Origin of the sequence: Halorubrum aquaticum (assembly GCF_900113615.1) — an archaeon.
GTDB lineage: Archaea > Halobacteriota > Halobacteria > Halobacteriales > Haloferacaceae > Halorubrum > Halorubrum aquaticum.
On record NZ_FOPZ01000008.1, the window covers coordinates 1 to 55,368 of the forward strand.

General features: G+C 69.5%; 55 protein-coding genes, 1 tRNA gene and 3 pseudogenes (1 of these 59 only partly in view). 29 read left to right on the forward strand and 30 right to left on the reverse strand.

The genetic code is table 11. The features are described 5' to 3' along the window. Positions 1–462 precede the first annotated feature (462 nt). Positions 463–1,203 carry a proteasome assembly chaperone family protein gene (locus F3H10_RS08390; RefSeq protein WP_149784333.1) on the forward strand — a complete coding sequence of 247 codons (741 nt, stop codon included), beginning with the start codon at positions 463–465 and terminating at the stop codon, positions 1,201–1,203. 2 nt (positions 1,204–1,205) lie between these two features. Here the strand turns inward: F3H10_RS08390 and F3H10_RS08395 are convergent, their stop codons facing one another. Further along, positions 1,206–2,564, reverse strand: a complete 1,359-nt coding sequence (locus tag F3H10_RS08395) for an isochorismate synthase (RefSeq protein ID WP_149784334.1) — start codon at positions 2,562–2,564, stop codon at positions 1,206–1,208. Between the two features lie 126 nt (positions 2,565–2,690). Continuing rightward, positions 2,691–3,302, reverse strand: a complete 612-nt coding sequence (locus F3H10_RS08400) for a molybdopterin-dependent oxidoreductase (RefSeq protein WP_149784335.1) — start codon at positions 3,300–3,302, stop codon at positions 2,691–2,693. Between the two features lie 189 nt (positions 3,303–3,491). Here F3H10_RS08400 and F3H10_RS08405 point away from each other — a divergent pair, with 189 nt between their 5' ends. The 3 genes from F3H10_RS08405 (at position 3,492) to F3H10_RS08415 (ending at position 5,927) form a co-directional block, all read left to right on the forward strand. Beyond that, a complete protein-coding gene (locus F3H10_RS08405) occupies positions 3,492–3,707 on the forward strand; it encodes a ribbon-helix-helix domain-containing protein (protein ID WP_066415053.1) in 216 nt (71 codons plus the stop codon). Positions 3,708–3,804: 97 nt separating this feature from the next. Beyond that, a complete protein-coding gene (locus tag F3H10_RS08410; protein ID WP_066415056.1) occupies positions 3,805–4,083 on the forward strand; it encodes a UPF0058 family protein in 279 nt (92 codons plus the stop codon). Positions 4,084–4,160: 77 nt separating this feature from the next. Continuing rightward, positions 4,161–5,927, forward strand: a complete 1,767-nt coding sequence (locus tag F3H10_RS08415; RefSeq protein WP_149784336.1) for a rhomboid family intramembrane serine protease — start codon at positions 4,161–4,163, stop codon at positions 5,925–5,927. Positions 5,928–5,958: 31 nt separating this feature from the next. Here F3H10_RS08415 and F3H10_RS08420 read toward each other — a convergent pair whose 3' ends face one another. Together F3H10_RS08420 and F3H10_RS08425 are read right to left on the reverse strand one after the other, a co-directional pair. Then, complete coding sequence (locus F3H10_RS08420; RefSeq protein ID WP_149784337.1) at positions 5,959–6,582, reverse strand: METTL5 family protein; 624 nt, start codon at positions 6,580–6,582, stop codon at positions 5,959–5,961. A 4-nt stretch (positions 6,583–6,586) separates the two neighbouring features. Continuing rightward, a complete protein-coding gene (locus F3H10_RS08425) occupies positions 6,587–7,009 on the reverse strand; it encodes a hypothetical protein (protein WP_149784338.1) in 423 nt (140 codons plus the stop codon). Positions 7,010–7,287: 278 nt separating this feature from the next. On the opposite strand from F3H10_RS08425, the gene F3H10_RS08430 reads away from it, so the two are divergent. The 6 genes from F3H10_RS08430 (at position 7,288) to F3H10_RS08455 (ending at position 13,150) form a co-directional block, all read left to right on the forward strand. After that, positions 7,288–8,241 carry a transcription initiation factor IIB gene (locus F3H10_RS08430; RefSeq protein ID WP_149784339.1) on the forward strand — a complete coding sequence of 318 codons (954 nt, stop codon included), beginning with the start codon at positions 7,288–7,290 and terminating at the stop codon, positions 8,239–8,241. Positions 8,242–8,312: 71 nt separating this feature from the next. Beyond that, positions 8,313–8,747 carry a universal stress protein gene (locus F3H10_RS08435; protein ID WP_142987209.1) on the forward strand — a complete coding sequence of 145 codons (435 nt, stop codon included), beginning with the start codon at positions 8,313–8,315 and terminating at the stop codon, positions 8,745–8,747. A gap of 30 nt (positions 8,748–8,777) precedes the next feature. Beyond that, entirely contained in the window at positions 8,778–10,973 is a 2,196-nt protein-coding gene (locus F3H10_RS08440; RefSeq protein ID WP_149784340.1) for an AMP-binding protein, read from the forward strand. Between the two features lie 34 nt (positions 10,974–11,007). Further along, complete coding sequence (locus F3H10_RS08445; RefSeq protein WP_223174274.1) at positions 11,008–12,228, forward strand: AGE family epimerase/isomerase; 1,221 nt, start codon at positions 11,008–11,010, stop codon at positions 12,226–12,228. A 101-nt stretch (positions 12,229–12,329) separates the two neighbouring features. Next, a complete protein-coding gene (locus tag F3H10_RS08450; protein WP_149784435.1) occupies positions 12,330–12,590 on the forward strand; it encodes a hypothetical protein in 261 nt (86 codons plus the stop codon). Positions 12,591–12,613: 23 nt separating this feature from the next. Then, complete coding sequence (locus tag F3H10_RS08455) at positions 12,614–13,150, forward strand: macro domain-containing protein (protein ID WP_149784342.1); 537 nt, start codon at positions 12,614–12,616, stop codon at positions 13,148–13,150. Positions 13,151–13,171: 21 nt separating this feature from the next. Here F3H10_RS08455 and F3H10_RS08460 read toward each other — a convergent pair whose 3' ends face one another. Then, positions 13,172–14,146, reverse strand: coding sequence for a sugar phosphate nucleotidyltransferase (locus tag F3H10_RS08460; protein WP_149784343.1), 975 nt, complete (start codon positions 14,144–14,146; stop codon positions 13,172–13,174). Between the two features lie 96 nt (positions 14,147–14,242). Between F3H10_RS08460 and F3H10_RS08465 the strand changes: the two genes are divergently transcribed. Next, the gene (locus F3H10_RS08465; RefSeq protein WP_149784344.1) at positions 14,243–14,518 is read left to right on the forward strand and encodes a transcriptional regulator; all 276 of its coding nucleotides are present in this window, start codon (positions 14,243–14,245) and stop codon (positions 14,516–14,518) included. A 12-nt stretch (positions 14,519–14,530) separates the two neighbouring features. Here the strand turns inward: F3H10_RS08465 and F3H10_RS08470 are convergent, their stop codons facing one another. After that, positions 14,531–15,208, reverse strand: a complete 678-nt coding sequence (locus F3H10_RS08470; protein ID WP_149784345.1) for a DJ-1/PfpI family protein — start codon at positions 15,206–15,208, stop codon at positions 14,531–14,533. A gap of 131 nt (positions 15,209–15,339) precedes the next feature. Here F3H10_RS08470 and F3H10_RS08475 point away from each other — a divergent pair, with 131 nt between their 5' ends. Both F3H10_RS08475 and F3H10_RS08480 read left to right on the forward strand, forming a co-directional pair. Further along, on the forward strand, positions 15,340–16,047 hold the full coding sequence (locus tag F3H10_RS08475) for a hypothetical protein (RefSeq protein WP_149784346.1): 708 nt from the start codon (positions 15,340–15,342) through the stop codon (positions 16,045–16,047). Continuing rightward, positions 16,044–17,354, forward strand: coding sequence for a hypothetical protein (locus tag F3H10_RS08480; protein WP_149784347.1), 1,311 nt, complete (start codon positions 16,044–16,046; stop codon positions 17,352–17,354). The genes F3H10_RS08475 and F3H10_RS08480 overlap by 4 nt, the downstream gene beginning before the upstream one ends. 129 nt (positions 17,355–17,483) lie before the next feature. Here the strand turns inward: F3H10_RS08480 and hpt are convergent, their stop codons facing one another. After that, positions 17,484–18,053, reverse strand: a complete 570-nt coding sequence (gene hpt / locus F3H10_RS08485) for a hypoxanthine/guanine phosphoribosyltransferase (RefSeq protein WP_149784348.1) — start codon at positions 18,051–18,053, stop codon at positions 17,484–17,486. Between the two features lie 37 nt (positions 18,054–18,090). Then, positions 18,091–18,312: a hypothetical protein gene (locus F3H10_RS08490; protein ID WP_149784349.1), complete on the reverse strand. Its 222-nt coding sequence runs from the start codon at positions 18,310–18,312 to the stop codon at positions 18,091–18,093. Between the two features lie 110 nt (positions 18,313–18,422). Between F3H10_RS08490 and aroC the strand changes: the two genes are divergently transcribed. Then, on the forward strand, positions 18,423–19,610 hold the full coding sequence (gene aroC / locus F3H10_RS08495) for a chorismate synthase (protein ID WP_149784350.1): 1,188 nt from the start codon (positions 18,423–18,425) through the stop codon (positions 19,608–19,610). Positions 19,611–19,822: 212 nt separating this feature from the next. On the opposite strand, the gene F3H10_RS08500 is transcribed toward aroC, so the two are convergent. Both F3H10_RS08500 and F3H10_RS08505 read right to left on the reverse strand, forming a co-directional pair. Beyond that, positions 19,823–20,035, reverse strand: coding sequence for a hypothetical protein (locus F3H10_RS08500; protein WP_149784351.1), 213 nt, complete (start codon positions 20,033–20,035; stop codon positions 19,823–19,825). 56 nt (positions 20,036–20,091) lie between these two features. After that, positions 20,092–20,967 carry a ZIP family metal transporter gene (locus F3H10_RS08505; RefSeq protein WP_149784352.1) on the reverse strand — a complete coding sequence of 292 codons (876 nt, stop codon included), beginning with the start codon at positions 20,965–20,967 and terminating at the stop codon, positions 20,092–20,094. A 181-nt stretch (positions 20,968–21,148) separates the two neighbouring features. Between F3H10_RS08505 and F3H10_RS16500 the strand changes: the two are divergent. The 5 genes and pseudogenes from F3H10_RS16500 to F3H10_RS08520 form a co-directional block, all read left to right on the forward strand. Continuing rightward, positions 21,149–22,657, forward strand: a pseudogene (locus F3H10_RS16500) (DNA gyrase subunit B); the annotation flags it as partial. Further along, positions 22,643–24,331: pseudogene (locus F3H10_RS16505) on the forward strand (LAGLIDADG family homing endonuclease); the annotation flags it as partial. The pseudogenes F3H10_RS16500 and F3H10_RS16505, both read left to right, overlap by 15 nt. A gap of 6 nt (positions 24,332–24,337) precedes the next feature. Then, a pseudogene (locus F3H10_RS16510) lies at positions 24,338–24,757 on the forward strand (DNA topoisomerase IV subunit B); the annotation flags it as partial. After that, a complete protein-coding gene (gyrA, locus tag F3H10_RS08515; protein ID WP_149784354.1) occupies positions 24,754–27,276 on the forward strand; it encodes a DNA gyrase subunit A in 2,523 nt (840 codons plus the stop codon). The pseudogene F3H10_RS16510 and the gene gyrA, both read left to right, overlap by 4 nt. An 82-nt stretch (positions 27,277–27,358) precedes the next feature. Continuing rightward, positions 27,359–29,398, forward strand: a complete 2,040-nt coding sequence (locus tag F3H10_RS08520; protein WP_149784355.1) for an AMP-binding protein — start codon at positions 27,359–27,361, stop codon at positions 29,396–29,398. 52 nt (positions 29,399–29,450) lie between these two features. Here the strand turns inward: F3H10_RS08520 and F3H10_RS08525 are convergent, their stop codons facing one another. Further along, positions 29,451–29,933 carry a redoxin domain-containing protein gene (locus tag F3H10_RS08525; protein WP_149784356.1) on the reverse strand — a complete coding sequence of 161 codons (483 nt, stop codon included), beginning with the start codon at positions 29,931–29,933 and terminating at the stop codon, positions 29,451–29,453. A 118-nt stretch (positions 29,934–30,051) separates the two neighbouring features. Here F3H10_RS08525 and F3H10_RS08530 point away from each other — a divergent pair, with 118 nt between their 5' ends. The 3 genes from F3H10_RS08530 (at position 30,052) to dpsA (ending at position 31,579) form a co-directional block, all read left to right on the forward strand. Then, on the forward strand, positions 30,052–30,363 hold the full coding sequence (locus F3H10_RS08530) for a Sec-independent protein translocase subunit TatA/TatB (RefSeq protein WP_149784357.1): 312 nt from the start codon (positions 30,052–30,054) through the stop codon (positions 30,361–30,363). Positions 30,364–30,412: 49 nt separating this feature from the next. Continuing rightward, positions 30,413–30,485: transfer RNA gene (locus tag F3H10_RS08535), tRNA-Arg, on the forward strand. A 548-nt stretch (positions 30,486–31,033) separates the two neighbouring features. Then, complete coding sequence (dpsA, locus tag F3H10_RS08540; RefSeq protein ID WP_149784358.1) at positions 31,034–31,579, forward strand: DNA starvation/stationary phase protection protein DpsA; 546 nt, start codon at positions 31,034–31,036, stop codon at positions 31,577–31,579. Positions 31,580–31,596: 17 nt separating this feature from the next. Here the strand turns inward: dpsA and F3H10_RS16340 are convergent, their stop codons facing one another. The 3 genes from F3H10_RS16340 to F3H10_RS08555 all read right to left on the reverse strand — a co-directional run bounded on the left by F3H10_RS16340 (position 31,597) and on the right by F3H10_RS08555 (position 32,747). Then, on the reverse strand, positions 31,597–31,851 hold the full coding sequence (locus tag F3H10_RS16340; RefSeq protein ID WP_223174283.1) for an amphi-Trp domain-containing protein: 255 nt from the start codon (positions 31,849–31,851) through the stop codon (positions 31,597–31,599). 164 nt (positions 31,852–32,015) lie between these two features. Continuing rightward, positions 32,016–32,195: a hypothetical protein gene (locus F3H10_RS08550; RefSeq protein WP_149784360.1), complete on the reverse strand. Its 180-nt coding sequence runs from the start codon at positions 32,193–32,195 to the stop codon at positions 32,016–32,018. 96 nt (positions 32,196–32,291) lie between these two features. After that, entirely contained in the window at positions 32,292–32,747 is a 456-nt protein-coding gene (locus F3H10_RS08555) for a metal-dependent transcriptional regulator (RefSeq protein WP_394349707.1), read from the reverse strand. Between the two features lie 202 nt (positions 32,748–32,949). Between F3H10_RS08555 and F3H10_RS08560 the strand changes: the two genes are divergently transcribed. Then, on the forward strand, positions 32,950–33,711 hold the full coding sequence (locus F3H10_RS08560; protein WP_149784361.1) for a class I SAM-dependent methyltransferase: 762 nt from the start codon (positions 32,950–32,952) through the stop codon (positions 33,709–33,711). A gap of 716 nt (positions 33,712–34,427) precedes the next feature. Here F3H10_RS08560 and F3H10_RS08565 read toward each other — a convergent pair. The 5 genes from F3H10_RS08565 to F3H10_RS08585 form a co-directional block, all read right to left on the reverse strand. Then, complete coding sequence (locus F3H10_RS08565; RefSeq protein WP_223174275.1) at positions 34,428–35,636, reverse strand: MFS transporter; 1,209 nt, start codon at positions 35,634–35,636, stop codon at positions 34,428–34,430. A 114-nt stretch (positions 35,637–35,750) separates the two neighbouring features. After that, entirely contained in the window at positions 35,751–37,034 is a 1,284-nt protein-coding gene (locus F3H10_RS08570; RefSeq protein ID WP_149784362.1) for an MFS transporter, read from the reverse strand. A 242-nt stretch (positions 37,035–37,276) separates the two neighbouring features. After that, positions 37,277–38,074 carry an SDR family oxidoreductase gene (locus tag F3H10_RS08575; protein WP_149784363.1) on the reverse strand — a complete coding sequence of 266 codons (798 nt, stop codon included), beginning with the start codon at positions 38,072–38,074 and terminating at the stop codon, positions 37,277–37,279. A 68-nt stretch (positions 38,075–38,142) separates the two neighbouring features. Next, on the reverse strand, positions 38,143–38,781 hold the full coding sequence (locus F3H10_RS08580; protein ID WP_149784364.1) for a hypothetical protein: 639 nt from the start codon (positions 38,779–38,781) through the stop codon (positions 38,143–38,145). Further along, positions 38,778–39,368 (reverse strand): hypothetical protein, encoded by a 591-nt coding sequence (locus F3H10_RS08585; RefSeq protein ID WP_149784365.1) that lies wholly within the window; start codon positions 39,366–39,368, stop codon positions 38,778–38,780. Before F3H10_RS08585 ends, F3H10_RS08580 begins: the two co-directional genes overlap by 4 nt. A gap of 248 nt (positions 39,369–39,616) precedes the next feature. Here F3H10_RS08585 and F3H10_RS08590 point away from each other — a divergent pair, with 248 nt between their 5' ends. After that, complete coding sequence (locus F3H10_RS08590; RefSeq protein WP_149784366.1) at positions 39,617–40,105, forward strand: Lrp/AsnC family transcriptional regulator; 489 nt, start codon at positions 39,617–39,619, stop codon at positions 40,103–40,105. Next, positions 40,102–41,244 (forward strand): pyridoxal phosphate-dependent aminotransferase, encoded by a 1,143-nt coding sequence (locus F3H10_RS08595; RefSeq protein ID WP_149784367.1) that lies wholly within the window; start codon positions 40,102–40,104, stop codon positions 41,242–41,244. Before F3H10_RS08590 ends, F3H10_RS08595 begins: the two co-directional genes overlap by 4 nt. A 63-nt stretch (positions 41,245–41,307) precedes the next feature. Here the strand turns inward: F3H10_RS08595 and F3H10_RS08600 are convergent, their stop codons facing one another. The 7 genes from F3H10_RS08600 to F3H10_RS08630 form a co-directional block, all read right to left on the reverse strand. Beyond that, positions 41,308–42,264, reverse strand: a complete 957-nt coding sequence (locus F3H10_RS08600) for an ABC transporter permease (RefSeq protein WP_149784368.1) — start codon at positions 42,262–42,264, stop codon at positions 41,308–41,310. After that, complete coding sequence (locus F3H10_RS08605) at positions 42,257–42,994, reverse strand: ABC transporter ATP-binding protein (RefSeq protein WP_149784369.1); 738 nt, start codon at positions 42,992–42,994, stop codon at positions 42,257–42,259. The genes F3H10_RS08600 and F3H10_RS08605 overlap by 8 nt, the downstream gene beginning before the upstream one ends. Positions 42,995–42,996: 2 nt before the next feature. After that, the gene (gene nosD / locus F3H10_RS08610; RefSeq protein WP_149784370.1) at positions 42,997–44,565 is read right to left on the reverse strand and encodes a nitrous oxide reductase family maturation protein NosD; all 1,569 of its coding nucleotides are present in this window, start codon (positions 44,563–44,565) and stop codon (positions 42,997–42,999) included. Between the two features lie 4 nt (positions 44,566–44,569). Further along, positions 44,570–45,385 (reverse strand): hypothetical protein, encoded by an 816-nt coding sequence (locus F3H10_RS08615; RefSeq protein ID WP_149784371.1) that lies wholly within the window; start codon positions 45,383–45,385, stop codon positions 44,570–44,572. Between the two features lie 71 nt (positions 45,386–45,456). After that, positions 45,457–47,523 carry a TAT-dependent nitrous-oxide reductase gene (gene nosZ, locus F3H10_RS08620; protein WP_149784372.1) on the reverse strand — a complete coding sequence of 689 codons (2,067 nt, stop codon included), beginning with the start codon at positions 47,521–47,523 and terminating at the stop codon, positions 45,457–45,459. Then, positions 47,513–47,914, reverse strand: a complete 402-nt coding sequence (locus F3H10_RS08625; protein ID WP_149784373.1) for a BlaI/MecI/CopY family transcriptional regulator — start codon at positions 47,912–47,914, stop codon at positions 47,513–47,515. Before F3H10_RS08625 ends, nosZ begins: the two co-directional genes overlap by 11 nt. Before the next feature lie 92 nt (positions 47,915–48,006). Further along, entirely contained in the window at positions 48,007–48,798 is a 792-nt protein-coding gene (locus tag F3H10_RS08630; RefSeq protein ID WP_149784374.1) for a helix-turn-helix domain-containing protein, read from the reverse strand. Between the two features lie 148 nt (positions 48,799–48,946). Here F3H10_RS08630 and F3H10_RS08635 point away from each other — a divergent pair, with 148 nt between their 5' ends. After that, positions 48,947–49,747 carry an aldo/keto reductase gene (locus F3H10_RS08635; protein WP_149784375.1) on the forward strand — a complete coding sequence of 267 codons (801 nt, stop codon included), beginning with the start codon at positions 48,947–48,949 and terminating at the stop codon, positions 49,745–49,747. 66 nt (positions 49,748–49,813) lie between these two features. Here the strand turns inward: F3H10_RS08635 and F3H10_RS08640 are convergent, their stop codons facing one another. The 4 genes from F3H10_RS08640 to F3H10_RS08655 form a co-directional block, all read right to left on the reverse strand. After that, on the reverse strand, positions 49,814–50,167 hold the full coding sequence (locus F3H10_RS08640; RefSeq protein WP_149784376.1) for an SHOCT domain-containing protein: 354 nt from the start codon (positions 50,165–50,167) through the stop codon (positions 49,814–49,816). Between the two features lie 64 nt (positions 50,168–50,231). Then, the gene (locus F3H10_RS08645) at positions 50,232–50,549 is read right to left on the reverse strand and encodes a hypothetical protein (RefSeq protein WP_149784377.1); all 318 of its coding nucleotides are present in this window, start codon (positions 50,547–50,549) and stop codon (positions 50,232–50,234) included. A gap of 180 nt (positions 50,550–50,729) precedes the next feature. Next, positions 50,730–51,317: a helix-turn-helix transcriptional regulator gene (locus F3H10_RS08650; RefSeq protein WP_149784378.1), complete on the reverse strand. Its 588-nt coding sequence runs from the start codon at positions 51,315–51,317 to the stop codon at positions 50,730–50,732. Positions 51,318–51,524: 207 nt separating this feature from the next. Then, a complete protein-coding gene (locus tag F3H10_RS08655) occupies positions 51,525–52,571 on the reverse strand; it encodes a phosphotransferase family protein (protein ID WP_149784379.1) in 1,047 nt (348 codons plus the stop codon). Positions 52,572–52,701: 130 nt separating this feature from the next. Here F3H10_RS08655 and F3H10_RS08660 point away from each other — a divergent pair, with 130 nt between their 5' ends. The 3 genes from F3H10_RS08660 to dph2 all read left to right on the forward strand — a co-directional run. Continuing rightward, on the forward strand, positions 52,702–54,837 hold the full coding sequence (locus F3H10_RS08660) for a hypothetical protein (RefSeq protein WP_149784380.1): 2,136 nt from the start codon (positions 52,702–52,704) through the stop codon (positions 54,835–54,837). 109 nt (positions 54,838–54,946) lie between these two features. Further along, complete coding sequence (locus F3H10_RS16065) at positions 54,947–55,096, forward strand: DUF7557 family protein (protein WP_188127906.1); 150 nt, start codon at positions 54,947–54,949, stop codon at positions 55,094–55,096. 114 nt (positions 55,097–55,210) lie between these two features. Beyond that, positions 55,211–55,368: the 5' end (the start) of a diphthamide biosynthesis enzyme Dph2 gene (dph2, locus tag F3H10_RS08665; RefSeq protein ID WP_149784381.1), read on the forward strand. It continues 883 nt past the right edge of the window; 158 of the gene's 1,041 nt are visible here — the first part of the coding sequence; the start codon lies at positions 55,211–55,213; its stop codon lies off the right edge, out of view.

Genomic DNA, 55,368 nt, shown 5'->3' on the forward strand with positions numbered 1-55,368 from the left:
CTCCCTTCCGTGCCGGACGGTTAGTCGGTTTCGGGTCGACCTCGGTGCGACCGCGAGCGCGAAACGGGAAGCACGTCCAACGACCGCGATCTCGACTATATGTCGTTCCGAGGCGAAGAACACGTCTAAATCCCCCGGCCGTAGGGCTCGCACGGCTCCCCCGTTGCGTCCCACCCGATCACACAGCCCCGCACCTCACGCCTCCCCACCTCACGCCTCCCCACCTCACGCCTCCCCACCTCACGCCTCCCCACCTCACGCCTCCCCACCTCACGCCTCCCCACCTCACGCCTCCCCAGCCTCGCGATTCGCGCTCTCCGAGCGCTCATCGCGTCCCTCGCGTTCCGTCTCGCGAGCCTTCGGCTCGCTCGCGGGAGCGCGCCACCACACTCGATCGAACGAGCGGAGCGACGGCCGATCGCCACGCCTACCTTTAGGTCGCCCGGCGTCGTACCGCCGCACATGGCGCGAATATCCGTTCTCGACGAGGAGGTGTCGCTCTCGGAACCGACCCTGGTCGAGGGGTTCCCGGGCGTCGGGCTCGTCGGCAAGATCGCGACCGACCACATGATCGACGAACACGGGATGGTCCACTACGCGAACGTCCACTGCGACGGGCTCCCGCCGGTCGCCGTCTACCTGGAGTCGGACTCGGCGGCGACGACGCCGGTGCGGCTGTACGCGGACCCGGAACGCGACCTCGTCGCGCTGCGCAGCGACGTGCCGGTCCACCCGAGCGCCGCCGCCGAGGTCGCGAACTGCCTCGACGGCTGGCTCGACGAGACCGGAACCTTCCCCGTGTTCCTCTCGGGGCTCGGCCGCGAGAAGGACGAGGATCCGCCGTCGCTGTACGGGATCGCGACCGGCGACGGCGGCGAAGCGCTGGCGCGCGCGGAGGTATCGGACCCGCCCGAGTCGGGGCTCGTCTCCGGGCCGACCGGCGCGATGCTCGCGGCGTCGTTGGAGCGGGACCGCGACGCGGTCGGGCTGATCGTGGAGTCCGACCCGCAGTTCCCCGACCCCGAGGCCGCACGGGTCCTCATCCGCGACGGGATCGACCCCGTCGCCGGGACGGAGACGCCGACCGACGGCCTCGTCGACCAGGCGACGGAGATCCGCGACGCGAAACGACAGCTCGCCGAGCAAATGCGGCAGGCGACCGAGGAGAGCACGCAGGCGGAGCCGTTGAAGATGTTCCAGTAGCGCTATCGTTCGATCGACTCCGCCGCAGGGCCGGCCTCCAGTTCGTCGAGGATCGGCCGGTACTTGAGCTGGATCTCGTCCCACTCGCGGTCGGGGTCGGAGTCGCCGACGAGGCCGACGCCGGCGAAGAGGGTCGCCCGCCGCGGGCTCGCGACCGCGGAGCGGATCGCGACCGCGAACGCGCCGTTGCCGGCGGCGTCGATCCAGCCGACGGGAGCGGCGTACCACCCTCGGTCGAACGGCTCCGTCTCGTGGATCGTCTCGAGGGCGCGATCGGGCGGGAGGCCGCCGACCGCCGGCGTCGGGTGGAGCGCCTCGACGAGCTCGAGCACGTGCCGGTCCGCGTCCAGCTCCGCGGTGATCGGCGTGTGGAGGTGTTGGACCGTCGCGAGCCGCCGGACGCGACGGTCGCCCGCGGCGATCGACGCGGCGTACGGCTCCAGTTGCTCGCGCACCGTCTCGGCGACGAGCTCGTGCTCGTGGACGTTCTTCGCGTCGCCGAGCAGCTCCTCGGCGAGCCACTCGTCCTCCGCGGGCGTCTCGCCCCGGCCGGTCGTCCCGGCGAGCGCGTCGGTCTCGACGGTTCGGCCGCGAAGCGAGACGAGCCGTTCGGGCGTCGCCCCGAAGAAGACGCTTCCGCCGTCGTCGGGCTCGAAACAGTAGCGGTGGCAGTCGGGATACTTCGCGGCGAGCCGTTCGAGGGTCGCCGCTCGGGGGAACTCGTTCTCGAGGTCCGCCTCGAGCGCCTGCGCGAGCACCACCTTCCGCAGTTCGCCGCCGTCGATCCGCTCGAGCGCGGCGGCGACGCTCTCGCGCCAGGCCTCCCGGCTCGTCGTCCGCCGCTTCCCGCGGATCCCCGGCCGGTCGGGTCGCGGACCGTCGCTCGAGCGTCCCGCCAGTCGCTCGACCTCGCGGTCCAGGCGTCGCTCGACCGCCGCCGGCGACGCGTCGGATCCCGCGTCCGTCACCGTGAGCCAGGTCCCGTTGTCGGCGAACGTGACCTGGACGCGGGGCAGGACGAACCGCGCCTCCGGAAACGGCTTCCACGGGTCGCCGGCGCAGGCTCCCTCGTGGAAGGCGAACCCGCCGAACACGCGCGGCCGAGCCGCCTCCGTTCCGGCGTGGACGTCGCCGGAGTCGAACAGGTCGTCGGTCGCCTCGCGGATCGCGGCGAATCGATCGGTCCCGCTCGCGGCCAGCGTCGCGGCCGCGCCGCCGGCCAGGACGAGCGCGTCGTCGGGGGCGCTCCAGACCGTCCGCGGCGTCGGGAGCGCGTCGAACGCCGTCGCGAACGCGGGCGACTCGACCGCGGTCGTGCGGCTAACGAGCGTCGGCGACGACGTCGAACGCGCCGGTTCCATTGAAACGAGTTCGGGACCGGAGGCTCTTAAGCGTGTCAACTCCCCCCGCGTCCGGGAGGTCAAAAGGAGCGGGTCGTCGTCGAGCCGCGCTCGGTCGGCGGCGACCACGGTGTACCGCTCGCCGACCTAGCTGTACCGCTCCTCGTTCCACGGGTTCGCGGTGTCGCTGTAGCCGCGCTTCTCCCAGTAGCCCAGCTCGCGCTCGGTCAGGAACTCGATGCCGGAGACCCACTTCGCCCCCTTGTAGGCGTACTTGTGGGGCGTGACGACGCGGAGCGGCCCGCCGTGGTCCGGCGGGAGGTCCTCGCCGTCGTAGCCGTACGCGAGGAGGACGCCGTCGCGAGTACACTCCGACAGCGGGAGGTCCGTCGTGTAGCCGTCGAGCGCGTGGAACATGACGTGTTTCGCGTCCGCGTGGACGTCCGCGCGCTCCGCGATCTCGGCGAACTCGACCCCGGTGAACTCGCAGTCGAACTTGCTCCAGCCGGTGACGCAGTGGAAGTCCTGTCGCTGGGTGACCGCGGGGAGTCGCTTGAAGCCCTCGAGCGACAACGAGAGCGGGTCGTCGACGGCACCCCAGACCTCGAAGGTCTCGTCGGGTCCCCACGAGGGGGTACCGCTCTTCGAGAGCACCGGGAACCGGTCCGTCTCCCGCTGTCCCGGCGGGAGTCGATCGTCGCCGTACTCGCGGTAGAGGCCGGTGAGGTCCTCGACCCCGTCCGTCCGTGTCTCGGTCATACTCCGGATACGGGCTCGGGAAACGTATGGGTACCGTTCCGGCCGCCGTCGAAGCGCCGTTTCGGAAACACCGCACCGATGATGTGTGATACGAAAATATCGTTTCGAAAGCAAACAGATCGAGTTTCGGATCACCCGAGTTTCGACGCTACATTTATATACACTATCCTGTTAGACGCGGCCAAGAGAATGCCACGGGTGAAGATAACCGTCCCGGAACACTTGGAGATGCAGATCACACAGATGGTGGAACAGGGTGAGTTCCTCAACCGCGAGGAGGCCGTCGAGGAGCTCCTCTCGACCGGGATCAAGGCGTACAAGACCAGCGGACCCATGGAGGACGACGACTCCGGCGGGTTCGAGGACGAGGGGATGATGGGCCACGAGGACGAGTACGTCTTCTGAACGTCGCCGCCGCGCCGGTCGATTCCCGGTTCGGTCGCCGAACCGTGCGTAACACCCGCAACAACGCTTAAACAACCTCGGACACGTATTCGCCAGTATGCACAAGGACGAACTGTTAGAGCTCCACGAACAGATGGTGACGATCATGGAACACTTCAGGGCACAGGAGACCGTCGACGAGGGGCTCTTCGACCCGTACGACGAACTCGACGTCGACCCCTCACACGTCCACAAGTCCAAGAGCGAGCACAAACACGCCGTCTTCGTGCTCGGGAACGCGCTGGCGAACGCGATGAGCGAGGACGAGTTCTCGCCCGCGGGCCGGGTCGGCAAGCGGATGAAGGAACTCGCCGACGACGCCGAGAACAAGATCTGAGGTCCCACGTCGGCTCCGCTCCACGGCCACCGCGTCGACCCGCGAATTGATATGCGATCAGTCGCTGTAGTGGGTGTATGGCCCTCGAGGCGTTGCCGGCGGACGCCGTTCACCTGCTGATCGCGGGTGCGGCGGCGGCCGTCGCGCTCGCGGCGGTGTACGCCTCGGATCGACCCGCCGGGGCGTGGGGACGGCGGCTCCGCTCGCGGCTGCTTCTGGGCGTTCCGTGGGGAACCCTCCTCGCCGTCGGCTTCGTGATCGGCGTCTACCTCCTCGTACAGAGCGGGATCGAGAACCCGAACCGTCCGGTCGTGATCCCGTTTCGCGCGTGGTCGTACCTCTATCCCGAGGGGATGCTCTGGGCGGGCTTCTCACACGCGAGCCGGGGGCATATCACCGGCAACCTGCTTTCGACGCTCGTCGCCGGGACGCTCGCGGAGTACGCGTACGGGCACTTCCCGCGCGAGCGCGGGAGCGAGACGTTCGGATCGCTCCGGAGGAACCCGTACGTCCGGGCGTTCTGTGTCGTCCCCGGCGCGATCCTCGCTTTCGGAGTGGTCTCGTCGCTCCTCGCGCTCGGGCCGGTGATCGGCTTCTCGGGCGTCGTCTTCGCGCTGTGGGGGTTCGCGCTCGTCCACTACCCGGTCGGAACGATCGCCTCGTTGACGGCCGCGACGCTCGCGAGCGTCGTCTACGAGACGGTGCGAACGCCGGTGGAGATCGCGGAGGCGACCCCCTCGTTCGGCCCGCCGAGCTGGGCGAACATCGCGATCCAGGGACACGCGCTCGGGCTGATCGCCGGCGTGCTCGTCGGTGCCTGGCTCCTCCGACGGCGGTCCCGGAGACGGGCCTCGAAAGGCGATGCCTCGGGCGGACGCGTGAGTGGGCACCTTCCGAGGGGACGGTCCGGCCCGTCGTCCACGTCGGCGCTCGTCGTCTTCGCAGCCGTGCTGCTCTTCGGTGCGTCGCGTCGCTTGTGGGCGGTTTACTGGTATCTGGGCAACGCCCGGTACGAGCTGTACCGCGCGCTGGGGCTCGCCGGGGTCCTCGCGCTCGCCGCGATCGTCGCGGTCGCGGTCGCGGGGCGCGAGGAACCGCTCCGGCCGACGCTCGCGGTCCCGGAGCCGCGAACGATCCGCGGGAGCGTCGCGTCGGCGACGCCGGCGGCGGTAGGGTTGCTGTGTCTCCTCGCCGCCTTCGCGGCCGTGGCCGGCCCCGCGGTCGTCCCCAACCTCGTCACGGTCGGCGAGGGGGACCTCCCGGGCGACCCGGTCGAGGTGGAGGGGTACCAGGTGACCTACGCGGAGGACGTCGAGGACCGGACGGTGAGCGCGATCGACATCGAGGCGTTCGGTCGCTCCACGTCGGTGCGGACTTCGGGGGTGATCGTCGCGAACCCGGACCGGGAGATCTGGACCACGGCGGTCTCGAAGGGGAACCTCGCCTTCTGGGGCTACCGCGCCGTCGACGTGGGCGGGACGGGCTGGCGCGAGACGGTCTGGGTACAGCGCACCGGGTGGGTCGCCGTCGGCGGGAACGCCACCTACCGCGTCGACGCGGTCCGCGAGGAGAACCGGTCGACGCTGTTCGTGAGCGACGCGGCCGACGCGGAACCGCGTCTCGACGGCCGGAACGTCACGGTCGCGGCCGTCGAGGGCGGGTTCGAGCTCCGCGTCGCTCACGGGGGGACGAACGAGACCGCGCCGATCCCGCCGGGCAACGAGTCGGTGACGCTCCGCGGTGTCGAGTTCGTCCGCGAAGAGGAGGCGATCTACGCCGAGCGCGGCGACTCGCGAGTCCGAGTCGCCGACCGGGAGCGGTACGAGGGGCGCGAGCGGAGTTGAGGGCGGGTGGAGAGGTCGACGAGAGGGGCGTTCAATCCCACTCGATCCGGTACACCTCGACGTCGAGTTCGCGGGACGTCTCGGCGTGGTGGTCGAACTGGGCGTCGACGGCGAAGTCGGCGGCGAACGCGTGGGTCACCTCGCCGCCGTTGTCGGCGGCGAACGCCTCGAGGAACTCGCGGCTCCCGGCGTTGTGGACGGAATAGGAGACGCTCGCGAGGTCGCTCGCGGTCGCGAGGAACGACCGGTCCGCGTTGCGGTTGCCGTCCTGCGCCCCGAACGGCGGGTTCATCACGACGGTGACCGGTTCCGTGAAGTCAACCGGCGGTCGCGTCGCGTCCCCCTGTATCCAGTGGACCGGGGCGCTCGCGGCGACCCGACGCTCGTTGCCCCGTGCGGTGGCCAACGCGGTGCGGTCGAGTTCGACGCCGACGACGCGCGCGGGACCGCGGAGCGCGGCCGCAAGCGCGAACATTCCCGTTCCGGCTCCGAGGTCGAGGACCGTCCGGCCGTCGACGTCTCCCTGGAGGTCGGCGAGGTGGACGACGTGGGCGGCGAGGTCGGGAGGGGTGGGGTACTGCTCGAGGGCCACGCGGGGGTTCTCGAACCCGGCGACGACGCCGAGTTTCGTCGCGAGCGAGCGCTTCGTCGCCATGCGCTCAGGCGGCGGGGTGGTCGCCGTCGGCGTCGGTCGCGGCGTCGCCGACTCGAACGAACTCGACCCCCTCGCGACGGGCGCGCTCGGCGAGCGCCGACAGCGTCGGTTCGACGGCGTCGGCGTCCGCGACCTCGTCGAGCCGGACCTCGATCCGGCCGGCTCCGAGGAACGCGGCCGCGCGGACGAACCCGCGCAGCCGGTCCGCCTCCTCGCCCGTCGCGAGCGGACAGTCGTCCGCGAAGCAGGCGTCGACCGAAAGCGCCGCCGGGTGATATCCCCGCGCGGAGAGGCCGGACTTGAAGTCTCTGAGGTACTCGGGTGCGGTGCTCTCGAGGTCGGCCGCGTCGACGACGATCGGGTCTATCTCGGCCGGACGACAGCCGTCTATCGCCGCGTCGATCCCTCGTGGCTCCGTGGTGCTCATACGCGTCATAGTTTCTAGTTATACAAAAGCTTTGTTGAATGTCTAGTAGTAATAATACGGTCGCCGGCGGCGTCGGTCACGTTTCGTGTTCGGACGACGACGACGGAACCCGTCGTCCCGGCATCGGCACCGATTCGACACCGACGACGATCGGCGTTTTACGCGCATCAACGGGCGTGTGAGGCGTATCTTCTGGTTCCATCGGCATCGGGCGTTCGTGTTTTCTCTCCAACATCTGTGAAAAAGTCTTAAATACGCCAATGACCAGAAACCTTATAATGGAACGTCCGAGCCGGCAGCGCCAACGGGAGCGGGACACCGAGCGAGAATCGGACGAGGACGCGATCACCTGTCCCGAGTGTGACTCCGCCGAGATCGTCACCGACGCGGACCAGGAACTGGTATGTGAGGACTGCGGGCTGGTCCTGGACGAACAGACGATCGACCGCGGTCCGGAGTGGCGGGCGTTCAACCACTCCGAGCGGCAGTCGAAGTCCCGGGTCGGCGCGCCGATCACGGAGACGATGCACGACAAGGGGCTGACGACCACGATCGACTGGAAGGACAAGGACGCGTACGGCCGGTCGCTCTCCTCGGAGAAGCGCTCGCAGATGCATCGGCTCCGGAAGTGGCAGGAGCGGATCCGGACGAAGGACGCGGGCGAGCGGAACCTCCAGTTCGCGCTCTCGGAGATCGACCGGATGGCGAGCGCCCTCGGCGTTCCCCGGTCGGTTCGCGAAGTGGCCTCCGTCATCTATCGGCGCGCGCTCTCGGAGGACCTCATCCGCGGGCGCTCCATCGAGGGCGTCTCCACCGCCGCCCTCTACGCCGCCTGCCGGCAGGAGGGGATCCCCCGCTCGCTCGACGAGGTCGCGGAGGTGTCCCGCGTCCCGCAAAAGGAGATCGGCCGGACGTATCGCTACATCTCCCAGGAGCTCGGCCTGGAGCTCAAGCCGGTCGATCCGAAACAGTTCGTCCCGCGGTTCGCCTCCTCGCTCGAACTCAGCGAGGAGGTCCAGTCGAAGGCGACCGAGATCATCGACGTCTCGGCCGAACAGGGGCTTCTCTCCGGGAAGTCACCGACCGGATTCGCCGCCGCCGCCATCTACGCCGCCTCGCTTCTGTGTAACGAGAAGAAGACTCAGCGTGAGGTCGCCGACGTCGCCCAGGTCACCGAGGTCACCATCCGAAACCGCTATCAGGAGCAGATCGAGGCGATGGGCTTCCGCTAGCCGGCCCGGACGGGGCGACCGTCGCCGGAGGATCGGGTTTTTAATCGACACCCGGCGTAGCGTCCGACGAGATGTACGACGACATTCTGGTGCCGACCGACGGGAGCCCCGCCTCCGACGCCGCGATCGAACACGCGATCGATCTCGCGGAGCAGTACGGAGCCCGCCTCCACGCGCTCTACGTCGTCGACGGCTCCGCCTACTCGACGCTGGAGGCCGGATCGGAGATCGTCGTCGACGCGCTCGAATCGGAGGGCGAGGAGGCGACCGCACGCGTCGCCGACGCCGCGGCCGACGCGGGCGTCGAGGCGACGACGACGGTGAGCTCGGGAACCGCCTACCGATCGATCCGCGACTACGTCGACGAACACGGGATCGACATGATCGTGATGGGTACACACGGCCGGAAGGGGCTCGACCGGTACCTGCTCGGGAGCGTGACAGAACGGGTGGTCCGGACCGCCGACGTCCCGGTGTTGACCGTCCGACAGCCGAACGATGAGTGAGTTCCGTCCCCGGCGGCCGCTCACTTGACCATGCGCGACTGGCTCTCACACCGCGTCGTCTCCTCGCCCGACGAGATCGGACTGGTCCGCGCGGAGGACGGGGAGGCCTGGACGTACGCCGACCTCGATCGGCTCGTCTCCGAGACCGCGGGTCGGCTCGCCGCACACGGAATATCCGAAAACGACCGTCTCGGCGTGCTCACACCGCCGTACGTGGGAACCGTCGGACTCGTCCACGCGACGATGCGCGTCGGCGCGACGTTCGTCCCGCTGGGCGAGGACCTCACCCCGCGCGAGCTGGGTGAACGGGTCGAACGGGCCGACCTCGACGCGGTGGTCTGTGCGGAGTCGACCGAGTCCGACGCGCTCGCCGCGGTCGAGGACGTTCCGCTCCTCTCCGTCGACGAACCCGGCGACGCGGCGGTCACCGCCGTCCACGACGTCGACCCCGACCCGGTCGACGCAGTCGAGTGGACGTTCGACGACCCGCTCTGTATCCTCTTCACCTCGGGGACGACCGGCGTGCCGAAGCCGGTTCCGCTCACCGCGGGCAACCTCTACGCCTCGGCGGTCGCCTCAGCGTTCCGTCTGGGCGTCGATCCGGACGACCGCTGGCTCGTCTCGCTCGCGCTCCACCACATGGGCGGGCTCGCGCCGGTGTACCGGGCGGTGCTCTACGGAACGACGCTCGTGCTCCGGGAGGGGTTCGACCCCGGCGGCACCGCGGACGACATCGACCGGTACGACGTGACCGGGGTCTCGCTCGTGCCGACGATGCTCGAGCGGATGCTCGACCGCCGGGGGACGCTCGCGGACTCGCTGCGGGTCGTCCTCCTCGGCGGCGCGCCGGCCCCCGAGGAGCTGATCGAGCGCTGTCGGGACTACTCGATCCCGGTCTACCCGACCTACGGGATGACCGAGGCCGCCTCACAGGTCACGACCGCCACCCCGAAGGCGACCCGCGATCGCCCCGATACGGTCGGTCGTCCGGTGTTCGGTACCGACGTCACCGTCGTCGACGAGGCGGGCGAGCCGGTCGGCGCCGGCGAGACCGGCGAGGTCGTCGTCGACGGGCCGACGATAACGCCGGGATACCTCGATCCGGACGCGACCGGCTCGGACGTGACCGACCCGGACGCGACCGACTCGGAGTTCGGGCCGTACGGCCTTCACACCGGCGACGTCGGTACCCTCGACGAGGAGGGCTACCTCTACGTGTTCAACCGGCTCGACGACCGGATCGTCACCGGCGGCGAGAACGTCGAGCCGGGCGAGGTGTCCGACGTGCTGGCGGGCCACGCCGCGGTCGACGACGTCGCCGTCGTCGGCCTCTCCGACGACGACTGGGGCGAACGCGTCGCGGCGCTCGTCGAGGTCCGGGATCGACCGAGAGGCGGAGGCGTGAACCGGGAGGACGCGGCCCCGAACGACGAGCGTGACGGCCTCGATGACGAGGCCGAGACCGACGGGACCGAGGTCGACGACGTGGAGGCCGCCGATGACGAGGACGGTGCCGTCGACGGGAGGGACGACGTTTCAGGGAACGGGGCCGACGGCGACGGGTCGGAAGCGGTCGACGAGCGGGACGACGACACGGGCGACGACGATCTCGGGATCGACCCCGAAGGGGCCACGGGGACCGGGAACGGAACCGACTCGGCGGGCGTCGACCCGGCACTCGACGACTCGCTCCTCGCGTTCGCCCGGGACCGGCTCGCCGGATTCAAGATCCCGAAAACGGTCGCGTACACCGACGAGATCCCGCGAACCGTCTCGGGGACGATCGACCGCGACGCCGTCCGCGAGCGGCTCCGCGAGACGGGCCACGACCCGCGCGACGGGTTCGGGGTCGGCGGGTTCGAACCCGCCGACCCCGAACCCGCCGATTCCGAGTCCACCGACCCCGAACCGGCGGATCGGACCGACCCCGAGCGGGCCGGTCCAGCCGATCCCGGCGACACCGCCGGCTTCGAGGGAGCGGACGGGTCCCTCGACGCCCACGGCGTCGAACCGGAACGAGCGCGGACCGACCTCACCACGGAGGTCTTCAGCGGGGACGGTCCGGAGGGCTCGGCGGAACCCGAGGACGATCGCGTCGATCGATCGTCGAACGACGACGAGGGGGAAGACGGAGAGAACGGGGAGGACGGAAACGACGGGAACGACGAGAAGAACGGAGACGACCGAGAGGGCGGGGACGACGACCCGCCCGAGCAGGAGCGATGAGCACGTCGTGCGTCTCCGCCGCGGGATCGCGAACGTGATCGATCCCACCGCCTTCCGCGGGCGGCTGCTCGCGACGCTCCGGGTACAGTATCCGGACGTGCTCGCCGACGCCGGCGTTCGACTGCTTCATCCCGTGACGGGGGACCCGTACACGGACGACCGGCGTCACCTCGTCGCCACCTGTCGGTCGGTCGCCAACTTCGCGACCGGCGCGGTCGCCGGGGGCCCCGACTGGTGCGTCGACGCCGCCGAACACGGGCTCGCGTTCCTCGAGTCGGCTCACCGGTCCGAGGCGGGGGGCTACCGCCTCGTCGTCGACGCCGACGGGGAGCCAGTCGATCGGACCCGGTCAGCCTACGGACACGCGTTCGCGTTGTTGGCGTACGCCAGGGCGGCCGAAGCCGGGATCGACGGGGCCACGACGGGAGTCGACGCGACCGCCGACCTCCTCGAGGAGCGCTTCCACGACGGGAGCGGCTGCCTCCGCAGCGACTGCGACCCGGACTGGCGGGAACGCGAGCCGTACCGGGGACAGAACGCGAACATGCACGCGTGTGAGGCGTACGTCGCGGCCTACGAGGCGACCGACGACCGGTCGTCCCTCGAGCGCGCGAGCCGGATCGCCCGCCGGATCACGGTCGATCTCGCGGCCGAGACCGACGGCCTGCTCTGGGAGCACTACACCGAAGACTGGGAACACGACCTCGACTACAACGCCGACGAGCCGCGCCATCGGTTCCGGCCGCCGGGATACCAGCCGGGACACCACCTCGAGTGGGCGAGGCTCCTCGCGCTGCTCGACCGATACGGCGCCGGAAACGCGCCGGACCACGGGTGGGACGCGCGGGCGACGGAGCTCTTCGATGCCGCCGTCGACCTCGGCTGGACCGACGGCGGGTTCGCGTACACCTTCGGGGCCGACGGCGGGGTCCTCGTCCCCGACCGCTACGGGTGGGCGCTCGCGGAGGGGATCGGGGCGGCCGCGGCGCTCGCGGAGCGCGCCGCCGGGACTGGCGATGGAGGCGAGGACGGAGACGGAGGCGACCGGTTCCGGTCGTGGCTCGTCCGGTTCCTCGACGCCGCCGCGGACTACCGGGGGCCGGCCGGCGTGTGGTACGAGAAACGGCTCTCCCCCGACGACGGCGGCGACCCGGTCGCGCCGGAGCCGCCCGGCGTCGAGCCGGACTACCATCCGGCGAGCGCGTACTACGAGGGGTGGCGGTCGGGACGGATCCGCGAGGAAGCGCCGGAGTGAGGCGCCGACGCGGAGCGCGAACCCGGTCGGCGCCGGCGAGACCGGCGAGCCCGGCGAGCCCGTTTAGTCGCCGTGGACCGTACCGGCGCCCGGTGACACGCGTGTACGTCCCCGACGACCGACCGGAGACCTGCCCCGCCTGCGGCGACCCATACGAGTCGGCGTCGCGGCACGCGGGCGGTTTCGCGGTCAACCTCCGCGACAACGAGCGCTACCGGCGGGTGTGTTTCCACCCGACGACGACCGCGGAGGGCGAGCCCGCGCTCGATTGCTTTCACCACACGCACGCGCAGGCGACCGGGGACGGTGTGGAATCGTCCGATGACGCCCCCGACTCCCCCGTCCCCGCGGAACGCTCTTGACCGAGGCGGTCGATCGCTCGCGCATGGAGTTCACCGTCGTTCGGGGCGACATCGCGGAGGCGTCGGCCGACGCGCTCGTGAACGCCGCGGGTACGAGCCTCCGGATGGGCTCGGGGGTCGCCGGCGCGCTCAGACGCGGGGCGAACGGCCCGATAAACGAGGCGGCGATGGAGCAGGGCCCGGTGGATCTCGGGGGCGTCGCCGTCACCGACGCGTTCGACCTCGACGCCGAGGTCGTGGTCCACGCCGCGGCGATGCCCCACTACGGGGACGGTCGCGCGACCGCCGAGAGCATCCGGGACGCCACGCGGAACGCGCTCTCGGCGGCCGACGAGCGGGGCTGTACGTCGCTCGTGACCCCCGCGCTCGGCTGCGGCGTGGCCGGGTTCGACCTCGCGGAGGGCGCGCGGATCATCGCCGAGGCGATCCGCGAGTACGACCCCGAGACCCTGCGGGACGTGCGGTTCATCGCCTACTCGACCGGGGAGTACGAGACGGTGAGCCGCGTCGCCGACGCGGTCCGCGGGGAGGACGGGGACGGAGACGAGGACGGGGAGTGAGACGGGCCGAACCGACCGACCTCAGAAGTCCTCGCCGCTCGTGATCGAGGTGTACGCGCCGATCAGCGAGCCGGTGAGTTCGACCTCCTCGAGGACGGCGTGTTCGTCGACCACCGTGTTCTCGACGTCGCTGTCGGCGACGGTCGCCTCGGGGAAGACGACGGTGCGCTCGAGTTCGCTGTCCGTGACCTCGGCGCCGTCCATCACGTGGACCACGTCGCCGATCTCGGAGTTCTCGACGGTCGCGCCGTCGGCGACGAGGCTGTCGCCGTCGAGCGCGTACTCGACGGTGTCGAGGTAGCTGTCGGCGGTGCCGATGTCGAACCACGCGCCGTCGAAGGTGAACGCGTGGACCGGCTCGCGCGACTGGAGCCACTGGAGGAACCAGCCGGGCTCGTCCGGGTTGTTGTCGTTCTCGAGGTACGTGGCGAGGTCGGGGAGCGTCTCGGCGGGGAACGCGTAACACGCGATGGAGACGAGCGTGCTCTTGGGGTCCTCGGGCTTCTCCTGGAAGTCGACGACGCGGTCGCCCTCGAGCTCGACGAGCCCGTACGACTTCGCGCGCTCCAGCGACCCCACGTCGTAGGCGGCGAGCGTCGGCGTCCCCTTCCCCTCGAAGAAGTCGGTGAACTCGGCCAGATCGAAGCTGATCAGGTTGTCGCCGGCGACGACGATCAGGTCGTCGTCGACGCCCTCGCGGTCGACGAGTTGCGCCAACGCGCCGACGACGCCGAACTTCTCGTCCTCCTCGACGGTCTCCTCGATCGAGAGGGTCGGCTTCTCGAACTCGCTCTCGGCGAGGTAGTCGTCGAAGGTGTCGGCGAAGCGCTCGTTGGTCGAGACGAACACCTCGTCGACCCGGTCGTCGGCCTCGAGGTCGGCGAAGATCTCGTCGATGACGGTCCGTTCGCCGACCGGGAGGAACATCTTGGGTCGGTCCTTGGTTATGGGCCAGAGCCTCGTCGCGTATCCACCGGCAAGTACCACTGCCTTCATACACCTACCCGTGAGGGCGAGCGACATACTTCTTGTGACTGTGTCACCGTCTCGAAACTCCGTCGTCGTTTTAATCCGCCCCGACGAGCGGGACACATGGAGACGACCCGCCAGCGGATCGCCGACGTGCTCCGCGAGGAACCGCGGACCGCGAGCGGGATCGCGGCCGAGCTCTCGGTACCGACGCCGACCGTCTACGAGCACCTCGAACACGTCTCCCGGTCGGTCGACGGGGAGGAGTCGTTCCTCGTGTCGCCGCCGACGTGTCGCGACTGCGGGTTCGACGGCTTCGACGACCCGCTCAACGCGCCGTCCCGCTGTCCGTCGTGTAAGAGCGAGCGGATCGACGAGCCCGCCTTCGTGATCCGGTAGGCTACCGACGGATCAGAGCCGGTCGAGGAGCGCCGCCGCGGCCGCAGTCGAGGAGCCCGGCCCGCGCGCGGTGAGCAGGTCGCCGTCCTCGGTCACGCTCTCGTCGGCGTCGAGCTCGGCGTCCCACTCCGCACCGGCCAGCCGGACCTCGTCCTCGACCCAGTACGGGAGCTTCCGGCCGTCCGGCAGGACGTCCTCGTCGTCGACGATACCCTCCTCCCACTCGTTCGGGAAGCCGGTGACGGAGCGCCCCTCGACGAGCGGCGTCCCGTCGGCCTCGCGGGTGAACGCTAAGATCCCGACGGCGTGACAGACGACGAGCGCGACGCCCTCCTCGCCGGCGACCGCCTCGAGCAGGAGCTGTCGGGCGTGTCGGTCCTGGTTCACGTCCCAGACGGTGCCGTGGCCGCCCGGGAACACGACCGCGTCGTGGTCCGCGGCTGCGACCGTCGCGATCGGTTCGGGGTCGTTCAGTTCGGGGTGTTCCGCGTCGACCTCGCGGTACTCCTCGGCGACCGCCTCGCCGCCGGCGGCGTCCGGCTCCAGCGATCGCTCGTCGACGACGGGCGGCGAGCCGGAGGGCGTCGCGACGGTCACGTCGACGCCCTCCGATTCGAGCGTCGAAAGCGGCTCGATACACTCCTCGGCCCAGTACCCCTCCTCGCTCACGACGAACAGCACGCTTGTCATGTGTGTCCGGTCGTTCGGGCGCGCGACCCAAAAGGAGTCCGTGCCCGGCAGCGATCGGGGGCTATCGGGCGGGTCCGACCGCGACACCGGCGTCCACAAGACGTATGGCGCGGCTCGGCGAACCGCCACCGATGCCCCGCACGACCCGCAGACGAGCCCTCCTCGCGGCGGCGTCCGGGATCGCGGCGCTGGCCGGCTGTGCCGGCTCCAGCGAGCACTCGGCGAGCGTCCCGGCGCCGATCGAGAACCGGATCGACGACTACGAGGTTCACCGCGTCCGCAACGAGGCCGGAACGCCGCTCTTCCACCGGGAGGACGCCCGGTCGGCCGACGACGCCGAGGACGACGGCGACGGAAACGACGATTCCGATGACGCCGACGGCGACGCAGGGGGTGACGAACCGCGCTACCGCGGCGGCCGACGCGTGCTCGTCTCCGCGGACGACGTCGCGGACCTCGCGTTCGCGGACGTGCCGGAGGCCGAGGAGCTACGGAGCTTCGTCGCCGAGACGGACTTCGAGACCGCGTCGGTGTACCTCCTCTCGATGCCGATCGAGGAGTGTTACACGGTCAGTCTCCGATCGGTTTCGGTGGAGACGGACGAACTCGAAAACGGGGAGCTCCATCCTCACGCCCAGTTCTGTCAGAGCCTCCGACCGGCAGATGTCGAGTGTGAGACCGACCGGATCCACGCCGTCGGGTTCGCGATCCGGCTGCCCATGGCGGCCGAACGGTCGACGGGCAGCGGCCGCGGAATGTCGGGGTCTTGCCCCTCGTCGCCCCGGGGCGAGCCGTTCGATCCGGAACTCGAGCCCGCGAACGGAGGTGACGGGGAGTGACCTCGCGCCGATCGGTGCTCGCCGGGCTCGGGAGCGCCGGCGTCGCCGCCCTCGCGGGCTGCGCCGGGTTGCGGTCGTCGAACGACGACGAGCCCGCCGGGACCGACGTCGACCTTCGGCCGGACGCGGTCGAGTCCGTCGAGTGGCCCGCCTCGCCGTTCCCGGTCGCGGTCCCCTCGTCGCTCGCGGCGGCCCACGAGGCGCGGGCCCGTGAACTGCTCGATGCGGTCCCGGCGGACCCGGGGGACCCGGACGACTCGGAGGACCCTCCGATCCCCAACGCCGCCGTCGCCCGGGAGCTCCGCAACGAGCGCGAGCGCGCCGCCGAGCGGCTCGAGAGCGGTTCCGACCGACCGTGGGCGACCGGGCGGCTCGCGGAGTGGCGCGGGATACGGAGCGCCGCCGCGACCGTCCGCGGTACCCACCGCGCGGCGACCGGCGAGGACGACGCGGCGGCGGTCCGTGAGCGGGGGCGCGCGGTGCGCGAGGACCTCGGGTCGTTCGTGGCCGACCACGAGTATCGCGCGCGCTCCCCACGGGAGGCGGTGCTCGCGCACGCGCCGGTCGAGGACCTGGTCGCGGCGTGTCGGCGTCGCGTCCGTCCGCGGCCGGAGTACCCCGCCGACCCGCTCGCTCGCCCGTTTCGAGCCGGCGAGGCCGTCGGCCGGGTCGAACGCGCTCGGGCGTCGCTCGACGACGCGACCGGACTGCTGGAGGCGTACCGCGTGGAACGCGCCGAGACGGCCTCACAGTGGGCGTCGCTGATCGGGTCCGCTCGGCGCCTCCGCGCCGCGGTCGGTCGCGAGCGGTCCACCGTCGGGGAGTTCCTCGCCCGCGACGATCCGCCCGTCGACGACGACCTGCGCGGGACGGCCGCCGGCCGGCTGTTCACGGAGGCCAGCTACCGCGCCGAGTCGCTGGCCGAGGACGTCGAGGAGCACGTCGACGACGGGGCTCCCGCGACGGCCGTCGTCGAGGCCGGGCGGGCTCTCGTCGCGCTCGAGGCGCTCGGAACGGCGGTCGAGGGGATCCGGGACGGTGCCTATCGCGACGCGGTGACTGCCGAGTCCGTCGACCGGATGGACGACCGGGCGCGGGAGTCGCTCGCCGGCGTCGCAGAGAGCGACGACCCGCGGCTCGCGGCGCGGATCGCCCGGCCCGCCCTCGAGACGCACGCGTCCGCGGCGCGTCGCGTCGAGGAGAGCTACGCCGACCCGGCCCGCGTACAGGGCGATCTCGTGCTCGTCGACCTCTACGCTCGGGCCGTGCCCGTGGCGACGAGGTTCGTGCTCGACCGGATCGAGTGACTCCGCGGCGATCGAGTCGGATCCGGCGGGAAAACGCGGTCGGCGTCGTGACGGCGGGCGGAAAACGTGACGGGTGCGAAACGAGGGTGCCGGGAGGGGTTGGGGGGAATCGTCTCGTCGTCAGACGGACTACTCGTCGCCCTGGGCGTCGACGATCACGACCTCGCCGTCCTCGACGGTGACGTTGATCAGCGTCTTCACGTCGTAGTCGGTGTCGTCGAGCTCGTTCTCGCCGGCCTTCTTGATCACGGCGACGACGTCGACGACCTCCGCGCCGACCTCCTTGGTGAGCGCGTCGAGGATCGCCTTCATCGTGCCGCCCGTCGAGAGCACGTCGTCGAGGACGAGCACGCGGTCGCCCTCCTCGACGTCGTTGATGTACATCTCCGACTCCGAGTAGCCGGTCTCCTGGAACAGCGGGACCTCGCCGTCGAGGCCGTACTGGCGCTTGCGGATGACGACGAGCGGGATGTCGGTCATCAGAGAGAGCGCGGTGGAGATGTGGATCCCCATCGCGGCGGGGGTGACGATCTTGTCGACGTTCTCAAGCTCCGCCTTCCGGATGATCCGGATGACGATCTCCCGGAGGAGCTCCGGTTTGAGCATCGGAACGCCGTCGCTGATCGGGTGGACGAAGTACTGGTACTCGCCTTTCTCGATGATCGGCGCGTCGAGGAGCGACTGCCGCAACTGGTCCATGTCGCCGGTACTCGGGCGGCTTAATAAAGCGTGGCGATCACACTTCCTCCCGGGCGTCGATCTCCGTGTAGATGTACCACGCCGCGGTGTACGCCGATAAGAAGAGCAGGTAACCGACGACGAGCCCGGCGGTGCGTCGCGCGTCGAGTCCGCCGGGAAGCGTCGCGGACAGGACCGCGAGCGCGACGAGGAACACGAGAAACGAGAAGAGCCCCGAGAGCGCGTAGACGCCGAGATCGGAGGTGAGTCGGTCGCGCATGACACGATCCACGGGAGCGCCCGGTAAACCGGCGTCGATTCGCCGGGGACGACCGTCCCGGAGCGTTCGCGGATTGCAACCCCTATATGCCCCCGGGTTCACGAACGGGTATGAACGGGAACCGGTTCGGTCGCCTCTTTCAGGTGACCACCTACGGCGAGAGCCACGGCGACGCGATGGGCGTGACCGTCTCGGGCGTGCCCGCGGGCGTCGAACTCGACGAGGACGCGATCCAGGCACAGCTCGACCGGCGCAAGCCGGGCCAGTCGATGATCACCACCTCGCGGGGCGAGCCCGACGAGGTCGTCGTCAACTCCGGCGTCCAGGACGGGTACACCACCGGTACCCCGATCGGGATGGTGATCCAGAACAAGGACGCGCGTTCGGGCAAGTACGAGCCGTACGTCACCGCGCCGCGGCCCTCTCACGGCGACTACACCTACTCCGCGAAGTTCGGGACGCGGAACTGGGGCGGCGGCGGCCGCTCCTCCGCCCGGGAGACCGTGAACTGGGTCGCCGCGGGCGCGGTCGCAGAGCAGGTGCTCGACGCCTCCGAGTACGACGTGGCGATCAAAGCCCACGTCAACCGCATCGGCGACGTCGAGGCCGACGAGGTGAGCTTCGATCAGCTTCTGGAGCGCTCGGAGGAGAACGACGTGCGGTGTGCCGACCCCGAGGCCGCAGCCGAGATGCAGGAGCTGATCGAGGAGTACCAGGAGGAGGGCGACTCCATCGGCGGCTCCATCTACTTCGAGTGTCGGGGCGTTCCGCGCGGGCTCGGCGCGCCGCGGTTCGACGGGTTCCCGAGCCGGCTGGGGCGGGCGATGTTCTCCATCCCGGCGACGACCGCCGTCGAGTTCGGCCTCGGGAAGGAGGCGGCCGCGGTGACCGGCAGCGAGCGCAACGAGGACTGGACGTTCGACGACGGCGAGTCCTTCGAGCACGTCGAGAGCGAGGCGGACGACCCGGTCCCCGTCGGCAACGACCACGGCGGGCTCCAGGGCGGGATAACGACCGGCGAGCCGATCTACGGCGAGGCGACGTGGCACGCGCCGACCTCGATCCCGAAGAAGCAGCGCTCGGCTGACTGGGAGACCGGCGAGGAGAAGGAAATACAGGTCGTCGGACGACACGACCCCGTACTCCCGCCGCGGGCGGTTCCCGTCGTCGAGGCGATGCTCTACTGTACGGTCCTCGACTTCATGCTGCTCGCCGGCCGGATCAACCCCGACCGCGTCGACGGGAACCCCGGCCAGTACGACACGGAGTACCACCCGAGCAGCCCGCGAAACGAGTAGTCCGCTCTTCACCGTCGTCTCTTCCCGGTCGTCTCCGATCATCACAAGCGATCCCGGCGCGCGTGAGACGAGGGGTGGAACCCCGAGGAACGCGCGCGAGGGAGGCTGAGGGGACTCGCCGGATCTGCCGGCGAGTCACCGAGGCCGAGGTTGGGGAGGGATGAGGTGCGGTCGCGGTCGTCGATCGCGTCGCGCCGGCTTACACCCTCGACTCACGCGTCCGGCGACCACTCGCAGGCGTTCCCCGCGGTCAGGTCGTTCTCGTCGACGTGTGCGGAGAGACAGGCGTAGTTACAGAAGTAGGTCGGCGACCCGCAGTTGTCGGCACAGTCGCGCACGCAGATCGGGTCGTGATCGAAGATCCGCGACCCGCAGTAGGCACACGCCTCGTCCGGTTCGGGCGTCGAAACGGTAGTCGTGGACATGCCGAACCAGACGGCACCGTCCGGCGAAAACGTTTCGTGGTCGGTCGCGCGGGTCGTCACACCGTCACGACGGCGTCGACGACGACCAGCAGGACGAACCCCCCGAGGAAGGCGGCGGTCGCCGCGTCGGCGTGCCCGTGGCCGTGCGAGGAGGGGATCAGCTCGCGGAAGACGACCGCGAGCATCGCGCCCGCCGCGAACCCGGCCGCGACGGGAAAGAGCCCGGTCGAGAGCGAGACGAGCGAGAAGCCGACCGTCGCGGCGATCACCTGCGGGACCGTCCCCGAGAGCGCCGTGTACGCCAACACCCGGAGGTTCCCCATCCCGGTCTCGGCCATGGGGATCGCGAACGCGAACCCGTCCGGGACGTTCTGGAGGCCGATCACGACCGCCAACACGAGCGCGACCTCCTCGAGCCCGGACGCGAACGCGACGCCGATCGCGAGCCCCTCGGGCGCGTTGTGGAGGGTGATCGCCCCGCCGACGAGCAGCGCCCGGCGGAGCGCGGCGTCGATGGTCGCGGGCGCCCCGTCCCCGCCGGAGTCGGCCCCGCCGCGGGCCTCCTCGCCGGAGCCGTCCTCGGCCGCTCTCCCGCTCCCCGCCATCCCCGCGACGTCCGCGCGGGTCGCGCCGCCCTCCGCGCGCCACCCGCGATACCGGGCGTGGAGGTGCGGGATGAGTCGGTTGCCGATGAGGAGGCCGAATCCCCCGACGAGGAGCCCCGAAAGCACCGCCGTGAGGCTTCCCTCCTCGGTTCCGGGGAGGATCAGCCCGAACACGCTGGCGGCGACCATCAGTCCGGCGGCGAGGCCGAGGGCGGCGTCGTACGTCCGGTGGCTCACGCGAGCGCGGACGAACACCGGGAGCGCGCCGAGTCCGGTTACGAGCCCGGTCACGCCCGCGATCCCGATCACGGTCGGGAGGTCGGTCATGGCGGGTGATTCCGGCGAGGAGACATAAACCCGCGTCACCCGGCGTCACTCGTGGCGCGTGAGTACTCCCCTCGCGCGGTATTCCGCCGGCGACCTCCTCGAGCGGTAGGTCAACCTACTCATACGCCCGCGCGCGTGCGTCGGGTTTATAACCCGGCACGGACTATTCCCGCCAAGTTCTATGCCAGAGGAGACCGAATACGGAGCCGGCCAGATTCAGGTCCTCGAGGGCCTTCAGGCCGTCCGCAAGCGTCCGGCGATGTACATCGGGTCCACGGACGGACGCGGGCTCCACCATCTCGTCTACGAGGTCGTCGACAACGCCATCGACGAGGCGCTCGCGGGCCACTGTGAGGAGATCGACGTCACGGTTCACGAGGACGACTCCGTGAGTGTCCGCGACGACGGTCGCGGGATCCCCGTCGACACCCACGAGAAGTACGACCGGCCGGCACTCGAGGTCATCATGACCGTCCTCCACGCCGGCGGGAAGTTCGACTCGAAGTCCTATCAGGTCTCGGGCGGCCTCCACGGCGTCGGCGTCAGCGTCGTCAACGCGCTCTCCGAGCGCCTGGAGGTCGAGGTGAAACGCGACGGCGGCGTCTACAGACACGAGTTCGAGCGGGGCGAGCCCGCCCCGGACGGGTTCGAGCGCGTCCGCGACATGGACTCCTCGGAGGGAACCGGGACCTACATCCGCTTTTGGCCCGACGACGAGGTCTTCGAGACGACCGACTTCGAGTTCTCCACGCTCTCCAGCCGGCTCCGCGAGCTCGCCTTCCTCAACTCCGGCGTGGCGATCACGCTGGCGGACGAGCGCGACGGGAACCGCGAGACGTTCCGCTACGACGGCGGGATCCGCGAGTTCGTCGGCTACCTCAACGAGACCCGCACGCCGATCCACGACGACGTGATCTACTTCTCCGACGAGGACGAGGGCGTCCACGTCGAGGTCGCGATGCAGGCGACCGAGGAGCTTCAAGGCTCGGTCCACGCGTTCGCGAACAACATCAACACCCGCGAGGGCGGCACCCACCTCACGGGGTTCAAGACGGCGCTCACCCGCGTCATCAACGACTACGCGAACGAACACGGGCTCGTCGACGACCTCGACGCCAACCTCAAGGGCGAGGACGTCCGTGAGGGGCTCACCGCAGTCATCTCGATCAAACACCCCGACCCGCAGTTCGAGGGGCAGACGAAGACGAAGCTCGGCAACAGCGAGGTCCGCGGCGTCGTCGAGTCGGCGACCCACGCGAAGCTCGGGACGTTCCTCGAGGAGAACCCCGACACCGCCCGGAAGGTCGTTCACAAGGCCGCGGAGGCCGCGCGGGCACGCAAGGCCGCGAAGAAAGCCGAGGAGTTGACCCGCCGGAAGTCCGCGCTGGAGTCGACGGCGCTGCCCGGTAAGCTCGCTGACTGTCAGACCCGCGACCCCGCGGAGGCGGAGCTGTTCGTGGTGGAGGGCGACTCGGCCGGCGGAAGCGCCAAACAGGGCCGCAACCGCGAGAACCAGGCGATCCTCCCGCTCAAGGGGAAGATCCTCAACGTCGAGAAACACCGGCTCGACCGGATCCTCGAGAACGACGAGATCCGCGCGCTGATCACCGCGATCGGCGCGGGGATCGGCGAGGAGTTCGACATCGACGACGTCCGGTACAACAGGATTATCCTGATGAGCGTCGACGGCGAGGAACACGGATTCGTTCGCGACGCGGACGGAAACACGCGGTTCGTGGAGATCGGGGAGTTCGTCGATCGCGTGGTCGAGGCCGACGGAACCGGCTACGAGGACCACGAGGTCCTCTGTTTCGGAAGAGACGACAATCGGACGAAGTTCCGACCGATCGATCAGGTTATCCGGCACGAGATCGACGAACCGCTGTACGAAATCGAGACTGACTACGGACGGAACCTGAAAGTCACCGCCTCGCACAGCGTCTTCGTCCACCGCGACGGCGAGATCGAACTCGCGAGAGGCGACGAGATCGACGCCGGCGATCAGGTCGTCGCACCGCGATCCGTACCGCTTTCCGGCACGCGTGACGGGGAACGGATCGACCTTCTCGCGGAACTCGTCGAACGGTCCGACGAGTTCGACTCCGAACTGTTCGCGCGCGGCCCCGGGATCGAGGAACTGTTCAAAGAGCGGGTCCGCGAGGAGTACGCGACGGACGGCGGAGCCGTGGCTCGGGCCGAGCCGCGAGTCGAGGCTCCCGAATCGGTTCGGTCGACGCTTCGCGAACAGCGAGAGGAGACCGGGCTCACACAACAGGACGTCTGCGACGCGGTCGGAGTCTCCCAGCCCATCACGGTGTCGCAGTGGGAGCGAGGGAACTCGCGTCCGACCGTCTCGAACTTCCAGGCGTACTGTGACGCCGTCGGCGTCTCGGCGTCCGCCGTGATGGAAAGCGTGTCTGTCACGGACTCGCTCCTCGATCAGCGCTGGAACGATCAGTACGAGGGCGCACAAACGAACCGCGTCCGCGATTACGTCCGAGTGAGCGAACTCTCCGTCGACGACCTCGACGAGATACCCGACGACGCAACCGTACGACTGACGCCACAACACCACGCGGATCACGGTGTCGATCGGTACGTCGAACTCGACGAGACGCTCTTCGAGTTGCTCGGCATCTACGCGGCAGACGGGTCGAGCTCACCGCGGAACGGCGTTCGACTGGCGATAGGTTCGAACAACGAGTCGCTGGCCGAGAGGTATCAGGACGCGTTCGATCACGTGTTCGGAATTCCGGCGAAGCGGAGTCGGAACGCCGACCGCGTCGACGAAGTGAAGCTCGTCAACCGCGTTGCGGCCGTCGTCTGGGAACACGTGTTCGGATTCGACGGCTCCGAAGCGAGCGAGAAAGCGATCCCGGACCTCGTCTTCGACGTCTCATCGGAATGCCAGCAGGCGTTCCTCCGTGGCTATCTCCACGGAGACGGGACGGTGAACGAAGAGCGGATCGCGTGGTCGACGACCTCGCGTCAGCTCGCCAGCGGAGTGATGTACCTGCTCTCCGCGCAGGGCGTGGTGGCGTCCCACTCGAAGACGGATGTAGAGGACTTGGAAGGCGGGTACGAAACGAACTCGGCCAGCCACACCGTCACCGTGTCGGCCCGGTCGGATCTCGCGGAGATACGAGACGTCTGGGAGCCGCACCGGAACGGCGACCGCCTGCGCTCGAAGGTCGAGGACGGGTGGGACAACCACGGAACGCGGAAGTACCGTGACATATCTGAGGATCTCGTCGGACTGGAGGTGAGGCGGGTCGAAGAAGTGGAACCGTCCGGACGATACGTGTACGACTTCTCCGTCGAAACCGACGAGAACTTCGTCGCGGGGATGGGCGGACTGTGCGCCCACAACACCGACGCGGACGTCGACGGGGCCCACATCCGGACCCTGCTTTTGACCCTGCTCTATCGGCACATGAAGCCGCTCCTGGAGGCCGGCTACGTGTACGCCGCACAGCCCCCGCTGTACCGCGTCCGCTATCGGGGCGAGACGTACGACGCGATGACCGAGGCGGAACGCGACCGGATCGTCGCGGAGGAGTGCGACGGGAACCCGACGCAGGTCCAGCGGTTCAAGGGGCTCGGCGAGATGAACCCCGAGCAGCTGTGGGACACGACGATGGACCCGGAAAACCGGATCCTCAAGCGGATCACCATCGACGACGCGGCCGCGGCGGACCGCATGTTCAACGTGTTGATGGGTGACGCGGTCGAGCCGCGCAAGCAGTTCATCAAGGAGCACGCGACCGAGGCGGAGTGGGTGGACATATGAGCTCGGACGTCCCCGACGTCGACCCGAACGACGTTCGCGCCGCGCAGGTAACGAACGCCCGCATCGAGGACGAGATGGAGCAGTCGTACATCGACTACGCGATGTCGGTCATCGCGGGTCGCGCGCTCCCCGACGTTCGCGACGGCCTCAAACCCGTCCACCGGCGCATCCTCTACGCGATGCACGAGGCGGGCGTCACGAGCAACTCCGCACACCGCAAGTCCTCCTCCATCGTCGGCGAGACGATGGGTGATTACCACCCGCACGGGGACAGCGCCATCTACGACACGCTCGCGCGGATGGCCCAGGACTTCTCGATGCGGTACCCGCTCGTCGACGGCCAGGGGAACTTCGGCTCCGTCGACGGCGACCCGCCCGCGGCGATGCGGTACACGGAGGCGCGGATGGCTCCGATCGCCGAGGAGCTGCTCGCCGACATCGAGCGCGACACGGTCGATTTCACCGCCAACTACGACGACCGACTCGAGGAGCCCGAGGTGTTGCCCTCGGCGGTGCCGCACCTGCTCGTCAACGGCTCGTCCGGCATCGCGGTCGGCATGTCGACGAACGTCCCGCCGCACAACCTCGGCGAGGTGATAGACGCGACCGTCGAGCTGATCGAGGAGCCCGAGGCCACCGTCGAGGACCTGATGGAGCACGTGGAGGGCCCGGACTTCCCGACGGGCGCGAACATCGTCGGGCGCAACGCGGTCCATAAGGCGTACAAGACGGGTCGGGGGCGGATCCGGGTGCGCGCCGAGTTCGAAGTCGACGAGGAGGAGGGGCGGATCGTCATCTCGGAGCTCCCCTTCCAGCAGAACAAGTCGCGGCTCGTCGAGCGGATCGCCGAGGACGTGAACGAGGGGGCCATAGAGGGGATCCGCGACCTCCGCGACGAGTCCGACCGGGACGGGATCCGCGTCGTCGTCGAGCTCAAACGCGACGCGATGGCGGAGGTCGTCAAGAACCAGCTGCTGGAGAGCCACCTCGAGCGGACCTTCGGCGTGATCAACCTCGCACTGGTCGACGGCTCGCCGCAGGTGCTCGATCTGAAGGAGACGCTGGAACACTACGTCGAACACCGCCGTGACGTGGTCCGTCGGCGCTCCGAACACGAGCTGGCCGAGCGGGAGGACCGCGCACACATCCTCGAGGGGCGGCTGAAGGCCCTCGAGAACGTCGATAGCGTGGTCGAGACGATCCAGGACTCCGAGGACCGCGACGCCGCGAGGGCGGCGTTGGAGGCCGGCTTCGAGTTCTCGGAGGCACAGGCCGAACACATCGTCCGGATGCAGCTCGGGTCGCTCACTTCCTTGGAGACACAGGAGATCGAATCCGAGTACGAGGAGGTCACCGCGCGGATCGAGCGGCTGGAGACGATCCTCGACGATCCCGACGAGCTCGATGCGGTGATAATCGAGGAGCTCGAGGAGATGAAAGCGGAGTACGACGACGAGCGCCGCACGAGCTTCATCGAGGACACCGGATCGGTCACCCACGAGGACCTGATCCCCGAGGAGGAGTGTATCGTCGTCATGAGCGAGGACGACTACATCAAGCGGATGCCCCTCGAGACGTTCCGGGCGCAGAACCGGGGCGGCAAGGGGATCATCGGCGCGGACCTCAAGGAAGGCGACCGCGTCTCCTCGGTGTTCGCGGCCAACTCCCACGACTACCTGCTCGTGTTCACCAACCACGGGCAGATCTACCGGCTGAAGACCTACGAGATCCCGGAGATGTCCCGGACCGCCCGCGGGAAATCCGCCGTGAACCTCCTCGATCTCGACGACGGCGAGGAGATCGAGGCGGTCGTGAACACCGACGACCTCGACGACGACGAGTTCCTCACGATGGTGACCCGCGACGGGTACATCAAGCGGACCGCCGTCGACGAGTTCGGCAACATCCGCTCGACCGGGATCCGGGCGATCCGGCTGGAGGACGGCGACGAACTCGTCGACGTCGAGGTGACCGACGGCGGGACCCACATCGTCATCGGGAGCCGCGACGGGATGGCGATCCGGTTCGACGAGGACGACGTGAGGCCCATGGGCCGGACGGCCCGCGGCGTGATCGGGATCGACCTGCGGGAGGGCGATCGCGTCGCCGGCGTGGCCGCGGTCGACGCCGACTACCACAACTGGGTGCTGACGGTGACCGAGAACGGCTACGGGAAGCGCTCGGACCTCTCGGAGTACCGGCCGCAGTCCCGAAACGGGATGGGGCTCGTCGACATCAAGACCGGGGACCGAAACGGTAGCGTGGTCGCCATCGAGGCGGTGACCTACGGCGATCACCTGATCGCGATGAGCGGGGACGGACAGATCATGCGGACCCGGGTCGAGGAGATCTCGACGGTGAGCCGGAACACGATGGGCGTCATCGTGATGGACCTCGACCCGGACGACGAGGTCGCTTCGGTGGACATCGTTCCGGAGACCGCGTACGCCGAGCCCGCCGAACCCGCCGAACCCGCCGAGATCGAGGCTGCCGAGGTCGGACACGGCGACGACGAGTAGGCTCTTCTCGTGGCCGGCCTTCCGATCGGAGACCGACGTTCAGGAAAGTTACTTACTGTCTCCGCGGAAACGGTCGGTCGAGATGGACGAGTACGAGGCGACGTCCGAGGTGGTCCACGAGCCCGACCCCGAGTTCGCGGCGTCGACGAACGTCGCCGCGTTCATGTGGGAGTACGGGATCGACGACTACGAGGAGCTGATCGCGCGCACCACGTCCGACGTCGAGGGCGAGCCCGAGTCGGGCGTCGACTGGTTCTGGGACGAGGTCGTCGAGTACCTCGACATCGACTTCTACGCCGACTACGACGCGATACGCGATGACACGAACGGCCCGCAGTTCACGGAGTGGTACCCCGGCGGCGAGATAAACGTCGCCCACAACGTGGTCGACCGGCACGCCGCCGTCGATTCGCCGAACCGGAACCGCGTCGCCCTGATCTGGGAGGGTGAGCCGGGCGACGTCCGCGAGGTCACCTTCCACGAGCTCCACCGGCAGAGCAACCGCGTCGCGAACTACCTCGAGTCCGTCGGGATCGAAACGGGCGACACGGTCGGGCTGTACATGCCGATGGTCCCGGAGGTCGTCTCGATCCTCTACGGCTGTCTGAAGGTCGGCGCGATCGCCGTCCCGATCTTCTCGGGGTTCGGAAGGGAGGCGACCGCGACCCGGATCGACGACGCCGAGCCCGCGGTGTTCTTCACCGGCGACGGGTTCTACCGACGCGGGAGCGAGGTTCGGCTGAAAGCCGACGCCGACGCCGCGATCGAATCGACCGACGCCGTCGAACACACGGTGGTCTACGACCGGCTCGGCGCGACGCCCGAAAGCATGGACGGTGGGTCGGATCCGACCGACGGCGACGCCGATCCGGTCCCCTGGAACGCCGACCGCGACGCGACCTGGGAGGACGCCGTGGGGTCACGGTCGCCGGAGTACGAGACGAAACGGCTCCCCTCGAACGCGGAATCGATGCTGCTCTACTCCTCGGGAACGACGGGGACCCCGAAGGGGATCGTCCACACCCACGCGGGCGTGTTGCTCCAGTGTGCCAAGGAGATCCACTTCGGCTTCGATCGGAAGCCCGCGGACCGGTTCTTCTGGGTCTCGGACATCGGCTGGATGATGGGTCCGTGGACGCTGATCGGCAATCACGCCTTCGGCGGGACGGTGTTCATGTACGAGGGCGCGCCCGACCATCCCGAACCCGACCGCTTCTGGGAACTGATCGACCGACACGGGATCACCACCTTCGGCGTCTCGCCGACGGCGATCCGGGCGCTTCGGAAACACGGGGACGAGTGGGTCGAGGACCACGACCTCTCGAGTCTCCGGATCTTAGGCTCCACCGGCGAGCCGTGGGACCCCGAGTCGTGGACGTGGTTCTACGAGGAAGTCGGCGGCGGCGAGTGCCCGATCGTCAACATCTCGGGCGGGACGGAGATCTGCGGCTGCTTCCTGATGCCGATGCCGAACCAGCCGCTGAAGCCGTGTACCCTCGGCGGTCCCGGACTGGGGATGGACGTCGACATCGTCGACGAGAGCGGGGAATCCGTCAAGGACGCCGGCGAGCGCGGCTACCTCGTCGCGCGCGACTCGTGTCCCTCGATGACGAAGAGCCTCTGGTCGGGCGACGAGCGCTACCTCGAGGAGTACTGGTCGACGTTCGAGGGGCTGTGGAACCACGGCGACTTCGCCCAGCGGGACGCGGACGGCTTCTGGTTCCTCCACGGCCGCGCCGACGACGCGCTCAACGTCGCCGGCCGGAAGGTCGGTCCGGCGGAGATCGAGGGCGTGTTGATCGACCACGACGCGGTCAACCAGGCGGCAGCCGTCGGCGTGCCGGACGAGACGACCGGGACCGCCGTCGTCGCGTACGTCGTCCTGGAGCCCGGCGTCGAGCCGACGGAGGCCCTTCGCGAGGAACTCACGGCGCTCGTCGGCGCGGAACACGGCAAACCCTTCCGCCCGCGGGAGGTGCTCTTCGTCGACGCCTTCCCGAAGACGCAGTCCGGGAAGGTCATCCGGCGGGCCATCGGGGCCGTCTACCGCGGTGAGGACCCCGGGGACCTCTCGTCGATGGAGAACCCCGAGGCGCTCGAGGGGCTCCGGGACCCCGACTGAAGAGTCGCTGACCGAAGCCGGTCGAGTCGTCCGGTTCGATCGCGTCGACCGGTCAGTTCGGCACGACGACCTCGGACGCGGCGTCGGCGACCGCGGCGTAATCGGGTTCCTGGCCGTGTTCGTCGGCCAGCCAGCGGTACGCGACGGTTCCGTCGGCGTCGATCACGAACACCGACCGGCGGGCGACGGTGTCGACGCCGTAGTGGTCGAAGTCCGCGATCGCGTCGTACGCCTCGATCGCGCGGTGGTCGGGGTCCGCGACGAGCCCGAAGGGGAGGTCGTACTCCTCGCGGTAGGCGGCGAGCGCGTGCGGGAGGTCCGTGCTGACGCCGAGGACGGTACACGCCTCCGGGAACCGGTCGAACTCGTCGCGGATCGTCCGCATCTCGTCGGTACAGGTGCTCGAGAACGCGGCCGGGAAGAACGCGAGCACGATCGGGCCGTCGCCGACCCGGTCGGCGAGCCGGAACGGTTCGATGTCGTCGGTCACGAGCGAAGCGGCGAAGTCTGGCGCGTCGTCGCCTACGTCGACCATACCCGCGCATGGGTGCGAGCGCGTATATAGCGGACGATCGACGCGGCCCCGATGCGGCCGTAGGGACCCCCCGAAGGCAAAAAGACTATAATCGCTACAGGGTTACGACCGGGTAGAGATGGTAACCGCGATTCCACTGATCGGCGGCATTCCGGCGGGCCCGGAGCTCCTCATAATCCTGCTCGTGTTGGTCCTTCTGTTCGGCGCGAACAAGATCCCGAAGCTCGCGCGGTCGACGGGACAGGCGATGGGCGAGTTCAAGAAGGGCCGCGAGGAGGTCGAGGAGGAACTACAGAAGATGCAGGAGGGCGACATCGACACGGAGATGACGGAGCCGGCGGAGACCACGACGGAGCCGGCAGAGAGCACGACGGAGCCGGCGACCGACGACGACGACGACCTCGAGACCGAGAAGGAACCGAGCACGTAACCGACGATCCGAAACGCTCTCGCTTCTATACCCCCTCTTTCCCCATCTCGGGCGCGTGGCCTAGCGGATAGGGCGAGGGGTTCCTAACCCCTCGATCGCGGGTTCGAATCCCGTCGCGCCCGTTTCCTCACTACGTCCAGTCACGGGCGCGACTGACCCACGCTCGCTTCGTCGCCGGCGCTTCGCGCCGGCTGCCGGAGGGACCGGAGGTCCCTCCCTGTTCGCGTGGATCCCGCCGTGTGCCCGCTATCTGCGAGCGACCGCGAGCACAGCGAGCGGGAATCGCGGCTGGGGCTTTGAAGCGTACTCCGCAGTCTTCTATTACACTTCGTGCAGCCGAACGGCTTGGACTTTGGACGTGTTCACCGCGCCAGCAACGATCGCGTTCTCATCAACCGATCACTCTCGAAACGCCCGTCATACGAGCACGCCGACTGCCTCGGTCGATTCGCAGTCGAATAGTTCGAGAAACGCGTGGTGAACCGTCCGATCACACGACGGCTCGAACGGAATCGAGAGGAGGGACGGAGAAACGTTCCAGAAGGGACAACTCCGGAGGAGTAACCGATCTCGGCGGGTCGAACTCGATGGATTCGGAGTTTTAGGTCGTACGAAAAGTGTTTACATGTTGATAAGATATAAGTAAGTACGGGCCGTAGGTGGAAACGACATGAGTACGCAAAAGGAGACGCGACAGCGCGCCGGCACCGTTGAGGAGAACGCCCTCAGGCTCGAGACCGAGAAGGCCGAACAGATAATCGAGGCGTTGAACTCGGACCTCGCGGACGCGTACGTCCTCTATCACCAGCTCCACAAACACCACTGGAACGTCGAGGGTGCGGAGTTCCTCGACGTCCACGTGTTCCTCCAGGAGGTGTACGAGGACGTCGAGGCGGCCGCCGACGAGGTGGCCGAACGGCTCCAGGCGCTCGGCGGCGTTCCGCACGCCAGCATGACGACGCTCGCCGAGAACGCCACCGTCGAACCGGAGGACGAGGACGTCTACGACGTGCGCACCTCGCTCGCGAACGATCTGGAGATGATGGGCGACATCATCGAGAGCTATCGGCAGCACGTCGAACTCGCGGAGGGGCTCGGCGACTACGCCACCGGCGAGATGCTCCGTGAGCAGCTCGAGACCATCGAGGAACACGCCCACCACATCGAACACTACCTCGAGGACGACAGCCTCGTCGTCGAGTCAGCGACGAACTGACGCGAGTCCCCGAGCTCTCACCGAACGTCAGGTGCGGTGTCGTCGGTTCGGCCGGGAAGCTCCACTTCTATCTCCAAACTCGGCTCTCCGGTCCCTTCGAAGTCGATCTCGAGTTCGACCGGCTCGCCGAACGCGAACGGTAGCTCCCACTCGTCGGTCGCGAGCTGGAGATCGTCGCCGTCCCTGAGCTTCTCGCCCAACTCGACCAGAAACGTCCCCGCATCGCTCGCGTCGAGCCGGTACTCGCGCTCGAAGTTCCGGCCCGACCGGATGAGCGTCGGACCCGACGTCGTCGACGTCGATGGATCTGGCTCACCGTCCGGTTCGCTCTCACCGTCCGGTTCGCTCTCATGGCCCGGTTCGCTCTCGTGGCCCGGTTCGCTCTCGCCCTCGGCTCCGGGGGCGTCGTCGGCCTCGGGAGCGTCGTCGAGTCCGGTCATCGGTTCACGTCGACGGGGTGATCCACGGCGATCCACCCGTCCGTGTTGCCGGATTCGATGAACACCGATCGGCCGGGACGACCCTCACAGATCGTCACGTCCGGCTTCCGGGCCGATTCGGGTTCTCGGTCGGAACCGTGACGGGGCTCGCTGCGGGACTGAGCTCCTGTGGGCATCGAGTCCGTTTAGGCATGCCTAAAACAAAAAGGGTCCGGTCGAGGACGACGAGCGCGCGGGCGAGACGCGTGACTCGCACGTCTCGGACCGTCGATTCACTCCCGTGACGGCAAGGGGGTCGGCACGTCCGGGGAAGCGTTCCCGTCGCTCCGGGTCTCGCGGTCGACGAGGTGGTCAACGAGCCGATCCGCGACGTCCGAGCTCAGCAGCCCGGCCATCTCCATCGCCTCGCGCTCGTGTGCGTCGAGATCGAGGACGTCGCGGAAGAACCACGAGAGCGCGACGTACGTCTCGTGGAGAGCGGCCGCGCGCTCGCGACCCGCGGCGGTCAGGGTCGCCCCGTGGTACGGTTCGAGCTCGACGAGACCGTCGGCCTCGAGCCGCTGGAGCATCTCCGTCGCCGCGGCCGGGGAGCGGTCGACCACCTCCGCGACCCGCCCCGAGGCCACCGGCGGGGCCGATCGGTGTTCCGCGATGTACAACGCGAGGAGGTACTGCGCGGCCCGCGTCACGGGTGCTCGCCCCCTCGCGAGCGCGGGATCGGACCGCATGCGTCGACTTCGAGCGACATCGAATCGAGCGGTATCGAATCCCTCGACACACGATTTAGGCCAACCTAAACACACAAAACGGTTCCGGTTTTTAGGTCGGCCGAAACCGGAGCCAGTGGCGGAAGCGATCGGAGCGGTCACCCCGCACCGCGGTACCGACCCTCAACGGGGATTTTTCCCGGGTCGTGTCGTGGCACCCGGTATGAGCGACGCCGAATCCGGTTCGGGTCCGGACGCCGACCCTCCCACCGCTCCCGACGCCTTCGGTCGGGCGATCCGCGATCACCACCGTGGCGATCGAACCGAACCCCTCCTCCACTCGGACGGCGCGGAGACCGTAGAGCACCCCATCGACTCCTTCTACTTCACGCCGTTCGACCCCGAGGTGGGGACGAACGGGTGGCTCGGCTCCCACCTCCAGGGTCCGCTGCTCGACGTGGGTGCCGGAACCGGCCGACACGCGCTGTACTTCCAGGACCGGTTCGAGACCGTCGCGATCGAGCCGAGCCCGGCGCTCGTGGAGACGATGCGTGAGCGCGGCGTCGCGGACGCTCGCGAGGGAAGCATGTTCGAACTCAGGGAGGGATTCGAGCGCGACCGGTTCGGCTCCGCGCTGTTGAACGGGACCCACCTCGGGCTCGTCGGGTCGATGCGGGGGCTCTCGGCGTTCCTCGACGACCTCGCGTTCGTGACTCGGCCGGACGGGACCGCCGTGGTCGATTGCTACGACCCGGACCACCCCGCCACGAGCGAGGTGATCGGGTACCGGGAGGACCCGACGCCCGGGCTCGCCCACCGGGTGATGTTCTTCGAGTACGAGGGCGAGCGCGACCCGGTCCTCCAACTCCGGCTGTTCAGTCCCGACCGACTCCGGGAGGCTGCCGTCGGAACCGGCTGGGAGGTCGTCGACGTCGCCCGCGGCGACGACGGGTATCACTACCGGGCGGCGCTCTCGAAGCGGTAGTAGTCGAGCCGGCTCCGTTGAAACCTCCAGTGGGAGACGTACACCGCCCGCCGGTGGTCGACACACCACCTTTTTCTCGTCGGATTCCCGGCGCTCACTGCGTTCGCTTCGGGAACCGCTCCTCGAAAACCCTGGAGGGAAAAAGCCGACTCCGCCGTCTTCGACGGCTCCGTCGGTGAACCGCTCACTTCGCTCGCGGATGCTCGATCCCCATTGTTCAATACAGACGAAGCAACGACCTCTTGTAGTGCGGTGGCGCGCCTCCGAGCGCCCGAACGGGCGCGAGGAGCCCGCGAGGGACGCTGCGAACGAAGTGAGCAGCGAGGCTGGGGAGGCGTGAGGTGCGGGGCTGTGCGGGGCGGGGTGGGACACAAAGGGGCAGTCGCCGGCGGCGGAGCCGCCGGCTGCCAGAGGCGCGGAGCGCCTCGCTGCCACGAGGACGAAGTCCGGCGAAGCAAGCACCGCAGGAGCGAACAAAGTGAGCGACGAGGAGCACAACGAGCCGCGCGAGTCCTCGTGGCTGGGGCTTTGACGGTGTTCTCCGCAGGTACGTTTCTTACGTCATACAACCGAGCGGCTGGGGCTTTGGATGTGTTCTTCGCGTCGGAAACGAATTCGTACTGTTAGCTCTCGACGTATATCGGCCGTTTCAGACGAGAACGTGTCCGGAGGGGATCTCAAGGAGCCGAACTCTCCAGCCGCTACCCTCCAACCGCTTAATAGTCGACGTACGCGAGGACGAACGCCACGACGACGGCGCTCACCGCCGCGATCCCGATGAACCCCTCGTCGAAGTAGCCGCGGTCGGCGACCGCGCCGAAGGCCACGGGGCTCAACGCGCCGACCATGATGTAGACCGTGCGCAGCGCGCCCAGTTTCGTCCCCCGCGAGCCGTCCGGAAGCCGGTCGGTCAGGTTGGAAATGACGACGGTTTCGTAGCCGAGGATGGCGCTCGCGAGCACCGTGAGCGCGACGAACGACGGGAGCCCGCTCGCGAGCGGGAGCGCGGCGAGCGTCAGCGCGGTTATCCCCATCATGACCGCCAGCGGGTACCGAACGCCGACGCGGTCGTACGCCCGTCCAGCGACCGGCTTGATCAGGCTCCCGAGCGCGAAGAAGAACCCGAACAGGACGGTCGCGGTCGCCGAGGAGAACCCCTTCACGTCGATCAGGTACGTCGGATAGAAGCCGATGAACGCCTGGACGACCGTCGCCCACAGGACGAGCAGGACGATCGAGTGACGGACGACCGGCCGCCGGAACAGCGGCGCGAGGTCGCCCACCGAGAACGCCTCGCGGAGCGACGCGGTCCCCGAGGGACTGGGCGGGACCGTGAGCCACAGCGCGACCGCCGCGACGACGAAGAGCGGGATCACGAACCCGAAGCCGTACTGCCAGGCGATCGCGCCCGCGAGCACGCCCGCCGCCGGCGGCATCACCGCGTTGCCCACGTCGCCCGCGGCCATCGTCACCCCGGTCGCCGTGCCGAGCCGGTCCGGATAGATGTCCTTGAGGACGGTGAACCTGGAGACGCCGTACGTCGCCGTCCCGAGCCCGAAGAGCGCGGTCCCGACGAACAACAGCGGCGGCGACTCGGCGGTCACGACGAGCGCGAGCATCGCGGCCGCGAGAAGCGAGCTCGCGACGAGCAGCCGCCGCTCGCCCGCCCAGTCGGCGAGCATCCCGCCCGGGAGCTGTCCGACGCCGTAGGCGATCCACAACACGGTCAAAAGCAGGCCCGCGGCCGTGAGCGTGAGCCCGTACGTCGACCGGATCGACGGGAGGAGCGCCGGGTAGATCATCCGGGTGCTGATCGAGAGGAACCAGCCGAACGCGACCGCCGAGAGCGCCCTGCCGCGGCCGTCACCTTGGAGGTCGGCGATCACCTGCCTCGGGACGGAGGCGTAGCGTGCGAGGGATCCCACGACCCGATACACGACGGTTCGAGGCTTGAACGTTCCACTCCCTGAAAGGTTCGCCGGTGGTCGGCGTCTCGCGAACGCCCTCCACGCCGGCGCGTCCTCACCATCGCCACGTCCTCACCAGGTCGTCAACGCGGCCCGGCCGTGGTCGCGGGCCAGCATCGCGAGGAACGCGAGGACGCCGGTGAGCGCGAACGCGCCGCCGACGTGGAACACGGAGGCCATGCTCACTTCGACCATCAGCCACCCGGCGATGAGCGGCCCCGCGACGGATCCGGGCCGCCAGACGAGCTCGCGGATGCCGAAGCTGGAGGCGACGCCGCCCTCGTCGGTCCCCTCGTCCGCGAAGAGCGCCATGCTCGCGGGCTCGCGGAAGGAGTCGGCGACGCCGAGCAGTCCCGAGAACGCGACCAGCGGGAGGTACGCCGGCGGTAATTCGCCGAGGAACGGAAGCGTCACGTCGGTCCCGAGAGCGGTCCCGAGAGCGGGGGCGAAGGGGATACAGATCGCGACCAGCCCGTACGCGCCGCCGCCGGCGAAGACGAAAAGCGATCGGCCGTACCCGTCCGAGAGCCGGCCGGTGAAGAGCTGTCCGACCATGTTCGTCGCCTTCTCGATCGTGACGGTGACCGCGACCGCGGTCGCGCCGACGGCGAGTCCGCCCGAGGCCATCTCGGTCCCGGCGTAGATCGGCACCCACGTCCGGACCATCGTCACGGCGAAGGCGTACTGCGCGCGGAACGCCGTGATCGAGACGATCTTCCGGTTGAACGCGAGGTCGGTGAACGGAAACCCTTCGGTCCGCGTCGGGTCGTGGTCGAGGACGCCCCAGACGATCACCCACGCGAGGACCATGAGTACGGTGATCACGGTGAAGATGGGGCCGAAGCCGACGGCGTCGTAGATCGCGCCGGCCGACAGCGATCCGACGATCGAGGCCGCGAACGAGGCCGCGTTTGCCTTGCCGATCTTGTCGGCACGGGTGCCCACGTCGGCGATCTGGCCGACGATCGAGAGCGTCATCAGCGACGCGCCGGTGACCGCGACCCCCTGAAGCGCGCGGATCAGGACGAACGACCCGGAGGAGTCGACGATCGGGAACAGCGCGTAGACCGCCGCGCCGATCGCGAGGACAACGAGGAGGACCCGCCGCTTGTCGAACCGGTCGCCCGCCCACGCGAGCGGCACCACGGCCACGGTCTGGGCCAGCGTGAACCCGGTGGTGTACATCCCGATGACGAACCCCGCCGAGACGGTCACCCCGAGAACCGTCGTCGCCTGCGGGTCGAGCGTGTTGATGTACGTCGGCAGCAGCGTCAGGAGCGTGATGAACCCGAACCCTTCCGCGAACCGCGTGAGGTAGAGCGCCCAGAACTGCGACCGGTTGTCGGCGTTGCTCACACCTCTACGCCGATCACGGGTTCAAAAGGGGTTACGGTTCGCGGCGGGACGCGCCGGGATTTTTGTCGTCGGGCCGCCTCGGGTCGGGCATGGGAGACCCAGCCTGTGACCGCCGGTTCTGTCCGGAGTGTGACCTCGCCGTCTCGCGTTCCGACGCCGTCTGTCCCGAGTGCGGCGCGCGGATCGATCCCGACGTCGCCTGATCCGCTATCTCGACGCCGCCTGATCTGCTCTCCGCCGGATCAGAAGGTGTCGGCGAACTTGTCGCGCCGGAACAGGTCGACCTCCTGTGCGGTCGATCCGGGGCGCGTCGCCGCGAACGCGACCGCCTCGGCGACCTCCTCGGGCTCGGTGACGCTGCCGGGCTCGAACCGCTCCTCGAACGGCTCGCCCTCCTCGCTGCCGAACTCGGTGCGGACCTCCGAGGGGTTGATCACGGAGACCGCCACGTCGTCGTCGCCGACCTGCGCGGCGACGCTGTGGGCGAACCCCCGAACCCACCACTTGCTCGCGGCGTAGACCGGGTTGAACGGGCGTGGGAACTTCCCGGCGAAGCTCCCGACGACGACGAGGGTCCCCGCGGCCTCCCGCAGGTGCGGGAGGGCCTCGCGGGTGAGGAAGAACGTCCCGTCGACGTTGGTCTCCTGCATCGCGAAGTACTCCTCGTCGGTCATGGTCTCCACGTCGCTCCCGCGGGCCAGTCCCGCGTTGGCGACGACGACGTCGATCCCGCCGAGGCGATCGACGGTCGTCTCGACCGCCGCCGTCGACGTCCCCGGCTCGCGAAGGTCGCCGTCGACGGCGATCGCTTCGACGCCGTACTCCCTTTCGACCGTCTCGGCGATGGCTTCGAGCCGCTCCCGTCGCCGCGCCAACAGCGCGAGGTCCGCGCCGCGGGCGGCGAGCGCGTGGGCGGTCGCCTCGCCGATCCCGGAGCTCGCGCCCGTGATCAGGGCCGTGGCGTCGTCGAGCGTCGTCCCCTCGAGTCCCGTTCCGTCGAACGTCGTAACGTCGGGCGTCGATGTGTCGTCGGTCGTCATGGATGTGGGTCCCCCGTCGGGCGGCGAGGACATAACGGTCGGGTGTGTGGAAGCCCTCCCCCGTGGGTTCAGGAGTTTCGGGAGCCGAACCGACGCCGGACGAACCCCGAAAGCGGGACGAAGTACCCGGAGCCACCGACGGCCACGATCAGCCCGCCGACCGTGTTGAACACCATGTCCGTGACGATGTCGTCGACACCGTAGACGACCAGCGGCGCGTTGATACCGAGTACCTGTGATGCCTGTCCGGACGCGAACTCGAGGAGTTCCCAGACGACGGAGACGGCGAGGACGAACACGACGATGAACATGGGTCGGAAGCTGGCCGGGACGTGGAGTTCCTCCGAGTGCTGCTCGAACCCGTGGAAGGTCGCGTATCCCAGCCCGGCGACGACGATCGCTGAGACCGTGTGCGTCAGGCTGTCGAACCAGGAGAACCACGTGTACGGCCCGAGCGATCCGACGCTGTGGAGACAGACCGCGATGGTGATCCACAGGACCAGCGCGGGACTCATCGTGTACTCGTACTCCCGGCGGATCGCGGCCGGGATCAGCGTGATCCCCAGACTGAACGCGCCGCCGACCGCCATCCCGAGGCGTAGCGTGACGAGCCCGGCGAGACAGAGACCCACCAACACGAACTGTAGCAGCCGGGTCAATAGGCGCTGTTTCCGGTCCGAGAGGCCGACGGCCTCGGAGACGGTCATGATCTCTCCTCCGGGACGACCGGTCGGTGACGCGAACCGACGTGTTCGATACGGTCGAAGTACCACATGAAGAGCTGACCCATGACGAGGCTGACGGCCATGACGGCGACGAGGTCCCACTGGAGTTCAGCCTGTGAGCGGATGAACGAGGTGCCGACCAACTGGTCCGAATAGTAGGTGGCGATCGTCCACCACGACTGGAAGGCGATCGTCGTCATAACGGCGAACCCCACCGCGAAGCGGCGACTCATCTCCACGCCGGTGAACGAGTCGAGCTCGACGACGACCGCGAGCGCGACGGACGAGATGGCGACGTATCCGGAGATCTCCGGAGCGACGCCGAACGTCCGCGCGGTCACGCCGACGGCGACGACCGACCCGAGCGGCCACGGGAGCATCACCCGCCAGTCCCGCCGCCACACCGCCGGAACCACGAGGACGCCGGCAGCGATCAGTGCGAGCAACCCCCCGATCAGCGGCGCCATGAGGAGGCTAACGGCGGCGATCAGGGTCACGACCCCGACGAAGACCCATCCGAGCGTCGCGTTCGTCGTCACGTTTCGAGCGAGCGAGTGTGTGAGAGCCATGATCGGACGTCGTCAGACGACACTCGGTCGTCGCCGGGCGTGCGGACCTCCGAATACTCGCCCCGTCACGGTTCCTCGGCCCGCTGCCGGCCGCCGGTCAGGAGCGGAGTGTGTCGCCGATACATGTGTGGCCTTCGCTCCGAAGGGGTATACCACTGTCTCCGGAGAGCACCATCGGCGTGGCCCGTCTTCGCGGGGACGCTTGCACGCGTCGCCATATTCAAACCCTCACCCCCTCACGTGTCGGTATGGAAGCCGAGCGCGAGGTACTCGACGTGTTGGCGCGGAACGCTCGCGAGGACATCGAGGACATCGCGGCCCAGACGGGCCTCGACGCGGACGCGGTGGAGGCGGCCATCGCGTCGCTGGAGGCCGACGGCGTGGTCCACGGCTACCAGGCCGTCGTCGACTGGGACCGTACGGAGGACGGGAAGATCCGCGCGCTCGTCGAGATCAACGTGGAACTCGACCGCGAGACCGGCTACGAGCAGGTCGCCGACCGGATCGCCAAGTTCCCCGCGGTCGACGCCCTCCACCTCGTCTCCGGCGACTACGACTTCGCCGTCGAGGTGCTCGGCGGGTCGATGGACGACGTCTCGCGGTTCATCTCCGAGCAGGTCGCGCCGATGCCGGAGGTCACCCAGACGGTCACCCACTACATCATGGAGACGTACAAGGACGGCGGGGTCCGCTTCGCCGACGGCGACGACGACGACCGGCTGTCCGTCTCGCCATGAGGACGGCCGAACGCGCCCGCGAGCTCCCCGAGTCCGGGATCCGGAAGTTCTTCGAACTGGCCGAGGCCCGCGACGACGTCATCTCGCTCGGCGTCGGCGAGCCCGACTTCTCCGCGCCGTGGGCCGCGAGAAACGCCGCGATCGGCGGGCTCGAGCGGGGACGGACCTCCTACACCGCCAACCGCGGAACTGCCGAGCTCCGCGAGGCGATCGCGACCCGCCACGAGGGGTACGACCAGTCGTACGACCCCGGCGAGGAGGTCCTCGTCACCACGGGTGCGAGCGAGGCGGTCGATCTGGCGTTCCGGACGCTCGTCGACCCCGGCGACACGGTGGCGATCCACGAGCCCTCCTACATCTCGTACGCGCCGGGCGTCGAACTCGCCGGCGGCGAGCCGCTGTCGGTCCCGACGCGCGCCGCGGACGACTTCGCGCTCACCCCCGAGTGCCTGGAGGCCGCCGGCGCGGGCGAGACCGACCTGCTCGTCCTCTGTTACCCGAACAACCCCACCGGGGCGACGATGACCGACGCCCAGTTGGCCGAGGTGGCGGCGTTCTGTCGCGAGCACGACCTCCGGGTCGTCGCCGACGAGATCTACTCGGCGCTCACCTACGGGGCCGACCACGCCTCGATCGCCACCCAGCCGGGGATGCGCGAGCGCACCGTCGTCGTCAACGGCTTCTCGAAGGCGTACGCGATGACGGGGCTCCGGCTGGGGTACGCGCTCGGCCCGGCAGACGCGATCGACGCGATGAACCGGATCCACCAGTACACCATGCTCTCAGCGCCGACGACCGCGCAGATAGCCGCCCTGGAGGCGCTCCGGAGCTGCGACGACGAGGTCCGCGAGATGGTCGAGGAGTACAACCGCCGCCGCCGGCTCGTCGTCTCCCGGTTCAACGCGATGGGACTCGACACGTTCGAGCCCGGCGGGGCCTTCTACGCGTTCCCGGAGTGCGGCGGCGACGACGAGGCGTTCGCCGAGGAGCTGCTGGAGGCGGAGGGCGTCGCGGTCGTGCCCGGCTCCGTCTTCGGCGCGGGCGGCGAGGGACACCTCCGCGTCTCGTATGCGACCTCGATGCGCGAACTGAAGGAGGCCACGGACCGGATCGCGCGGTTCCTCGAGGAACGGGACTGAGAGGATGAGACTGAGAGAGCGGAACTGAGAGGGAGACGCTCGGAGACGCCTCTGGACCCCGGCTCAGACCCGCTTTCGCCGGAGCGCGACCGCGGAGACGACGCCGGCGAGCGCGACCCACGCGGCGAGCGCGACGACGAGGAGCCCCGCCGAGAGGCCGCTTCCGTCGAGCGCGGCCGCGAGGCCGGCACTCGCCGCGTCCGTGGGCGCGAGCGCGAGCAGACGGTACGTCGCGACCGGGTTCGAGACGATCATGGCGGCGACGAGGTCCCCGGCCCCCTCGAACGCCGAGAGCACGCCCAACGCGAGCAGGTCGTGGACGAGCGCGGTCCACACCCAGACGAGGAGTGCCCCCGCCAGCGCGAACGTCGAGGTGGACGCGAGCGCGGATATCGCCACCCCGATCCCGAGGAGCGCGACCGCGACGGCGACCGTCGCGAGCAGGAACCCCGCGAACGTCGGCCACCCCGCCAGCCCGAACTCGCGCAACAGGAGCAGCCCGGGGACGCCGAACCCGAGGACGACGGCGCTCGCGAGGACGGCCGCCCGCCCGACGAGGATCCCGAGCGCCGTCTCCGCCCGGGAGACGGGTAATGTCAGGAGTACCCCGAGCCGCCCGCGCTCGGCCGCGCCGACGATCGCGCCGTGGCCGAACGCCAACGCGGCGAGCGGCACGAGGTACGTCGCCAGCTCGACGTAGCTCGCGATCACGGGGTCGTACCCGGTCGGCGCGACGCTCGATCCGCTGAACGTCGCCAGCAGGACGGCGAAGACGGCGAGCAGGACCGTCAGCCCGAGGGCCCAGCCGCGCCGGACAGTGAGCCGGGCCTCCCGCCGCGCGAGACGGACGACGATCCCCGGTCGTGGGAGCCCGCCGACGAGGCGGTCGAGGGGGGACGCGGTCGCGGACGCTCCGTCCGCGGCCGTCCGCGTGTCGTCGACGGCGACGCCACCGTCGGGAACGCCCTCTCCCGTTTCCGGCTCGTCGTCCGCCGCGCTCGACCCGTCGGACTCAGGCATCACGACCACCCCCGGTGAGCGAGACGAACGCGCCCTCGAGCCCGTCCTCGTGGCCGTCGGCGAGCTCGTCCGGCGTCCCCTCCGCGAGGAGCCGGCCGCCGTCGACGACGCCGACGCGGTCACAGACGCGCTCGACCTCCCGGAGCGCGTGCGACGCCAGCAGGACCGTGGCGTTCGTCTCGTCGCGGACGCGGGTCAGGACCTCCCTGAGCGCCGCCACGCCGTTCGGGTCGAGTCCCGCGGTCGGCTCGTCGAGGAGCAGCACCGAGGGGTTCGCCAACAGGGCGGCCGCCAGCCCGAGCCGCCGGCGCATCCCCTTCGAGTATCCCCCGATGGGTCGGTCGATCGCGTCCGCGAGCCCGACCGTCCCGGCTGCGCCGTCGATCCGCGCCGCCACGTCGTCGGGGCCGGATCCGATCCCGCGGACGTCCGCGTGGAACGCGAGCGTCTCGCGGCCCGTCTCGCCGGGCGGGAAGCCGGGGTCCTCCGGGAGGAAGCCGATCTCCTCGCGGACCCGCCAGCCGGCCGCCGCGGCGTCGCGGCCGCCGACCTCGACGCGTCCCGCGTCGGGGCGCTCGTGGCCGGCGATCAGCCGGAACAGGGTGGACTTGCCCGCGCCGTTGGTGCCGACGAGGCCGTACGCGTCGCCGGGCTCGACCGTGAAGTCGACCCCGGCGAGGGCCTCGAGGTCGCCGTACCGTCTGTGGACGTCGGTGATGTCGATTCGCATGGTCAGTGGTGTTGGTCTCCGGGGTCGTCGTCGTACTCCACGGCCGGGTCGACGGCCGCGGCGTACGGGCGATACGGCTCGAGGTCGTGGCTCGGGCTCGCGAGCGGGCGGTGGTCGACCACGCCCGCGGTCTCGACGACGGGGAACCGGCTCTCGACCAGCCGGATCGCGTCGAAGGCCGGGCCGTTCGCGAAGACGGCGGCGGTCGGGTGCTCCTGGACCAGCCGCTCGGCCGCGCCGGCCGGCCGGTGTCTGGCCTCGCCGACGCCGTCGCCGTCGCTGTCGGCCACGCGGGCGTCCGACCAGTGGTTGCCGCGGGCCGTCCCGTTCCACGCCAGCAGCTCGCGGGTCGTCGTCAGCACCTGCTCCCCGTTGCCGACGAAGTCGTTGCCGACGACCGCGGTTCCCTGGGTGTCGGCGCTGTGGTGGACGCCGACCCCGTTCGCGTAGACGAGGTTCCCGCGGACCTCGTTGCGCTGGGCGTTATAGAGGAAGAGCCCGCGGTCGTTGGCGACGAGGTCGTTCCCGCGGACGACGCTGTCCTCGATCTCCTTGAACAGGACCCCGTGGCCGCTCTTCCCGCGGTTCGCGACCGCGGTGTTGTTCACGACCTCGACGCCCTCGCTCACCATCAGCGCGTAGCCCACGTCGTTGCCGGCGGCGACGTTGTCGGCGAGGTAGTTGTCGTCGGAGTACATGTAGTGGACGCCGTACCGCAGGTCCCACAGCGTGTTCCCCGTGGTTTCGACGTTCGACGCCCACGAGAAGTAGATCCCGTCGCGGACGCCGGTAATCTCGTTGTTCCGGATCTCGGAGCCCGCCGTCTCCCAGAGGTTGATCCCGTTGCCGCGGTCGACGAAGCGCGGATCCTCCGTCCCCTCGATCCGGGAGTCCCGCACGGTGACGCGGTCCGCGCCGTTCACCCAGACCCCGAAGGCGACGTCGGAGAGGTAGAGGTCGGCAAGCGTCGTCCCGTCGGCGTCCTCACCGAGGAAGACGCCCGCGTCCTCCGACTCGAGGTCCTCGCCGGAGTCGTGGATCCGGATCCCCTCGACCGTGACGTTCGGGGCGCGGACCGAGACGACGGTGTCGTCGCCGCCGTCGATCATCGCGGCCTCGGCTCCCCCGCCGCGGACCGTCACGTTCCGCGCGTCGACGACGACGGTCTCCGCGGGCTCGAGGACGCCCGACACCTCGACGACGTCGCCCGGCTCCGCGGCGTCGACGGCGGCGGAGAGGTCGTCGTAGGTCTCGGGGTCGCCCCCGGCAGCGCCGTCATCCGCCGACGCGTTCCCGGCCGTGGCGTCCCCGTCGCTCACGACCCTGGCGACGCCGGGTTCAGTCGGTCGGTCGGGGTCGTAGTCGGAGACGTCGACGACGGCGTCGCCGGTGGCGTTCACCGCGTCGATCGAGCCGCTCCCGTCGACGCCGCTGCCGGTTCCGGCTCCCGCCTCCGTCCCGCCCTCGACGGCGGCGACGGCCCCGCCGAGGACGGCCGCGAGGACGATCGCGGCCGCGAGGAACACCGCACGTGCCGGAACGAGCGCGCCGGGAGACGGGAGACGGCTCATCGGGTCACACCTCCGTCCGCGGGTCCTCGGCGGTCGGCCCTCGATCCGACTCCGCCACGGTCGGGTCCCCCTCCGAATCGGCCGCGGCCGGGTCCCGCTCCGACTCCGCCGCGGCCGGATCCCGATCCGACTCGTCGGCGTCGCGACCCCCGAGCCGCTCCCGGAGCGCGCCGAGGGCCTCGGGGATCGTGACCCGCGAGTCGCGCAACAGGAACGCGACCACGAGCAGCAGGAACCCCGCTCCGGCGAGGTAGCCGCCGGGGCCGAACCACGCCACGCCGCTGATGTTGGCGATCCGGTAACCACCCAGAAGCGGCGGGGTGAACTCCGCGACGCCGACGATCGGCGCGTCCTCGCCGAGGGCGTGACCCGCCTGATGGAGGCGGTACTGGACGATCGTGAACGTGCCGACGAACGCGACCGTGGCCCCGATCAGTTGGCCGAGCAGGCCGAGCCGGAGCTTTCGCTCCGTCGGCGCGACCGCGACGAACACCCCCGCGGCCGCCACCGCGAGGAACACCACCGGCCCCAGGATCCACTCGGGGGCGGCGATCGCGTCCGGGTGGACCGCGTAGTTCGGGTCGACGAACACCGGGTCGGGGTAGTAGAACCCGACGTAGTGGTTGAGCGCCTGTACCTCCGCGAAGTCGCCGCCGAGCCGCGGGTACGCGTACAGCGTGACGAGCAACCCGTCGGGGTACTGGGGCGCTTCGAAGGCGATCCGCCAGACGGGCACCGTCAGCGCGACGACGAACATCGCCGCCGCCGTCACTGGCAGGGCCCGTCTGAGCTCCGTGAGTCGGTCGAATGGGGCTGTCATGGTGTGGATGGGGGGATGGGTGGCGGGTGGCGGCCGCGTTCCGAACGGGCCGGGTGGTTCGTGGTCGGTGCTTACTCCCGCGGCTCCACGAGGATCCGCGAGCGCATCTCGAGGTGGAGCGCGCTACAGAAGTACGCGCAGTACGCCCAGTACACGCCGGGCTCGTCCGCGGTGAACGTCACCTCCCGGGTGTCCTGGGGCGCCAACGCGAGGTTGATGTCGTACTCCGGGATCGCGATCGAGTGGATCACGTCGCTCGTGGTCTCGACGTTGGATATCCGGATCGTGACCTCGTCGCCCTCCCGAACCGTGACCTCGGGGAAGGCGTACTCGTTGCGGCGCGCCCACATCTCGATCTCGACGGTGCTGTCGTCGATCCGCTCGAAGGACTCCTCGCCCTCGGGGACGAAATCGAGGTCGTAGTCGCTCGGGTCCCACGTCTTCGCCGGCTCGATCTTGTCCTTGTGGACGATGCTCGCGTCGTGCGGCTCGGGGTACGACGGCTTGTCCTTCACCAGCTCCATCCCGGCGTCGTCGTCGCCGATGTAGAACATCTGGTCGTTCTCGGGATGGATCGGGCCGACCGGGAGGAACCGGTCCTTCGAGAGCTTGTTCAACGAGACGAGGTAATCGCCCTGCGGCGAGGCCGTGTACGACTCGGAGGCGATGAGGTGGCCGGGGTTGTAGTGGACGTCGTGTTTCTCGACGATCGGCTCCTCGGAGCCGGGATCCGCCTCCACCGCCGCCTCGTAGTCCCACTTGACGACCTGCGAGTCGATGAACAGCGTCGTGTACGCGTGGCCGCGGTCGTCGTAGGCGGTGTGGAGCGGTCCCATCCCGACCCGCGGCTGCCCGAGGATCGCGTCCGCCGGGTCGTCGACCTCCGCGATCTCCTCGACGCCGATGACCGTACAGGTCGGGTCGAGCTTGCCGGAGGCGATCGCGTAGTTCCCGTCGGGCGTGACGCTGACCCCGTGGGGGCTCTTCGGCGTCGGGACGTACCGGACGACCGGACGGTCGCCCTCGTTGAGCGAACTGTCCATGGTGCCGTCGACGACCGGCACGCCACTTATCTCCTCGTAGTTCCCGGCCTCGACGGCGTCCCAGATCGCAGGGATGTCGAACGCCTTCATGTAGTCGCGGTCCGAGCGGGTCATCTCCCCTTGGGTGACGCCCTCCTCGCTGTTGTAGCCGGTCGCGAAGAACCAGCGGCCCTCCTTGCCGCCGTCGCCGTTGTCCATGTTGCCGTCGACCTCGACCTGCCACTCGACGTCCATCGTCTCGGGATCGATGGCGGTCAGGACGGAGCCGTACGCGTCGGGGTCGTCGACGTCGCGGCCGTCATTGGGCATCGGCACGCGGAACTCCCCGACGCCGAAGACGAGCTGGGTGTCGGGCAGCTGCATACACGCGCCGTGGACGGCCTGGCTGTTGGGGACGTTCGTGATCGCGTCCGTCTCGAAGTACTCGAGGTCGACGCGGGCCATCCGTCCGTTCGCCTTGTCGTTGACGAACAGCCAGCGGCCGTCGTAGTCGTTGTCGGTCTGGGAGACGCGCGGGTGGTGGGTGTCACCCCACGTGTAGCCGCCGCCCTCCTCCAGGATCTCGCTCGATTTCGCGTCGTGGCCGAACCCGCGCGCGCTCTCGGTCTGGAACACCGGGATCCGCATGAGCTCGCGCATCGACGGGATCCCGACGACCCGGATCTCGCCGGTGTGTCCCCCGCTGAGGAAGCCGTAGTACTCGTCGTGTTCGCCCGGTGCGACGGAGTGCTCGCCGCTTCCGCCCGAGGACCCGTCGCTTCCGTTGCCCTCGTCCGAAAGGACGCTCGTACAGCCCGCGAGGCCGGTCATCGCGCCCACCGCGGCCCCGGCCTTCATGAAGTCGCGGCGGCCGAGTTCCAGCCGCGGGAGTTCGAGGTTCGGCCGCCGGGCGGCCGTGGCGTCTGTTCCCTCCGCGGTCGCGGCGATGTCGCGCTCGTGGTCGGTGATCAGGTGTTCGACGGTGCGCCCGTCGACGATCTCGGGACCGTCGTCGGCCGCCTCGTCACCGGTACCGGACGCGGTCTCCGTCGCGTCGTCTCGCTGTTCGTCGCTCCGTGCCTCCCGATCGTCGGTGGGATTCGGGTCAGTAGTCATCGTGTCGTGGTCGGGCTCCGGCGACGTCGGCGTCTCCGCCGTCGTCGCCGTCGCGTTCCGTTCGGACCGCACGGACGAGCCGCTCCGCCGCCGGTTCGCCGAGCACCTCCCGCAACTCGTCGGCGAACGCCGGAACGAGCCGGTCGCGAGCCGCTTCGACGTCGAAGCGGTACCGGTGGCGGGTCGTCCCGCGGTGCGTCTCGACGTCGCGCTCGACGAGCCCCTTCTCGACCAGCCGGTCGACCGTCCGCTTGACGGTCGTGTACGCGACCTCGTCGCCGCGGCGCCGTACCGCGTCGAGCAGGTCGCGAGCCGTGAGGGGGGCGTCCGCGCGCCGCAGGACGGCGAGGATCTCGCGTTCCCGCGGTCCGAGCTGTGTCCACTGGGTCATGGAATGGTCGGAGCCGAACGGGTACGTTCGACCCCGCTACTGATCACTACGGTCGAATCCCCCGCATGCCTGCCGCCGAACTGTTCGGCGGTTTAAGTACCCTGCCCGTCCGCGAAGATCTGCGAGAAGAGCGACGCCGTCACGAGCCGGAGGTGCTCCGAGACGGTCGACTTCGCGACGTCGAGCTCGGCGGCGAGGTCGGCCGCGGACGCGCCATCGGGCTCGAAGTAGCCGTGCTCGGCGGCGGCGGCGGCCACCTCGGCCTGCCGGTCGGTCACGCCGGTGAGGTCGACGGGGACGACGTCACACCGCCCGTCGTCGGGGCACCGATCGACGAGGAGCCTGCGAAGTTCGACGTCGAGGCCCGCGTCCTCGAAGCCGTCGACGACCGACTCGAGCTCCTCGTGTCCGCCCAGGACGAACGAGACGAGGAGCTCGCCGTCGTCCATTCGCGTCTCGCGTGGCGACACGGGGAAGTCCGCGAACGCGGCCGTGAGTCCCCCGCACGAGCAGCCGGCACAGACGCCGTCGCCGGCGGCGTCGTCCCCGCCCGTCGCGTCGCCGACGCTCGCGACCGCCTCCGCGTCGGTCGGGGCGGTCACCCCGTCGGTCGCCGCCCCGACCGCGAGCCCCCCGTCGGTCGCCGGACGCGCGTGTTCGTTCGCGTCGTGGGTGATCTCGTATCGACCGTGCGCGCGGCCGCCGAACTCGACGAACTCGAGATCGGACGGCGGGTCCTCGGGCGGGTCGGGCGCGACGAACTCGACCGTGTCGTCGACGGGGTCGACGCGAAGGTCCTCCACCTCGGTCGCCGCCGAGAGCGCCGCCACGGGACAGCCGTCACAGGCGGACACCGTCAGTTGAACGTGGATCCCGTCGGTCATGTCGGTCGAGGGTACGCCTCCCTCCCTGAAATAACGAGGACGGGGTTCCTACGGGGTGAAAACACGCCCGAGACCGCGTCCGGACCGGAGTTCCGACGTTCGTTTCCGGCTGGGGTGGGCTTTTCACCCGGCGGAGAGACGTGTGGGTATGCCACCGATCGATCTCGACCTCGGGCTCGGAACGTCCGGACTCGACGACCCCGCGGAGTGTACGGAAACCGTCGTGACCGCGCTCGAGGCCGGCTACCGCCACGTCGACACCGCACAGATGTACGACAACGAGGCGGCGGTCGGCGAGGGGATCGCGAGGGCCGACGTCGACCGCGACGACGTCGTCGTCGCCACGAAGGTACACCCGTCGAACCTCGCGCCCGAGGACGCCCGGGAGACGGCCCACGAGAGCCTCGATCGGCTCGGTCTGGTTCGCGTCGACCTCCTGTACGTCCACTGGCCCACGCGGGCGTACGACGCGGAGACGACCCTCCCGGTCTTCGACGAGCTCCGCGAGGAGGGAGTCACCGACCACGTCGCCGTCTCGAACTTCACGCCCGACCTGCTCCGTGAGGCCCGAGCGATCCTCGAGTCGCCGATCGCGGCCCACCAGGTCGAGTGTCATCCGCGGTTCCAGCAGCCGGCCCTTCGAGAACTGGCCGCCGAGTTCGACCACCACCTCGTCGGCTACTCGCCGCTCGGCGGCGGCGAACTGCTCGACGACTCGACGCTCGCGGCGGTGGCGGAGCGGAACGGGACTTCGACGGCGGTCGTCGCGCTCGCGTGGGCGCTCGAGCGCGACGTGGTCCCGATCCCGAAGTCGACCGGGGACCACGTGACCGAGAACCTCGAGGCGCTGGAACTCGACCTCACCGAGGAGGACCTCGCGGCGATCGACGGGATGGCCGGCGGAGCGCGGACGATCGACCCCGACGACGCGGCGTGGAACCGGGAGTAACGAGGAGAGGGGCCATCCCTTTCCAGTAGCCGGGTCGGCTCCTCGGGTCGCCCCCCTCCGGATCGTTCATTCGGACCGTTCGAGCCGTTCCCGTCGGTGTTCGAACTCCTCGTCGGTGATCTCACCGCGGGCGTAGCGCTCACGGAGCACCGATGGCGCTCGTGTCTCCTCCTCCCTAGACGCTCGATCAAGGAGCGACCGGGCGAGGAAGAACGGGACGGCGATCAGGAGTCCCATCCAGAGGAGTCCCCAGAGGCCCATTCCACCGCCGAAGAGCCCCCAACCGCCGCCCATCATACCGCCGCCGTAGCCACCGCCGCCGTGAGCGGCAGCGGTACCCGTTGCCGTAACCAGCAGCGGAACGCCGAGCATCACGATTCGACGAGTCGTCCGTTCGAGAGCGTTGGTGTCGTATGTCATTGTGATCGTTTGTTGGATGGTTCGTGTGTCCGTCGTGCCGAACGAGTGCCCCGGACGGGGATCGTTAGCAGCCGTGCCTCCGTCCGTTCATCCCGACCGTGGTGTGATCGTCGTCCGTCATGTCCTGGGCCGTTTCATCGACAGTCACACCCATGTGCGATCCCATCTCGTCAACGGCATCCGGTCCCATGTGGTCGGTCATGTGACCGTCCATCCAGGCCGCCCAGTCCGCCGTATCACCATCGACTGGCATCCCTTCAGCTGCCGTCTCGTTCCCCTGGGCCGGTTCGTCACCGTGTGCGCTAACTACCGGGGCGGCGAACGCGAGGCCGACGATCGCGAGCGCCACCACCAGCCATCGTCCGAGGTTTCGGTTGGTCATCGTCTTTCGCCTCAGGTAGTCATACGGTGGGTTCGGGGTTATCGCCGAGGGTGAAAACTCAACGATTAGACCGTCCTAGAACGTCTATGATCTATTCTAACCGTTTCGTTCCACGGAGATCGTTCATACCTCTCGAATTCGAGAGGATGGGTGTCCAACAGCTGGCCGCCATCGTCTCGGCTACTGCTGTTGAAGGTCCTCACTCGGATACACGCGGTAGGTCCGGCCCTGTCGTTCCCGGTACAGCAGCCCGCGCTTTTCGAGTGAACTCACGGTCTGACTCACCTTACTCTTCGAGAAATCGGACCGGTCCCGGAGTTCGATCTGTGTGATACCGGGGGAGTTCAGGACCGGCTCGAGGACGCGCCGTTCGTCGTCCGGCAAGAGATCGAGAACACGCGCCCGCGGGTCCGATTCGGGATCGAGCGACTTCGATCGTGAGTTCTCGCCACCCATCGACGCAGTCGTCTCCGTCGACGTCGGATCGGGATCGATACGCTCCGCCGAGTCGGTCGCTTCCGAGTCGGTGAGGTCCCCTCGGACCACGAGATAGACGCCGCCGATACCGCCCACAACCAGCAGGGTTCCAACCGCGTACCAGAGTGGGTCCGGTCCGTGCATCGTCCCCATGGACGAGTCCATCATCGAACCCATCGACTGCTCGAAGGCGCGACGGCGTCGATAGGCCCGCCAACCGAGCGCCCCGCCGACCGAGAGGACGAACCCGAGGAACACACCGACGACCGTGTCCGCGCGACGTCGATTCATGTGACGGCCCCCCGCTGCGAGATCTGACTGCTCATACCCCCGGTTCGGACGCGGCGGGTGTGACGATTGCGGATCGAAACGGCGATGCGACGTCGTCCACGGCGAACGAACCGCGGGACGGCATGAGCGGTCACGGTCGTGATCGCCGCGTGAATCCAGTGGGCTTCGTTCGACATACCGGAGACTGGGTCACCGAGAGGTGGTATGCTACTCACCTGCCGCCGCGAGCCGCGCGTCGAGCTCCGCGTCGATCCGGTCGACGAGGTCGTCCATCGGCTCGTCGAGGTACGTCACCCACTGGTCGAGAAACCCCGAACGGCCGAGGACCCGGACGACCCGATACACCGGCTGTCGCTCCGTGAACCCCTCGGGGAGGTCGCCGGCGCGGTCGCGGTATCCCCGGTACACCGCCTCGCCGAACCGTTCCGGGCCCTCGTAGTCGAAGCCGTTACAGAGCTGGTCGCGCGCGCGGACCAGATCGCGGGCGGGGTCCCCGACGTGCGCGAGCTCCCAGTCGAGAAGACCCACGCCGGGGTCGCCAGCCGCGCCGGCCGCAGCCGCCGCACTCGCCTCACCCGCCGCGCCGCCGTCGTCCTCCGCGAGGAACGCGTTCGGTGGCGCGACGTCACCGTGGAGCAGCGCCGCGGGCGCGCCGTCGAGGAGCGCCCGGTTCGACTCGACGCAGTCGATGACGGCGTCGAAGTGGCGGGCGAGCCGATCGGTCGTGCCGATCTCGCGGGTGTACTCGATCGTCGCGAGCAGCGTGTCGGTCCACGAGGCCGTCGCCACGTCGAGTTCGGGAGGATCCCCGACACCCCCCGCGTCCCCACCTCCGCCACGGATCTCGCCGTGGCTCTCGAACCGCTCCGCGTGGAGGGTCGCGAGCGCCTCGCCGACGCGATACGACAGCGCCTCGCGTCGGTCGTCGTCCGCTTCCTCGAGGACCTCGTGGAGGTCACGTCCCGGGGCCGGCGCGGTCGCGAGGTACGGCACCTGCGCGTCCGGATCGGCGGCGACGACCGCCGGAACCGGGATCGGCCGTCGGGCGGAGACGTACTCCAGGACCGCGCGTTCGCGGGCGATCCGGCTCCCGTCGCCCGCGATCGCGACCTTGAGGTACGCGCGGCCGCCGTCGGCGAAGTCGACGCCGACGGTCTCGTTGCCGCCGTTCCAGGAGGGTCCGACGCCGACGAGCCCCTCGACCGACCTGTCCGGAAAGGCGGCGGCGAGGGCCGTCTCGACGGACGCGTCCATGCCACCGCTGGCCGGGCGTCGGGAAAAAGCGTTCCGCCCGACGCCACTCGGGGCGTGAACCGGACGGTCACGATCTCACGGTCCCGGATCGACCGACAGCGTCATACGCGCCGCGCGAGTCTCGTGTTCGATGACTGGCTCGGACGACGGTCGGCGGGTGACCTTCGAGACGGCGGGCGAGACGCTGTACGTCCGCGACGTGCTCGAGGACGAACGGCTCGCGCTCCGGTTCGACCGGGAGCCGGACCCGCGGCCCGCGCTCACGGACCTGTTCGCGCTCCCCGTCGACCGGGCGGTGAGTTTCGAGGCGGAGTCGGTGTCGATCCCGGCGTACTCGCTGGTGAGCGTCCGGGAGTCCGGCGGCGAGTTCGTCGCCGACCTCACCGACGACCTCACGCTTCCGCGCGGGTCCTACTGTTTCGACGTCGTCGGGGTGACGAAGGCGTTCGTCCGCGCGGTCGACGTCGAGGTCTCGGCGACCGGGATGGCCGACGGCGGGGCCGTCGAGATCGAGTTCGACGGATCGACGACCGTGACCGTCGGCGGGCGGTCGCTTCACACCCGCCCGGAGGCGACGATGACGGTCCCCGACGACCCGCACGCGCTGATGACGGCGGTGTCGGCGCTCGGCTCGTCGATCGCCGAGCAGTCGCCGGAGCGGTCCTGGCCCACGCTTCGCGGGTATCCACCGCGGATCGAGCGTGGGGACGAACTCGACGTCCCCGAACGCCTCGAGACCCCGGACACCGGCGTCGAGATCGCGGTTCCGGCGACGTACGCGGACGTCTACAGGATCGCGCCGCTGGCGTACTACCTCGGCTCGACCGTCGTGTCCGGCACCGATCCGGAGATCCGGCTCGAGACCGGGTACGTCGAACCGCTGCCGACCGAGGGAGTCGCGCTCGAACGCCGGGTCTCGGAGGTCCTCGGGACGACGCTGTTTCTGGACTCGCTGGCCCGGACGGAGGGGTACGTCCCCTCCGAGCGGTACGAGTACGAGGCGGTCGGCGGGGATCTGCCGTTCTACCCGCCGAATCTGGCCGACCGCTCGACGAGCGACCGACTGATGGAGTACCTCGAGGTCGACCCGGAGACGATCGGGCCGTCCCTCCCCGACTGGCCGACGACCGCGGTCCTCCGGCCGGGCCCGTCCGGGATGGAACTGCTCGGTCACCTCGCGCACCTGCTCGCGCCGATCCGGGTTCGCGGATCGCCGGTGACGGGAACGGCGTCGGGACCCGACGACCGGGGACGTGCCGCCGATCCCGACCCGCCGATCGCGGCCGGGACCTCGCCGTCGCTCGCGGTCGCGGAGGGGACGCCGAGCCCGGACGACGCCCCGCTGCCCACCGGGACCGCCGCCCTGAGCGTCGCCGGGTACGAGAACGGCCTCTCCCGGTCCCGACCGACGAAGGGCGACCTCCGGGTGGCGTTCGCGGCGGACTCGGACGAGCGAGCCCGAGTCATCGAGCGGGCGATGACGGAGCCGGAGCCGCCCGACGGGGTCGACGCGTGGGAGGTGTCCGTCCGCCCGACTCGCGAGGAGTTCCGCGGTCTGCTCGCCGACCCGAGCGTCGGCCTGTGTCTGTGTTCGCTTCCGACCGACGGGAGCCGCGTCGCCTGCGCCGACGGCGTCGTCGACGTCGCGGACCTCGAGACCGTGCCGACGACGACGGCGTTCGAGCACGCCGGTCGCGTCGCGCCGGCCGCCGCGTCGGTGGAGGTCGGCTCGCTCGGGTCGATCGCCGTCGACGGCGCGCTCGGAGCGTCCCGGCTCCGGACGCTCGTCGGGCTGCTCGCGACCGCGACGCCGCTCGCGGCGAGCGTCGCGCTCGCGCGGGTCCGTGAGGTCACGGACGTCCGTCTCGCCGGGGACCCGTCGGTCATCGCGGTCACGCCGGAACGGGCGGGCGCACAGGGGGTGGTTCGGATCCGGTCCGTCTCCGAGACGGAACACGCCGTTTCGTGGCGGTCGCTCCCGTCGGTCGACGCGCGGGTCGGAACGGAGTACCATCCGCTCTTCGAGTGGGCGGACACCGTCCCGGAGCTCATCGGCGCGGACCGCGAGGGGCCGCGACCGCTCTCGACCGCGGAGGTCCTCGAGCTCGTCCCCGAGCCCGACAGCGTCGTCGACCTCAACGGGACGGTCGTCTTCGAACGCGACGAGACATCCGAGGCCGACGTGCGGCGGTCCGCCCGCCGGGCGCTCGCCGAGCGGTCGACGCCCCCGGAGGACGGGGTCTCCGTGGGGTTTGACGAGGGCTGAACCGGAACGCGACCCGTCCCGCGGGCATCCCCCGGCGTCCCGTCAGGGTCCTCTCGGCGTCCCGGAGTCCGACCGTGCGCTTTTGAACCCGAGCGACGAACTCCCGGACGTGCCCCAGATACACCTCGACGAGTCGACCGTCGAACGGCTCGACGCGCTCCGGACGGACGACGAGGAGTACGGCGAGATCGTGAACGAGCTCATCGACATCAACGAGGCCGAGGAGCTGGCGCCGTTCCGCGGCAGCGACGTGGAGTAGCGTTCCGGACCGGGACCGACCCGGACGCCACCCGTCCGCCTCATACGCGACCGCTCCCCACCCTTCGACCGTCGAACGCGCGGTTTAACCGTCCAGACCCACGATCCGATCGACATGAGCGGGTCCACGGAGGGCGACCTCACCAAGACGGGGATGTCGCTGAAACACGACCGAGAGTGGGACTACGAACTCGACCGGATCGTCGAGGCCATCGAGGAGCGCGACGCCAGCAAGGTCGGCCTCCAGTTCCCGGAGGGGCTCAAACGGCGCGG

Excerpts from the sequence above, each read along its gene's own strand:
- F3H10_RS08390 (WP_149784333.1), top strand. The coding sequence starts at position 463 with ATGGCGCGAATATCCGTTCTCGACGAGGAGGTGTCGCTCTCGGAACCG.
- F3H10_RS08395 (WP_149784334.1), bottom strand. The coding sequence starts at position 2,564 with ATGGAACCGGCGCGTTCGACGTCGTCGCCGACGCTCGTTAGCCGCACG.
- F3H10_RS08400 (WP_149784335.1), bottom strand. The coding sequence starts at position 3,302 with ATGACCGAGACACGGACGGACGGGGTCGAGGACCTCACCGGCCTCTAC.
- F3H10_RS08405 (WP_066415053.1), top strand. The coding sequence starts at position 3,492 with ATGCCACGGGTGAAGATAACCGTCCCGGAACACTTGGAGATGCAGATC.
- F3H10_RS08410 (WP_066415056.1), top strand. The coding sequence starts at position 3,805 with ATGCACAAGGACGAACTGTTAGAGCTCCACGAACAGATGGTGACGATC.
- F3H10_RS08415 (WP_149784336.1), top strand. The coding sequence starts at position 4,161 with ATGGCCCTCGAGGCGTTGCCGGCGGACGCCGTTCACCTGCTGATCGCG.
- F3H10_RS08420 (WP_149784337.1), bottom strand. The coding sequence starts at position 6,582 with ATGGCGACGAAGCGCTCGCTCGCGACGAAACTCGGCGTCGTCGCCGGG.
- F3H10_RS08425 (WP_149784338.1), bottom strand. The coding sequence starts at position 7,009 with ATGAGCACCACGGAGCCACGAGGGATCGACGCGGCGATAGACGGCTGT.
- F3H10_RS08430 (WP_149784339.1), top strand. The coding sequence starts at position 7,288 with ATGGAACGTCCGAGCCGGCAGCGCCAACGGGAGCGGGACACCGAGCGA.
- F3H10_RS08435 (WP_142987209.1), top strand. The coding sequence starts at position 8,313 with ATGTACGACGACATTCTGGTGCCGACCGACGGGAGCCCCGCCTCCGAC.
- F3H10_RS08440 (WP_149784340.1), top strand. The coding sequence starts at position 8,778 with ATGCGCGACTGGCTCTCACACCGCGTCGTCTCCTCGCCCGACGAGATC.
- F3H10_RS08455 (WP_149784342.1), top strand. The coding sequence starts at position 12,614 with ATGGAGTTCACCGTCGTTCGGGGCGACATCGCGGAGGCGTCGGCCGAC.
- F3H10_RS08460 (WP_149784343.1), bottom strand. The coding sequence starts at position 14,146 with ATGAAGGCAGTGGTACTTGCCGGTGGATACGCGACGAGGCTCTGGCCC.
- F3H10_RS08465 (WP_149784344.1), top strand. The coding sequence starts at position 14,243 with ATGGAGACGACCCGCCAGCGGATCGCCGACGTGCTCCGCGAGGAACCG.
- F3H10_RS08470 (WP_149784345.1), bottom strand. The coding sequence starts at position 15,208 with ATGACAAGCGTGCTGTTCGTCGTGAGCGAGGAGGGGTACTGGGCCGAG.
- F3H10_RS08475 (WP_149784346.1), top strand. The coding sequence starts at position 15,340 with ATGCCCCGCACGACCCGCAGACGAGCCCTCCTCGCGGCGGCGTCCGGG.
- hpt (WP_149784348.1), bottom strand. The coding sequence starts at position 18,053 with ATGGACCAGTTGCGGCAGTCGCTCCTCGACGCGCCGATCATCGAGAAA.
- F3H10_RS08490 (WP_149784349.1), bottom strand. The coding sequence starts at position 18,312 with ATGCGCGACCGACTCACCTCCGATCTCGGCGTCTACGCGCTCTCGGGG.
- aroC (WP_149784350.1), top strand. The coding sequence starts at position 18,423 with ATGAACGGGAACCGGTTCGGTCGCCTCTTTCAGGTGACCACCTACGGC.
- F3H10_RS08500 (WP_149784351.1), bottom strand. The coding sequence starts at position 20,035 with ATGTCCACGACTACCGTTTCGACGCCCGAACCGGACGAGGCGTGTGCC.
- F3H10_RS08505 (WP_149784352.1), bottom strand. The coding sequence starts at position 20,967 with ATGACCGACCTCCCGACCGTGATCGGGATCGCGGGCGTGACCGGGCTC.
- gyrA (WP_149784354.1), top strand. The coding sequence starts at position 24,754 with ATGAGCTCGGACGTCCCCGACGTCGACCCGAACGACGTTCGCGCCGCG.
- F3H10_RS08520 (WP_149784355.1), top strand. The coding sequence starts at position 27,359 with ATGGACGAGTACGAGGCGACGTCCGAGGTGGTCCACGAGCCCGACCCC.
- F3H10_RS08525 (WP_149784356.1), bottom strand. The coding sequence starts at position 29,933 with ATGGTCGACGTAGGCGACGACGCGCCAGACTTCGCCGCTTCGCTCGTG.
- F3H10_RS08530 (WP_149784357.1), top strand. The coding sequence starts at position 30,052 with ATGGTAACCGCGATTCCACTGATCGGCGGCATTCCGGCGGGCCCGGAG.
- dpsA (WP_149784358.1), top strand. The coding sequence starts at position 31,034 with ATGAGTACGCAAAAGGAGACGCGACAGCGCGCCGGCACCGTTGAGGAG.
- F3H10_RS08550 (WP_149784360.1), bottom strand. The coding sequence starts at position 32,195 with ATGCCCACAGGAGCTCAGTCCCGCAGCGAGCCCCGTCACGGTTCCGAC.
- F3H10_RS08555 (WP_394349707.1), bottom strand. The coding sequence starts at position 32,747 with ATGCGGTCCGATCCCGCGCTCGCGAGGGGGCGAGCACCCGTGACGCGG.
- F3H10_RS08560 (WP_149784361.1), top strand. The coding sequence starts at position 32,950 with ATGAGCGACGCCGAATCCGGTTCGGGTCCGGACGCCGACCCTCCCACC.
- F3H10_RS08575 (WP_149784363.1), bottom strand. The coding sequence starts at position 38,074 with ATGACGACCGACGACACATCGACGCCCGACGTTACGACGTTCGACGGA.
- F3H10_RS08580 (WP_149784364.1), bottom strand. The coding sequence starts at position 38,781 with ATGACCGTCTCCGAGGCCGTCGGCCTCTCGGACCGGAAACAGCGCCTA.
- F3H10_RS08585 (WP_149784365.1), bottom strand. The coding sequence starts at position 39,368 with ATGGCTCTCACACACTCGCTCGCTCGAAACGTGACGACGAACGCGACG.
- F3H10_RS08590 (WP_149784366.1), top strand. The coding sequence starts at position 39,617 with ATGGAAGCCGAGCGCGAGGTACTCGACGTGTTGGCGCGGAACGCTCGC.
- F3H10_RS08595 (WP_149784367.1), top strand. The coding sequence starts at position 40,102 with ATGAGGACGGCCGAACGCGCCCGCGAGCTCCCCGAGTCCGGGATCCGG.
- F3H10_RS08600 (WP_149784368.1), bottom strand. The coding sequence starts at position 42,264 with ATGCCTGAGTCCGACGGGTCGAGCGCGGCGGACGACGAGCCGGAAACG.
- F3H10_RS08605 (WP_149784369.1), bottom strand. The coding sequence starts at position 42,994 with ATGCGAATCGACATCACCGACGTCCACAGACGGTACGGCGACCTCGAG.
- nosD (WP_149784370.1), bottom strand. The coding sequence starts at position 44,565 with ATGAGCCGTCTCCCGTCTCCCGGCGCGCTCGTTCCGGCACGTGCGGTG.
- F3H10_RS08615 (WP_149784371.1), bottom strand. The coding sequence starts at position 45,385 with ATGACAGCCCCATTCGACCGACTCACGGAGCTCAGACGGGCCCTGCCA.
- nosZ (WP_149784372.1), bottom strand. The coding sequence starts at position 47,523 with ATGACTACTGACCCGAATCCCACCGACGATCGGGAGGCACGGAGCGAC.
- F3H10_RS08625 (WP_149784373.1), bottom strand. The coding sequence starts at position 47,914 with ATGACCCAGTGGACACAGCTCGGACCGCGGGAACGCGAGATCCTCGCC.
- F3H10_RS08630 (WP_149784374.1), bottom strand. The coding sequence starts at position 48,798 with ATGACCGACGGGATCCACGTTCAACTGACGGTGTCCGCCTGTGACGGC.
- F3H10_RS08635 (WP_149784375.1), top strand. The coding sequence starts at position 48,947 with ATGCCACCGATCGATCTCGACCTCGGGCTCGGAACGTCCGGACTCGAC.
- F3H10_RS08640 (WP_149784376.1), bottom strand. The coding sequence starts at position 50,167 with ATGACATACGACACCAACGCTCTCGAACGGACGACTCGTCGAATCGTG.
- F3H10_RS08645 (WP_149784377.1), bottom strand. The coding sequence starts at position 50,549 with ATGACCAACCGAAACCTCGGACGATGGCTGGTGGTGGCGCTCGCGATC.
- F3H10_RS08650 (WP_149784378.1), bottom strand. The coding sequence starts at position 51,317 with ATGAATCGACGTCGCGCGGACACGGTCGTCGGTGTGTTCCTCGGGTTC.
- F3H10_RS08655 (WP_149784379.1), bottom strand. The coding sequence starts at position 52,571 with ATGGACGCGTCCGTCGAGACGGCCCTCGCCGCCGCCTTTCCGGACAGG.
- F3H10_RS08660 (WP_149784380.1), top strand. The coding sequence starts at position 52,702 with ATGACTGGCTCGGACGACGGTCGGCGGGTGACCTTCGAGACGGCGGGC.